Source organism: Lysinibacillus sp. NPDC097868, from assembly GCF_044761135.1.
In the GTDB taxonomy this organism is placed as follows: Bacteria; Bacillota; Bacilli; order Bacillales_A; family Planococcaceae; genus Lysinibacillus.
In genome coordinates this window covers 2430019-2487689 of sequence record NZ_JBIWBS010000001.1, presented here as the reverse complement: position 1 = coordinate 2487689, position 57671 = coordinate 2430019, and the positions used below count along the sequence as shown (strand labels likewise).

Here is a 57671-nt window from a genome sequence, read left to right as displayed (position 1 = left end):
TGGTGATTTAGAAAAATCATTCTCTGAAAACGTACAAAAACGCTTTGAGTCATATGGCTGGAACTATTTAAAGGTTGCTGACGGTACAGAAGTAGAAGCTGTTAACCAAGCAATCGAGGAAGCGAAAAAATCTACTGGCAAGCCAACACTTATTGAAGTGAAAACAGTAATTGGTTTCGGTTCTCCAAACAAATCAGGTAAATCTGATTCTCACGGTGCTCCACTAGGTACTGATGAAGTTGTATTAACAAAAGCAGCGTACGAATGGGCACATGAACCATTCCAAATTCCTGCTGAAGTATATGATACGTTCAATGCAGCTGCTGAAGTGCAAGGTGCACAATCTGAAGCAGCTTGGAATACTAAATTTGAAGCATATAAAGCTGAGTTCCCTGAATTAGCATCTCAATTCGAAAATGCTATGAATGGTAAGCTTCCAGAAGATTTTGCATCAGAATTACCAGTATATGAAGCAGGTAAATCTGTAGCAACACGTTCTTCTTCAGGGGATGCTATCAATGCAATTGCAAAGAAAACGCCATCATTCTTCGGTGGTTCAGCAGACCTTGCTGGCTCGAACAAAACGACGATGAAGGGTGCAGGCGATTTCTCAGCAGATGATTATGCTGGTCGTAATATTTGGTTCGGTGTGCGCGAATTTGCAATGGGCGCAGCAATGAACGGTATGGCTCTTCACGGTGGTCTAAACGTCTTTGGTGGTACATTCTTCGTATTCTCAGATTACGTTCGTCCTGCTGTGCGTCTTTCTGCACTAATGGGTCTTCCTGTGACATATGTATTCACACATGACTCAATTGCTGTAGGGGAAGATGGTCCAACACATGAACCAATCGAACACTTAGCTTCATTACGTGCAATGCCAAATCTTTCTGTTGTTCGTCCGGCAGATGCGAATGAATCTGCGGTTGCATGGGAGCTTGCAGTATCTTCTGAAAAAACACCAACTGTTTTAGTATTGTCTCGTCAAAACTTACCAGTGCTTGACGCGTCAATTGAAACAGTTCGCGAAGGTGTTACAAAAGGAGCTTACACTGTATCACCTGCTTCTAAAGAAGTGGCAGATGCAATTTTAATTGCAACAGGTTCAGAAGTTTCACTTGCAATTGAAGCACAAAAAGCATTAAAAGCTGAAGGCATGGATGTAGTAGTTGTGTCAATGCCATCAATGGATCGCTTCGAAAAACAAGATGCAGCATATAAAGAATCAGTTCTTCCAAAAGCTGTGACAAAACGTCTTGCAATCGAAATGGGTGCATCATTCGGCTGGCATAAATACACTGGCTTTGAAGGAGACGTTCTTGCTATCGACAAGTTCGGCGCTTCTGCACCAGGTGAATTAGTTATGGAAAAATACGGTTTCACTGTAGAAAATGTTGTAGCGAAAGTTAAAGCGCTATAAAATTATTACAGAATAAAATAACATTACTCTTTAAGTAAACAAAAAGTACACCACGTATATAGTGGTGTACTTTTTTGTTTTAGCGTGTAGACAGCCCGTTGATTATGAATTAAGAAGCTTTATGCTCCAGCAAATTTTTGAGGTGGTGTCGCAAAAATGGATTTTCCATTCATACTGTACTGGCAGGTGTTTCGACCTTAGAATATCATAGGTAGTTTTTATAAAAAGATATGTTATTGTGATTCAAATTGTTCATTTATATAACGTACAAAAATTGGTTTTTTCAATTCACTTTTTCGTGTGCAAATAAATAAACTTTGTTTAATTTCTACATTTTTGATAAAGATTTGTGCCAATTTATTGGTTTTGATGCTGTCAGTTACGCTGAGAAGAGGAGCGAGGACAATTCCGTAGCCTGCTTCTACAGCTTTTAAAGATTCAAATAGTCCTTGCATTTGTAAGCCAATCTTAGGCAATGGGCAATTTTGAGCATAAAAAACAGCTTCTAATAAGTCGCGTGTCGAACTACCTTTTTCCCGATAAATTAATTCCTCCTGTGATAACTCACGTAACGAAACGATTTGATTCGCCAATGGATGGGATGGATGAGCAATAAACGCAAATTCGACTTCCATTAACTTTTCAAAATATAAATCTTCGTGTCCAATATTACTTTGAACAACAAATCCGAAGTCTGCTTCGTAATTTCGAATTTTATCTTCCACTGATTTTACATTTCCTAGTGATACGTAAAATTCTACACCAGGATACATTAATTTATAATTTGCGATATATTCAGGTAGGACATAATTAATCGGAATGTAAGAAGTCGCAATATGAATTTTTTCTTCTTTTGCCACAAATACTTTCAGCTTATCCTCAATTTGGGCTTCTAAGTGAAACAAGCGTTGTCCTTGTTCATAAACAAAGCGCCCTTCTTCTGTTAATTGAATTCCTCGTCCTTTACTTTTCGTTAGCTGCAAACCCAACTCTTTTTCTAAATTACGAATTTGGATTGTCACAGCAGGTTGGCTTAACCGTAATTCATTTGCCGCTGCAGTAATACTCCCTAAATTCGCCATTTTTGTAAATATTCTTAGCGCATGTAAATTCATTGTTATCACCATATTATAAATTTTTTTTATGAATAGGAAAAAAAGATATATTTGTTTTATGTAAATTATAGCAGTAATTTAGAGAGAGAGGTGAGTGGAATGGCTATTCTTATAAATGAATGGTTTTCAGTAGATGGATTGCTGTTATGTTCGATCGGTATCATAGCTGCGATGATTGGGGTTATGTTTGGTGCAGCAGGTTTTATATTACTTCCAGCAATGCTAGTAGTAGGTGTACCTATTCATGCTACGGTGGCAGTGAATAAGTTTGCGACAGGAATATCTTCATTTACAAATGTCATCACATTATTGTTTAAAAAAGAAATAGCTCTGAAGGAAATGGTGCCGTTTATGATCATGGCAAGCTTCGGCGGAATATCAGGGGCATTTTTAGCAACACGGATTTCTGAACAAATCATGAATATTATTGCTTGTTTTATTTTAGTTCTATCCTTTTTTATTGTACTCAAAAATAATAAAAATATAGGGAAGAAGGAAGAAGATCATCATGAACAAAAGCCATTGTTTATCACACCTTTTTTTATTGGTATGTATGACGGGGGATTTGGTCCAGGTTCTGCATTAATGAATAGTATGTATTTTTTGAAGAGGCGACATAGCTATTTAAGGGCTGTTGAATTAACACGTTTCATGATGTTTTCTAGTTGCATGAGTGCTTTTGTATTTTACTATCTATTTGGTATCGTCAATTGGGGGATTGCTATTCCAGTTACAGTAGGTTCGATTTTGGGATCGCACTTAGGAATGAAGTTGGTGCCGTACATTCGAATGAAATGGCTTCAAATCGCTATGCCCGCAATCTTCCTTCTATTGATTGCACAAGTTGTACGTGATTTATTGTTCTAAATTACATGTATTATTAAAGATTGTTTAAATGAGTAGAAAAGGATAACTAGCAAAATGTTAGTTATCCTTTTAAAAGCCTTATGAAACTATTATGATTACTTAGCTAATCCATTTTGGAAGGCGTAGACGACGGCTTGTGTACGATCTTGGACGTCTAATTTGGCTAAAATATTGCTGACATGGGTTTTCACGGTTTTTAATGCAATGAATAAGTCATCAGCAATTTCTTGGTTTGCTTTGCCCTTTGCCATTAGTAGGAGAACTTCCATTTCACGGTCAGTTAATTGTTCATAAAGTGGTGTGTTCGAACCGTAGCGCATACGGTGCATCATTTTAGATGTGACTTCGGGCTCCAAAACGGTTTCTCCGCCGATTGTTTTACGAATGGCGTCAGCAATTTGCTTAGCGTTGGATGTTTTTAAAATATAGCTAACCGCGCCAGCCTCCAAAGCCGGATAAACTTTGTCATCATCTAAAAAGCTTGTGACCATCATGATTTTCGCTTCTGGCCAGGCTTCTAATATTTTGGCAGTCGCTTCCGCTCCTGTCATTACAGGCATGACATTGTCCATTAAAATAATATCTGGTCGAAGGGCAAGGGCACGTTCTACAGCCTCTACACCATTTTCCGCTTCACCAACAACGGTAATATCAGGCTGTGCTGACAAGTAGGCAGATACGCCAATTCGGACCATCTCATGGTCATCCACTATTAATACTTGTATCAACTTCAACAACCTCCTTCTGTAGGGGAACTTTGACCTCTACAATCGTACCTTCTCCAGGTACGGAAACAATTTTATACGTACAGCCAATTTCAACCGCTCGCTCGGCGATATTTTGTAGTCCATAAGAAGTCGATTTATCTGCCTCCACATCAAAGCCGAGGCCGTTATCTTGAATACGTAAAATCGCTAAATCATCTCGGGCAACAAGAAGTAGTTCAACCTCTGATGCTTTAGAATGACGCAACGTATTTGATAAAGCTTCCTGCGCAATGCGGAACAAATGATCTTCCTCTGCCTTCGATAAAGACATTTCCTCTAGCTCATATTCAATATGAAAATATACTTTTTGTTGAAGCTCGATAATCAATTCCTCTAACCCTTGGGCGAGCGTTTTATTGTGCAGGGCAACAGGACGTAAATGTAATAATAATGCCCGCATTTCAAGCTGTGCCTGCTGTACAATTTTTTCTACTTGCTTTAAGCTTTTAGCATTTTCATCGCTTTCTGTCAGAGCAGAAAGTAGCATGGAAGCGGCAAATAATTGCTGTGAAACGGAGTCATGCAGTTCACGTGCAAGCCGTTGACGTTCGGCAATAATGCGCTCTTGGATGACTTTATCATTTGCTTCCGCACGTTCATTGGAAAGTCGCTGTAAACTTTTCCGTTGTGTATCAATTAGCTCGCTCGTTTGAACAAGTGCTTTTTTCAGTGGTTTCGGTAGTGCCTGTTTTTTAGGAAGGACGAAATCAGGCTCGATTAATTCCTTCACAAAGCGAGTAGCTTGTGCCTCTCGCGCTCGAGCTGTCATACTAATCCAGCATGAAATAATGAAACTAAGGGCAAAAAGGCTTATTAAAATCACGCCACCTAGTGGCATATTATCATAGTTTTGTTGCCATAAAGGTTGCCAAACTTTTTCATTTGGTTCGCCCCAGACAGCAAAAAGAAGGCCGAAAGCTGCACCAATCAATATGAAAAATAAAGTAAATACTCTTGAAAGAAATGCAATCATTTACGTAGCACCTCCAAATCTCCTAGCCATGTAGCAACGTGTATAACGAGGGTACGCTTTGCATCTTCAGGGTTGCCATCTGAGAACACAATACTTTCATTCAGGAGCCGCTGTGGACCGCCTTGTAGACACGTAAATTCTCCAAATAACGTCGTGTAGTGTAATCGAAATGGAATTTCATAAGGAACATATATTTGCACTTTGCCAATTCCTTGTCGGATTGTAACTAGACTTGGGCCAGCAGGTAAAATCGTTTGGGTTGTATCGATTGTAATGTCACCAGCAAGACGTTGGATTTGAACATCTTGCCATTTATAGGCATCTACAGGTGCAGGTATTGTCCCAAATAGTTCATTTTTATTTGCTGGAAGCTTTTCGAATTCTAATGTAACGATTTTCGGTTCATTTTCTCGTTGTAAGTATTGATAGAGTGTGTATAAGAGCAAAATAACGATAAATAGGCGCAAACTCCACATCGTAAAAAGGGAGATGGCGATAAAGAAAATTCCTGTCCATTTTACAAATCGTATGTTTTTCGAAAAGCTTAAATAGAGCAATACAGCTCCAATTATTAAACAAAAAGCGCCACCATTATTGAAAATTGTGAGCTCTACAAAAACGAGTAAAAAGAAGCATAGTACCCAAAATGTGAGTTTATTTGTTGTAAAGTTTTGCAAGAGGGTCACCCTTCTTTCTACTAAATTTATTTCCGAGGAATGTCAGATTCCTAGTAATGAGCTTCTACCATCATTTTAATGGCGTTTGGTATTATATCAGAATCAAGTGCATTCGGATAATGGGCAGAGTGTTCTAATGTGATAAATTGTTTACCGTTTGGTGCATCTAATAATTCATAATATTGATGCGCTAATTCATAATTAGTCTGTTTATCGTATTTACCTTGAATAAAATATACAGGGACATCGATACGCTTTACAGACTCAAAAAAATCCGTCTCTATAATTTCTTTTTTTAGGTCGGTGCTTTGTATAAGGCTAAATTGTGGACCTGAAATAAATGTTTTATATAAATCCTGTAGTGAGTAATCAGGGGAAGTAAACGCCCCTTTTATTAAATCAATGACATTCACTTTTTTTATCGTATCATCATAATAATTCATACCTTTATATTGATTGATAAGATCGCTAAATCGATCTTCATCGTCTGCAAAATACGGCCCTTTTCCTAATGTCTCTAATACTTGGAGTGTCTTCTTATCATCATTAGCAATAGCTTCACCCTTTAACCAATTATAACCAAGTTCTTGCCCTTTACTACTACTCGTTAATTGAGCTATGCCCATATAGGCATGAATTTTCTCTGGATAGTTGGCTACTAATTGGGTGCCAATCACTGTACCAAATGATTGACCAATAACAAATATTTTTTCTTGATGATAAGTTTCTCTAATATAATCAACGATAACTTTCGCATCATCTGTGAATTGACTAAGGTTCATAGTAGAAATAGATAAATCTTTAGTATAACTTTTACCTGAACCCCTTTGATCATAATACACAGCAACACAATGATCGGTTATTTCCGGAAATAATGTTCGAGCGCTTACGCCATATGGGAACGGTGAACCAGGCCCACCATGTAAAAATAAACAAAATGGATTGGTCTTATCTTTACCTTCAACTAATAGAAATTGTTTGTCTCCATTGACATTTAATTCTTTAAGCTCACTAATGCCACCATTGTCGATTAGGTCACTACTTTTTTGTTGAATGTGTTGTTGTGCGATAAAACGATAACTAAATAATATGATTGTCAGAAACATAAGTATAAGAAAAGCAAAAATACATATAGTAATCAATAGATTAAACCGTTTCCTTTTTTTATTATTTTTCATTTATCATTATCCTTTATCTCTTTTTATTCCCCCTATACTCAAAGAAATGGGATGCTTCAATAATTGAGGCATCCCTTATTTCTTTCCATTATAACATGTTATTTCTTTTCAATGAGTAGTGGTGAAGCAGCTTCGGCTGTATTTTTTTCGAGCGCTGCAAGGCGTGCCTCAAAAGTTGTCACCTCGTGATCTTTGTCGATACGGTAAGCAAGCTTATCGATATAAGATTCTAAATCCTCGAAATTAGCCTTGTTGTTGTTGGCAAGCATGCCGTCCATTTGATGGTGTGCACGCGTGACATTTTCTTTCCCCATTAGCTGTAATTGACGAACTTTCATATCTTTAATTTTGTGCTTCATTGTTTCAAATTTACGCTCTAGCTCAAAGTATTCTTGTGTGCTCGCTTCGATACTTGCCTGCAACGTATGATTGCGAGTTGTATAAGCTGCTACTTCATCAGATGCGAAATCGATTAAGTCTTGTTCGCCACTAGCCAACGCTAATTGAAGTTGCGCTTCACGTTTAGCTAGTAATTCGGCATTTTGTTTTAGCTCATGTTCCATTTTTTCTTTTAGCTTGCCTTGACGTTCTAATAATTTACCTGTTTGCTCTGTTTGCTTCTCTGCCTCGCGAATATATTGATTTAACATAGCGATAGGATTTTTTTGTTCCTTTTTATCAAATACTTGATGTAAATCAGCCTCAATTGTGTATCTAAAACGTTGGAATAAGTTCATTTGTAATTCGCTCCTTTTATTTTGTTAAATTTGACCATTCTTTTTCAAAGTTTGTAAACGGATCTTCTTCTTTCGCTTCCACTGTTGGGATTTTAACATCCTCGCCATTCCATTTTTTGTAGATAACATAAATAATGGCGATTGCTGCAAGACCAATCATCGCTGGAATATTAGAAACAGCTGAAAGCACACCAATTAGACCAACTGTAAACCAAATGATTTTTGCGAATGTCGATTTACTGCCAATGTAGAAGTGCATGCCTAGTGCAACGAGTACACCTGAGAATAATAAGCCTGTAATTGGGCCGATTAATGCAAGTGCGACACATGCTGCAATAATACCTCCAGTTAATAAAAGAAATTTTTTCATATGTTTTAGCTCCTTTCGTTTGTACCTTTATGTTACCTGTTTGAAAGATCATCTAAAACGGACTGGAAATGGATTTTCATCTAGGTCTTGAGGCTGAGCATTATTTTATAAGCTGAAACTAGAAGCTTTTCGACAAAAATAGAAGATGGTTACCTCCTTCGTTTGACAAATTAACATGGTCTAATCAGCTATACTTACATTAAAGAAACTGAGCGAAGGGGGATTTCTGGTGAGAACCTATTCCATATATAAAATAAAAGAAGAGCATTTAACGTTTATTTTCGGCAGAGAGCGTAAGTTATTAGAAATGATGCAGGGCTGTGAAGATGCCAATGAGAAATCCTTAAAAGAACTCGCGTATATATGTGAAACTGTCCGCTTCGATGAAATTGCTGCAATGCTAGAAGCACAGCTAGATTCCAAATATGCTCATTTAGAAAGAGCGCGGAATGCTTTATTTTTAGAACATCCGATAAAAGGAAAGATGGCGATTTATTTAGTAGATCGTAAAATCTGTGTCTATTGTGAAGGCTCGCGAATGCTTGATTTGGATTTATTTCAAATGCTAGCAAAAATGAGTGAGCGTTTTATTGCATTTAATAAACAAGATAATGAGTGTGGTTGGTTAAAGCCGATGAAGTATACAATGCACTAGGAATTTTCACTATAATATATAGTAACACGCTAGTATTTGGTGTATAATGGAGCGTGGAGAGTTTTTTTCTCGGTATATTGTAGTGGAGGAGGTTGGTTGTATGCCTACATGGGGCTGGATTATTATTGTAATTATCGCATTAGCAGCTGGCGCAGCACTTGGTTTCTATTTTGCACGTCAAGCTATGATGAAATATTTAAAAGAAAACCCACCAATTAACGAACAAATGATTCGAATGATGATGGCACAAATGGGTCGTACGCCGTCTGAAAAGCAAGTACGCCAAATGATGACTCAAATGAATAAATTCCAGAAATAATTGGAGTTTTTAAGGAGCAGCTGGTTTTGTAAACCGGTTGCTTTTTTCGTTTGCATACATAAATATTAACGACATTAAATTACGCGTCGATAATGCGAATAGCTAGCAAATCACATTTATTTTAAGGCATGGTTTACAGCGCAAAATATTTTAGTCAGTTACACGATTACGGATACAGCAAACGTGCTTAACTAAAGGAACAATTTTTAGCTAAGCACGTTTTTTCATGGATCCTATATGGAGTGAACATGTAGTAAATCGACTTTTGTGCCGAGAAATGTTTGGAAGGACAATAATGATTGCTTCAATAAGTCAGTAGGGATATCTTTCATAATAAAGACAATATGTGAAACCTGTGTATTTTCTGGCCATTCACTTAAATGGATAGGAGGGTGAATAATATGCTGTACACCATTTAAGATGATGGGTCCTGCATCACCAACGTCTACCATTCCTTTTACGCGAAGTATGTTTTCTCCTCTTGCATAGAGCAATAAGCTTAGCCATACGCCGAAACTATTCCAATTTAATGGTTGCAAAAAAGCAAAAGAAATTGAATGAATATGCGATGTACTGTGAGGAAGCAACTGATAGTTGCTAGGTAGACGATTGTTATAAAATTTTCTTTCAACATTTAAAATAGATGGTTCCACTTTGCCATTTTCAACATGAACAATTGAACAGGCGGGGTTAATCTTTATTATTTCTGCACGAATTAAATCAAGTTCTTCCTTCTTTACTAAATCGATTTTCGTTAGCGCAACGGTATCAGCTGCCGAAATTTGCTTGACTGTTGCCTCATGATTTTTAATTTGCATTGCCCCGTTTTTAGCATCAACGGTCGTTATGAGCCCATCAATAACAAAACGATGCTGTAAAATAGGATTTGTCATTATGGTAAATAAAATTGGAGCGGGATCGGCTAGTCCAGTTGTTTCGATAATAATCCGGTCAAAATTAATTTCTCCCTGTTCATAACTAAATAGCAAGTTTTTCAGTTCTTCCTCTAAATCTTCACGCGCATGACAACAAATACAACCGCCTTGTAGTAAGGTCGTTTTTTCTTCCGCTTGTCTTAGCAAATAATGATCTAAGCCGATTTTGCCAAATTCATTGACGATAACAGCAATATTTTCAGTTAGTTGATGATGCGTTAATAAGCTTTGAAGCAGTGTTGTTTTACCGCTACCTAAGCTACCAGTAATAATTGTAATCGGTTTTTTCCCAGATGACATATGCTTCACTCAATTCGCTATCGTTATTTTTTCCATTAAGTTAGTGCTCAGTGGATCAATGGCATAGCCATTCAATTTTTCTACTTCAGCCCATAAAGTACCTAAATCATGCACGATAGACATATTCCCTTTTAAATCGCTAAGAAGAAATTTACTTCCATTCCAATCAGTCAACTTTAATTGATATAACACTAAAATTTTATTGATGAATTGAACGCGCTCAATTCTAGATTGCTGTCTAAAACGTTGTAAGTCGCCTACGATAATTTCCGATGTGGTATCTGTTTTAATCTCTGTCCAATGTACATTCGCAATGAAATCGCCACAAAAAATACACATAAAATGCCCCCTTAAGCGCGTGGATGACGCTTTGAGAAATCGTTTGCAATGTCATTAAAAGTACCCCAACGAATATGTTCATGGGAATTAATATAGTTGATGAGGCGATGATGCATTTGTATTACTTGAGGACGGCCACTTACATCTGGATGGATTGTCATCGTAAAAACAGCATAATCCATATTTTCGTAAACCCAATCGAATTGATCTTTCCACATTTGTTCGATATCGCGAGGATTAACAAAACCATGACTGTTTGGAGATTTTTTTATAAACATCATCGGAGGCAAATCATCCAAATACCAGTTTGCAGGGATTTCAATTAAATCGGTTTCTTCGCCTCTTTCTAACGGCTGCATCCATTCTTCCGCTTGTTTGCTATAATCAATTTTTGTCCATTTGTCCCCGACACGTACATAATAAGGTGTAAAATCATTATGCATTAAACTGTGATCGTATTTAATGCCATGCTTAATTAATAACTCATTCGTCACATTGGAAAACTCCCACCAAGGCGCGACGTAGCCAGTCGGTTTTTTGCCCGTTAACTCTTCAATAAGTTGAATTGATTTGAGCAACACCTGTTCTTCTTGTTTCGGTGTCATCGCAATAGGATTTTCATGGGAATATCCGTGTGCGCCAATTTCATGTCCTCGTTCAAAAACATTTTTCATTTCAGTAGGGAATGTTTCAATCGAATGACCAGGAATAAACCAAGTTGTTTTAATATTATGTTTGTCGAATAAATCTAACAATCTAGGAGTACCTACTTCACCTGCAAATAAACCACGTGAAATATCATCAGGTGAATCTTCGCCACCATATGACCCTAACCAACCTGCTACAGCATCAACATCAACACCATACGCAACTAAAATCTCTTTTTGCATCTTACATCCATCCCTTTATGAATTTTTATAAATAGTCTAGCGAAAAAATCGAAATATGTAATAAATTTTTTAAAAAATTTAGAAAATATGCACAATTGCATAAAGCTTATGTTATAATGCTGAAAAAATTAAAGAATGGAGAGGTACTATGCTTGGAAATATTAAAATTTCTTCTGAAACGATCGAAAAGCTGCCATTAGCATCAATTATTTACGATGAAAAATTTTCTATTAAACTGCTAAATACTAAAGCTCAAAAAGCCATTCAATTTAACCGAGAAATGATCAATCATAGGAAACTATTCCCGCTATTAAGAAAAACAATGTCGACTGGTATTCCTTTTATGAAAAATATTATTTGCGCTGGCAAAAGCTATCAATATTTCTTTTCAAGGATTGTTGTAGACAAAGATAAATATTACATACTAGTTTTTATCAATTTAACATGGCGGTCATACCAACATGAATATGAACGCTACAAAGAAGAGAGTGAAGATTTAAAGGCGATATTTGAGTCTACTTATGGTGCTCTTTATGTATCTGACCATCAAGGGAAAACATTACGGGTAAGTGCTGCTTGTAAACAGCTATGGGGGGTAAGTGAAGAACAGCTAATAGGGAAAAATGTTTTAGAGTTGGAAAGGGAGGGGGTGTACAAACCTTCGATTACAAGATTAGTGTTAGAAAACAACAAGAAAATTTTGACGGTCCAACAAACGAAAAATAACAAACGGCTTTTAGTTGTCGGAACGCCTATTAAAAATAAGCAAGGCGAAATTATGCGGGTAGTTAATGCTTCTAGAGATATTACAAATATAAAAAATTTACAACAAGAAATCCAACGTTTGACAAGAATAATTCATGACTATCAACATGAACTGAGCCAACAGGATAGCCAATTAACAAGCTCGCTTATCTATCAAAGTAAGCAACTTGAAGCGGTAGTAGCGCTTGCCAAACGAGTGGCAGCAGTAGATTCGACCGTCTTAATTTTAGGAGAGACAGGTGTCGGCAAAGAGGTTTTCGCCAATTATATTCATGATATGAGCGACCGTAAAACGAAGCCTTTTTTGAAAATCAATTGTAGTGCTATTCCAGAAAATTTACTAGAATCCGAGTTATTTGGCTATGAAAAAGGTGCATTTACTGGCGCAAATAGAGAAGGTAAAATCGGCTTATTTGAACTAGCGCATAACGGCACGTTGTTGTTAGATGAAATTGGCGATATGCCACCTGCACTCCAAATAAAATTACTTCGCGTCATTCAAGAAAAAACGCTACAGCGTATCGGTAGCGCTAAAACAATCCCTATCAATGTTCGGTTTATCGCAGCAACCCATCGAAATCTTGCTGAAGAAGTGGCACAAGGGAATTTTAGAGAGGATTTATATTATCGCTTAAATGTTATCCCCATTCATGTACCGCCGTTACGTGACCGCAAAGAAGATATACTGCCTTTAGCAAGTCATTTTTTAACGAATTTAAATAATAAATATTATACAGCCAAAACATTCAATACAAGTTTTGCAGATAAGTTAACAAAGTACGACTGGCCTGGCAATATTAGAGAATTACAAAACGTCATTGAACGATGTTATGTTATGAGTGACTCCGATTATATAACAAGCGAAACGCTAGCAATTGCACGGAACGAAAATAAAAAGGAGAAGTCTGTACTCGTTAAGGACATCATGCCCTTAAAAAAATGTGTAGAATATGCGGAAAAGGAATTATTGCAAATGGCTTTTGCAACATGTCAATCGACTGTTGAGATGGCAAAATTATTAGAAGTGAATCAATCTACCATTAGTAGGAAAATGGCCAAATTTAATATTCGATAAACATGCTATATAATGGAAGGAGAAAGGGGGAGGGACGAATGGTTTTTCGCACAAAGGTAAACATGTATTTGTTAATCAGTATCTTTTTAGTCGTTGTCATCATGGGTTCAATTCCATTGCTTTCATTGTATAAACAATTACCATTTCCTATTTTACTGCTGATTGTTGTTCTCTTTCTTGTTGCTGGAGGTTTTGTTTGGTGGTACGGCACTTCGATACAATGTATTTTCTATAAAGAGTATTTATTAATAAAAGGTGGACCATTCAAAAGACGTGTACCTTATCACACAATAACAAAGGTTGCGCCGACAACAGATAAATTTACGGGCTATCGTATTACACCATCTGATATAGGACTTGAGCTATGTGTGGAATCTACAAGCTTTGGTCGTATCAAGATTTTAACGGAGAATAAATTGGGGTTTATTGAAGAATTAAAAAAACGCTGTCCGCATGCCCTATTTGAAAACGTTGAGTCATGGGCAGGTTATGACGTTTAACATGTGTAAATACTTACACCGATTACAAGTAAGGATACTGCTGACACTAAATAACCTAGACGGCTTCTTTGTTTGCGTTGCTCGATGCCTACAATGGCTAATAAACAACCGAGCAAGAGCGAGGAGATTTGTGCAAATGAAAATTCAATAGTAATAAAATGTCCATAAATACTTGTATCAACAATAAATTAAATATGAAAGAGGCAAAATAATGGAAGCTAATGCAGATGTTTTAATCGTCATCGATTTACAAAATGGCGTATGTTTCAGTGCAGAGCATTTGGTTGATTTACCAAATTTACTTACTAAAGTAAATAATCGAATTGCCTGCTACCGAGCACAGCAAAAACCAATTATTTTCGTCCAACATTGTGATGAAGAACTCGTACCAGAAGAGGAACTTTGGGCGATTCATGCTGACTTAGATGTGCAAGAGCAAGACTATTTAGTTAGAAAAGAACATGCCAATTCATTTTACAAAACAAACTTAAAAACGATGTTAGACGAATTAGCTGTAAAGCGTATTGAATTTTGCGGCGCCCAAACAGAGTATTGTATGGATGCAACGATTAAATTTGCCCATGGCCTAGGATACGCAAACTTTATGGTACGTAAAGCGACTTCTACGCTCAATAACCCATTTATGTCAGCACAAGAGACAATTGATTTTTACGAAAATATATGGAATAACAGATTTTTGAAATTTATAGAATGAATTTTATAGTTAGGGGAAAAGTGTTAGATTGACTTTGATCAATCTAACACTTTTTTGTTGTTCTGATGGTATCTCATATGTCGGTCACTTTCCACTCAGTGCAGGATATACATTAATCTACCGGCGATACCACGGGTTTTATCAGCAATTCAGGAGCTTCTACCAGTACATACATTAAATTGCATTGCTACTATGCAAAAATGCATAACTTCGTTACAAAGTTTCCATTTTCCCCTTTAAAAAATTTGCAGTATAAGTGCGTCTTTAACAATATATCTATCGATGAAAAGTTGGCACGATTTTTGCTTCGAAATTTTATATAGGAAAGGAGGGTTATGGAATGTAGGAGATATCGGCAGTCTTAAAATTACTAAAGGGGAGTGATGACTTTGAAGCATGTAGTAGCAGCTATACAAATGAATTGTGAACTAGGCAATAAAGAAGGCAATTTACAAAAAGCGCAAACATTAATAGCACAAGCACTTGAACAACAGGCAACACTCATTGTATTACCCGAATTATTTAATACAGGATATCGGGTAGAAGAACAAGATTGGCAATATGCTGAGACGATTCCAGGGGAAACGACCGAGTTTTTACAGCGTATTGCCACTCAATACGATGTCACGATTATTGGCTGTATTTTAGAACGAGGTGAAATTGAAGGAACTATTTTTGATACCGCTATTGTCATAGCTAAAAATGGCGTGTTGGGGAAATATCGAAAAACGCATCTTTGGGATCAAGAAAATCTTAGATTTAATAAAGGTGATGAATTGTCGATCATCCAAAAAGGCAATTTGAAAATGGGTCTACAAATTTGCTATGAAATTGGATTTCCAGAGGGAGCAAGAATTTTGACATTACAAGGAGCCAATATTCTCGTATATCCTTCGGCATTTGGCGAACAGCGTTACTACGTCTGGGAGACTGCGAGTAAAGCAAGAGCAATCGAAAATGGCTGTTTTGTTATTGCAGCTAATCGTTCAGGAGTTGAAAAACAGTCAACGCATTTTGGTGGGAAAAGCAGAATTATTGATCCACAAGGCAAAGTTTTAGTCGAAGCTGTACTGGAAGATGAATGCATCGTCGCAACAATTGATTTACAACGAGTCATTCAACAACGTAGAGAAGTACCTTACTTAAGAGATTTAAATAAAGCCGTTTTTCGTCCAAGAGAATAAAGTTCTAATCAGGGGGGAGATTTATGAAACGCAACACATTAATCACAAAGGATATCGTGCCCACTTTAAGAAGGCATCGCATTATTACAGGGCTAGGATTTTTTAATATTTGGGTTGGGATGGCGGTTATTATTGCCACATTCCAAATTGGCGCGAATGGTATTGAATCAATGACACTCTGGCAATTAGCAGGCGCTATTTTTGTTGCCAATGTATTAATCGCCATTGTCGCTAGTTTAACCGGAGATATTGGAATTGAGCATGGCTTATCGTTTGCAGCTTATTTAAGAGCACCTTTTGGCATAGTGGGTGTGCATATCCCATCGTTAATAAGAGGTATAGTCGCTTGTATTTGGTTCGGGATTCAAACCTATCTTGGCGCAACGGCTATTAACTATATTGTTGCGGATTTAACGGGATTTGATTTTTGGTTTGTATGGTATGTCATATTTGCCGCCGTTCAAATAGCAAATACAGCCATTGGTATTAAGGCAATCGATCGATTTGCTGTCATTGCAGCACCTTCCATTATTTTAATTTCTATTTGGATTTTTGTGAAGATTTCAAGTATAGCTACAGAAGAAGGGTTAAATATTTTTACATATGAAGGTAGCTTAGCTGAAACAACATGGTTGCTTATTATGGCTGCTAATATGGGCTTTTGGTCTTTACTTGCCGTAGATATACCGAATATTACTCGTTATGTAAAAGCACCAGTCAATGAGCGCAATTGGTTCCGGCGCAATAAAAATAATTTTATCCCTCACTTATTAGCTTTACCAACAGTCCAAACCTTTATCGGCATTATTGGTGCAATTAGTTTTTTAGCTACTGGCAACTGGAATCCGATTGATGTCGTACAACAAATTGCAACGGGTTGGGTTATGGTGATGATTTTATTGCTCGTTATATTGGCTCAATGGTCAACCAATACTGCGTCTAATTTAATCCCTGCCTCGCTAACATTCGTTAATGCAGGCGCTAGCATTAATTTGACATATACATGGGGTGTTATTTTGGCAGGCGTTGTCGGTACATTGTTTCAACCGTGGATTATATTGGAGCAGTTATTCCGTTTCTTAGGATACTCCGGCGCCATTATGTCGTCAGTAGCAGGGGTAATCATTTGTGATTACTACATAATTCGCAAGCGTCGTTTGCATGTGAAGGATTTGTACGAGAAGAAGGGTCAATTTACATTCAATCGAGGGGTAAACTGGGCAGGAATGCTAGCATGGTTAATTAGTAGTGTACTCGCTATAGTGTTTATTGATTACATGTATTTCGTTGGTTTCCCTTTATCTGCTCTCATTTACTATGTACTAATGAAACGATGGTACTTAAAGAAATTCCCGCAAAAAGAAATAGAATCTAATTACGCAGATGAATATTTAGGAACCTCTGCGAACCGTGATTGGGAAATTTCTAAATAGAATGGTCTGAAAATGAGCGAGTAATATATTACTCTTTTTAAAATTCATTTTTCAATTATTTAAATTCAGATAGGAAAGTTAATGTCTTAATTGTAGGTAACAAATATAAGTTTCCTTAATTAGTGCGACAAACTGTGGAAGACTTTTTATGAATAATTGCCATTAAAGCCTTATTAAATGAGAAGAGTTCATTTAATAAGGCTTTTTTTATAACTTATCTGTTAGCTTGGTGTAACCAGCTAATCGCACTATGCACAACGACCGCTACACCTAATGGAAGTACACCTTCGTCTAATATGATATTAGGGTTGTGTAGTGGGTAGTTGTTGTCTCCTAATCCGTTGGAACCAGCCCACATAAACATTGTTGGAACTTGTTGGCTAATGTAAGAGAAATCCTCTGTGCCGGCTAATGGTTCAGCGTCAATTTGTAAATTGACTTCCCCTAAAATTTCTTTCACAAAAGGTACAACTTGTTCGCACAGTGCTTCATTATTATAAAGTGATGGGGTAGAGATGGTCTTTAATTCATATGTTCCACGCATCATTTTCACTGTGGCATCTATTATTTCTTGAACTCGATTAAATAGATGATCCCTAACTTCTGGTTTGAAAGAGCGTAGTGTAGCCTCTAAAAGTGCTGTATCAGGAATAATATTTGCTACTGTGCCGCCACCCATTTTACCAATAACGAGAACGGCTCTTTCTTTAGGATCAATTTCTTTGCTGACTAATGTATTCATTTGATTGTATATCGCATTGACAATCATTAATGGATCAATGGCATTTTGAGGCTCAGAACTGTGCCCGCCTTTGCCTTGCACTTTTAGGAAGAAGCCATCTAATGATGAAGCGGCGATGCCCGGTTTGTAACCAAATTTCCCTACTTCTAAATCTGGCGTTACATGGAGGGCAATGGCTGCATCGACTTTTGGATTTTCGAGTAAGCCATTTTCTATCATATCCCTTGCGCCAAGACCAATTTCCTCAGCGGGCTGGAACATGATTTTGACAGTTCCATTAATATCATTTTCTTTCTCTTTTAAAAGCTTTGCAGCACCGAGCATAAACGTTGTATGGATGTCGTGACCGCAAGTATGTGCAAATCCATTTGTTGATTTAAACGGTAAATCTGTGTTTTCTTCCATCGGTAATGCGTCCATATCGCCTCTTAGTAATATTGTTTTCCCGTTGCCATTACCAATCGTTACAACAAGCCCTGCTTGTCCTACTTTTTGAGGTGTTAGGCCCATAGAAAGTAAAGTTTTTTCAACGTATGAGATTGTATTTGGTAGTTCAAATCCAATCTCAGGATGTTGGTGTAGATGTCTGCGATGCTCAATTAATTCTTCTTGAAAATTTTCCGCCATTATTAATGTTTCATGTTTAGTCATATGATACACCTCTCTAGTCTAATGAATATTCCATATCTGAAGTTGTATTCAATTTAGGTTTTGTTTTAATGGCAATGACAAACAATCCAAATAATAAGATTGAAAGTACAATTAAGACATTTAACAGTAATCCATATGAATGATTAATATTATAAATCGCTCCAGAAACAATTGGTGTTAGTGCAGCGCCTAGTGATGAAAATAATGAGACAATCCCAAATTTCGCGCTATATTCTTTTTCACCAAATAGTGATGAAGTTAAGTAAGCAGGTGTAACTGTAACAGCCGTTGCACCAAATCCAGTAAATATCGTATACAGGATACCAGGTATTAATAGGTCGCCTCTCATCAAAAATAAAAAGCTTACTAAAGCAGAGCCACAAATAATCACTAACGTTGTGATGGTACCTAATTTATCGTATAAGCGACCGACTAATAACTTTCCGACGATTACCATTGCTGAACCTAAAGAAAGTAATATTGCAGCGTGTTGAGGTGTGCCCCCGATATCCTTTAAATATGGTGCAAGGTTAATGATCATACCATTCACGACAATACCGCCGATAACAATTGCCGCACAAAGTGCCCAAAATGATACGGATCTAAATGCCTCCCTTTGTGAAAGCCCTTCTACTGTTTGTGAAGAAGTCGTTATATTTTTTATTTCACCTAGCGGAACAAGGCCTTTATCTGCAGGTTTAAGTCGAATAACGAATAATGCCATAGGTACGATTAACACAAACATTGAAATGCCCGTAATGAGGTAAGCACTTCTCCAACCATAATCTGTAATAAGCCAGTTTAGGACAGGGCTAAGGATGACACCACCAAGACCACTACCTGCTAGTGCAATCCCTAAACATAATCCACGCTTCTCGTTAAACCAATTTGTAATTAATACTGGTGCAGGAATAAGAGCAGCTCCTGCTAATGAAGCCCCCATTAGCACTGCGAATAAATAAAAGTGCATCGCAGTCGTTGCAAATGAAAATCCTATATATGAAATGGTGCCTAGCGTTGTAAATATCGTCAAGTAAAGACGAATGTCCATTTTCCTCATCACTTTTCCTGCAATTGGACAGAAAATCATTGATACTAAAGCCATAATCGTATAGTACGTCATAAATTCAGTTCTTCCAATTCCCAAATCTTCCGTTACAGGAACAGTATAAAGTGACACTAAATTAATAATTGGTGCATACAAAAACGTCATAATCATGACGCAAGCTACTACAATCCACCATCCATAAAAGATGCCTTTTTTTTCTTGTTGAGTAGTCATATTGGTTTCCTCCGTTTTTACTTAGTAATCAGGGCAATACGATGGAGATAAGTGGTGTTGAATCCGTTTTCAAATATCTCTAACATAATAAATGGTGTTACCCACGATCGTTTCATCACGCTTTCTAATTCATTAAAAAGTAATGATGGGGAGGTTTGGAGGTTGTATTGATCATAAGTATTTTTAAAGCCTTAAGCTCCGTAAATACATCATTTTCAAATAGTACAAGCTCCATCTTCCTTCTCATTTAACGCTTACGAGGTTAGCTGACGGATTCGGGCCTTTGAGTAGCCCTACCTTAACAAGGATTCACCCCTTGGATTGAATGTTCATCCAAAAAATTTGGTTCCCCCGCATCCATTGGTTTCAGCGATCTAGAAAGTTGAAACTGCTATGATACTACTATTTCAAGAAAAGTTAGTAAATACAGAAAATTTTTTTGACAAATGAGAAGAAAAATTTTTTTACTTGATAAAACCTTTATTAATTAGGGTATCAGAATAACGGTAATATAAAGTGCGAAAAATTTTTTTCAAAAGGAGAAAGATTTAGATTGTTATAAATTTGAAAATTTGTGTAAGGATACATTTAAATTATCATTCTATTTTAAAAATTTACACATTTCATAGAAAACCAGTTATAATAGTTAGTATTGTCAGAAAAGGAGCTGTTAGCAATGGAACGTGAAAAAACCAATGTGGAAAGTTTTGATTTAGACCATACGAAAGTAAAAGCACCTTATGTCCGTTTAGCGGGTGTAAAAGTAGGAAAAAGTGGCGATGAAGTCTATAAATACGATATTCGCTTAAAACAGCCTAATAAGGAGCATATGGAAATGCCAGCACTCCATTCTTTAGAGCATTTATCGGCTGATATTATTCGCAATTACTCCGACCATATTGTCGATTTCAGTCCAATGGGTTGTCAAACAGGCTTTTATGTATCGTTGATTAATCATAATGATTATGATGAATTACTAACGATTTTAGAAAAAACATTTACAGATGTCACGAATGCAACAGCTGTACCAGCGTGTAATGAAGTGCAATGTGGCTGGGCCGCTAGTCATAGTCTTGAAGGTGCACAGGCACTTGCAAAAGAATTTTTAGCAAAACGTGATGAATGGCATATCGTTTTTGCAGAATAATAAAAAACCTTGCAAATTGTAAAATGTCCATTATCAGGTGGACATTTTGCTTGCAAGGTTTTTCATTTAACGATGAAAAGGAATGACATTGGAGGAGGAAGAATCGTAATTTATTTTTTGATAAATAAAACTTTCTAAAAAGTCATGTATCAGATCTTCATATTCAGCCATATTTTCATTAAAGGACTGAGCGTGTGCACCTTTGTCAAAAAGCTTTAACTTTTTCGGTCCAGTCTTTTTATTATATAAATCGAGCGACATGGAAGCTGGAATAAATGTATCAGGAATACTGTGGATAAAGAGAACCGGCTTTTCGATGTGTGTGACAGCTTCAGAAGGCGTTACACTTTTAAATGAATAACCATCGCGCAGTCGTATAAAGAAATCAGCGAAACGAATCGGAATGATAGAGCCATATTTAAATTCTGTCTTCGCAATTTGTTTAAGCAGCATTGAAAAATCTGAAAAGGCACAATCTGCAATATAAAAATCAGCACCATCTTCAACCGTTCCCGCATACAACAGCATTGTTGCTGCACCCATTGATTCACCATGGATCCCAAGGATGGCATTTTCACCAATCATCGCTTTCACGGTGTTTACAACAGCATCTAAGTCATTTTTTTCATAATAACCATAACTTGTTGTTTTGCCGCCTGACTCCCCATGTCTTCGATGGTCAAAAATAACGGAATTGTACCCTAGTCGTTCAAAAAGGCGTGCATATTTGACCGAGTTGATTTTATTTTCTGTCACCCCATGGCAAATAATCATTGTATTATTTGTTTGCAGTGGTTGGAACATAATGCCGCGAATGGAGTAGCCATTAGGAGAGTCAATATTTAATTCGCATTTAAAATTTTTATTGTACCAAGCTTCGTCAAAACGTTTGGCAGTTGTTTCACGTTCACGAATAAAATCGGGGTCTTTTTGCTGAATGTACATTAATTTATTGGAAAGCGCAAAGCCGAACAGCCCCGTTGCAGCAGCGGCGAGCGTCGTTGTAATACCTGAAAATAAAAGCATTTTCTTTTTCATCTTCAATACCTCCACGACTTGTTTCTTTGTATGTCTAGGCATTCGTCCCTAAGTTATCATAAGGTAAATGCATGTTTCTTAATTGTAATGTTCCCAACTATATTTGTTTAAAACACGACAACATTTTACAACAACCTTTGAAATACTACGATTATTTCCGTTATCGAAAATCGTCATAATATTTGTTAAAATATAGTTATCTGCTAGTAGCATATGCATGCAGTGTTGATTTTTGAACGGGGAAAAGGGGAGAATGATTATGACAAACGAGGTAGTGATTGTTAGTGCCGTGCGTACTGCAATCGGTTCATTCCAAGGAACATTAAAGGATGTACCGGCAACAACTCTTGGAAGTATCGTTATTAAAGAAGCATTAGCGCGCGCTGGCGTAGCAGGTGAGCAAGTCGATGAAGTCATTATGGGGAATGTTTTATCGGCTGGACTTGGACAAAATCCGGCTCGTCAAGCATCGATTGCAGCAGGATTACCAAATACAGTGCCTGCTTTAACAATTAATAAAGTATGTGGCTCAGGCTTAAAAGCAGTGCATTTAGCAGCACAGGCAATTGTAGCAGGCGATGCTGACATCATTGTAGCAGGTGGCTTTGAAAATATGAGCCAAGCACCGTATGTATTAAAAAATGCACGTGAAGGCTTCCGCATGGGAGATCAAAAAGTCGTGGATACGATGATTCATGATGGATTATGGTGTGCATTTAATGATTATCATATGGGCATTACTGCGGAAAATTTATGTGATGCGTATGAAATTACACGTGAGGAGCAAGATACATTTGCAGCACGTTCACAACAACGTGCAGAAGCGGCTATTGCTGCTGGTAAATTTAATGATGAAATCGTTGCTGTAGAAATTCCTCAACGAAAAGGCGATGCTGTTATTTTTGATCAAGATGAGTTTCCACGTGCGGGCGTTACAGCGGAATCCCTATCAAAGCTGCGCCCTGCATTTAAAAAGGACGGCTCAGTAACTGCCGCGAACGCTTCTGGTATTAACGATGGTGCAGCAGCAGTTGTAGTGATGTCAAAAGCGAAGGCGTTAGAGTTAGGGATTAAGCCAATGGCACAAATTTCAGCAAATGCGAGCTCTGGCGTAGATCCGTCAATTATGGGGACTGGTCCAGTAACTGCGGTGAAAAAAGCGTTAGCAAAGGCAAATGTATCTTTAGAAGATGTAGATTTAATTGAAGCGAATGAAGCGTTTGCGGCACAATCAATTGCTGTAGATCGCGAATTAAGCTTCAATCATGATAAACTAAATGTAAATGGGGGAGCAATTGCTCTTGGCCACCCAATTGGTGCAAGTGGGGCGCGAATTTTAGTCACACTTCTACATGAGATGGAGAAGCGTGGTGCAAAAACGGGCCTTGCCACATTGTGTATCGGTGGTGGACAAGGTGTAGCAACAGTTGTTCAACGCCCTTAATGTTAGTAAGAAGGTGAAAGTGATGGGAAAAAAACGAAAACAACAGCAGCGTGTAGATGATCGTTTCACAGCTAGTTTACCAAAGCAAGAAGCTGTTACATTAGCCGACCAGCTTGGTGGCGATGTGTTAGCGAAGTTAAAAGCTGCAAAACAAGATTTATCCGCGAAAGAGCAGGCGGCAGAGGAAGAGCGTCAAGCACAGCTAGCCTTTGAGCGCAAGCAACGTGAGAAAAACAAATCGTTTGAAGAATTATTAAACGAGTACGGTGATAAAGGCTCGAAATTTTAGTCTTAGTTTTGTAGAAACAGTGAATCTCTTAATAGAGATTCACTGTTTTTTAGTTTATCTTGATAGGATACTTGGAATCGCGGGTAGCGCAATAGAAATCGCCACAAAAATGCTCTAAATCGCCAATATCCCCAGCAAAAATTATTTTCTAAGCATCCGTATTTTCTTCACGGCTAAGGCGATGCTAATAAAAACAATAGCTCCCGCTGTATCTACTAGGACATCTTGCCCGTTCATTGTTCGTCCAGGCGTAAAGCTTTGGCGGAATTCATCTAGCATCGCAATCAAAGCGGTAAGGACAATGGCGACGCCCGCAGCAAAACGCCGTTTTCCCAAAGCAAAGTAGACCCCGAGCGCAATACATCCAAAACCTATAAAATGCGTAAACTTTCGAATTAGAAATTCTACAAATTCAAAGTAGCCTCGCTCCTCAACAGACACTACTGTATCCCAATATGGAATTTTTAATACGGACAGTTGTGCTTCAAAAGGTTTATTGACCAAAAGTTCCTCAAGCTCAGGAATAATAGACTGTTGTTCGTAGCTCATGCTAGAGGAAATGGCGAGAATACCTAAAAGGAGCAGTAAAATTAGCCATTTTTTCATCGGTGGTCTGCGTATTGTTCCGCTTTTGTCAGTGTGTTGGCTAAGTCAAAGTTAGTAATGGAATTGACTTTTTCGTAGGCTGTAAGTGTTTGGGCAAGTTGTTCCTGTGAACTAGCACCAATCACAGTTGAAGCAATAGTAGGTTCCTTCAAATTAAAGGCAAGCCCTAATGCGTGCAAATCTTCATAGTGTTTTGCTAAGTCTGTTAATGTCATTGTCAATTCATCTGCTGTATAGGTTTGATAACCGTTAACACGTTGCAAGCGCTCTTTCCAAGTATTTGTTAGTAAGCCCTTTGCAACTGTGCCTCGTGTTACTAGCGAAGCCCCTTCACTGGCAATAAAATCTAGCCATTCCTCTGGGCGACGATCTAACGCACTATATTGCATCATGACACTTTTTGCCGAGCTAGCTGGTAAAAAACGTTTTAGTACATTAGGTCGAATCGAGGAAATGCCATATTCTCGAATCACACCGTCTTTTTTCAAGTTCTCAAATGTGTCAATAATGCCATCCCAATCGTCCTCTATCGTGCCACCATGTAGTTGATAGACATCAATATAATCTGTACCGAGTCTTTTTAGGCTTTGATGCACGGCGTCTTTAATATATGTAGGGGAGGCATCCCAATGCCAGCCGTCCACACCTTCTGACCAACGATTGCCTACTTTAGTTGCGACGATCATATCTTGTCGACGTTTTCCTAAAACGGCACCAATAATTTGTTCGTTGGCACCAAAATCATATAAATCTGCTGTGTCAATGTAATTAATGCCAGCATCTAGTGCCATATCGATAATGGCTGCTGCATTATTTTTGCTTGTCGAAAGAGACATACCTCCTAAGCTAATTTCTGAAATAAATAAACTACTTGAGCCGAGCTGTCTTTTTTTCATACGAATGCCCTCCTTCGATTTCTCTACTTGTAATGGTACAATGAACATATCTGAAGAACAAGCGAGGTTATGGGCAATGAAAAAGTTTGAAGAAAAAACGACAAAAACGACATCAATTTATGATGGGAAAATCGTTAAGTTACAGGTCGATGATGTCACATTACCAAATGGTAAGTCGGCTAAGCGTGAAATTATTAAGCACCCAGGAGCAGTAGCAATCATTGCCATTACCAACGAAGGCAAGCTCGTTATGGTTGAGCAATATCGTAAAGCGCTTGAGCGTTCTATTGTAGAAATTCCTGCTGGTAAACTTGAAATAGGTGAGGAACCAATCCATACTGCTCGTCGAGAACTAGAAGAAGAGACAGGCTATGGTGCACATCGATTCGAGTATTTACAAGCATTTGCCACTTCACCAGGCTTTGCGGATGAAGTGATTCATCTATTTGTAGGGACAGATTTATATCAGATTGAAAATAGAGCAGAACTAGATGAAGATGAATTTGTCGAATTACTAGAAGTTTCGTTGGAAGAGGCACAAGCGATGGTAGCTGATGGGCGTATATATGACGCGAAGACAGCGTTTGCCGTACTTTGGTTTGCGTTGCAACAAGATAAATAAAGTTTAGCATAATAGAAGCGGACGAGCATAAGCTGTAAAAACCTTGATAGAAAAGGAGCATGCTAATGTCTCGTACGGTTTCTCTATTTTATCACGCATCAATTGTTGCAGTGAGCTTCGTTTGTGGCGTCATCTGCTTTCATATTATTGGAGGGGCGAATGCAGAGCCTTTTATTTTATTTATAGAACCTCGTTTAGCAGATGTGGACAGGCAATCTATTTTTCGTTTAGTGCTTCCTGTCGCCGCTTCAGTCGGAATTATATTGTTACTTGCTACACATAGTGTCTTGAAAGTTTTAGTACGTGTTACAGTCGCAATGCGCGCAACTTTTTTTGGATTTAGCTCCGTATTTTTACTGCAAAAACTTGAGGCGTTTTGGCTATATACGATTTGGTGGTTTCCATTTCAGCTTATCTATTGTATATTGTTGCTAGTATTATGTAATTTACTTGTACCCGCCTGGTCGAAGCGAAAAATCGGGAAAAAGATGAATGGACGGACAATTTTGTTGAATTTTATCGCTTTTTTCATCATAATAGTTGCTGAGTTTATCGTAATATCGTATGTACTCAAGTGAAGAAACAGCTAAAAGCATAAATGCATTTGAAATCTAATCACTATCTTGTAATAGGATTTACTCCTTTGGTATAATGAAATGAGTTTAGGGGGGCGTCACATGGAAAGCCGTATTGATCGTATCAAAAAACAGTTGCATAGTGCTAGTTATAAGCTGACGCCGCAGCGAGAAGCAACAGTTGCTGTTTTGCTAGAGCACGAAGAGGACCACTTAAGTGCAGAGGATGTCTATCTTTTAGTAAAAGATAAGGCACCTGAAATTGGTCTGGCTACTGTTTATAGAACATTAGAATTACTAACAGAGCTTAAAATCGTCGATAAAATCAACTTTGGCGATGGCGTATCACGCTATGATTTGCGCCAAGAAGGAGCTGCACATTTCCACCATCATCTAGTTTGTATCGAGTGCGGTGCTGTAGATGAAATTCAAGAAGATTTACTTGAGGATGTGGAAGCCGTTGTTGAGAAACGTTGGAACTTTATTATAAAAGATCACCGACTAACTTTCCACGGTATTTGCTGGCGTTGTCATGATAAAACCGACGAAACGAATGAAGAACAATAACAAAGAACTGTCTGATGAAATCTTACGTATAGATTGCATTAGGCAGTTTTTTGTTTTTTCATTCGTTTGCTTGGACTTTCTATTAAACTAGTCAATTCGATTGAAGTGAGCCCTTTCGCACTTTTTTTATAGGCGTGCTAAAATAGAGAATAATTGACAGTGAGGGGGCGTTGTGATGAATGAATTTCAATATGCAATAGAGGATTATATCCATTTTATCCAGGTAGAGCGGCAATTGTCCGTTAATACATTAGCATCCTATCGCCGAGACTTAGAAAACTATGTACATTTTTTGCAAGAAGCTGAAGGGATGACTGATTTTCGCCATGTTGAACGGACAACTATATTACGTCATTTAGAGCAACTACGTATGCAAGGAAAGACAAGCCGTACTGTTGCGCGCCATATTTCATCCATTCGTAGTTTCCACCAATTTTTACTTCGAGAAAAGCGAACAGAATCAGATCCAACAGTCCATTTAGAAATGCCAACGATTGAACAAAAACTTCCGAATATCCTTTCAATTGAAGAAATTGAAGCTTTACTGACAGCGCCGAACCGCAGTAAGCCACAAGGTATTCGTGATGTGGCGATGCTAGAGCTGCTATATGGCTCTGGTATGCGTATTAGTGAGCTGATTGCACTTGATTTGGCTGATATTCATTTGACAATGGGCTTTGTACGTGTTTTTGGAAAGGGAGGCAAGGAACGCATCATTCCACTAGGAAAAAGCGCCCTTTCTGCTTTAAGTGTTTATTTAGATGGCGCAAGAGGAACATTACAAGGGAAATATCCAAAAACAGATGCATTTTTTATAAATCAACGTGGAAAACGTTTAACTAGACAAGGTTGTTGGAAATTAATGAAGGAGCACGCATTAAAGGCAGGCATCCAGCATGAGCTTACACCGCATACTTTACGTCATTCTTTTGCTACCCATTTAGTGGAAAATGGAGCTGATTTACGTGCAGTGCAGGAGATGCTAGGTCATGCAGATATTTCTACAACCCAAATTTATACGCATATTAGTAAAACGAGACTTTCTGAGGTATATAAGCAGTACCATCCACGTGCTTAACATAAAAAATAAGTGATGGATAGAGTCTCTTCCCGTATAAAAGAATAAATATTTATCTTAGTCGGATGTCTGACCTTTATCCTTTAGCTTGTTTTTGGTAAAATGGAGTCGTGAGATTAGGAGGCAACAATTATGAATAAACCATTTAAAAAAATCCATGTCGTTGTAATGGATTCAGTTGGGATTGGTGAGGCACCAGACGCAGCTAAATTCGGAGATGTAGGCGCACATACATTAGGCCATATCGCTGAAAAAATGAATGGGCTTACAATGCCCGTTATGGAATCGTTTGGCTTAGCAAATATTGAGCCACTTCAAGGAATGCAAGCAGTAGATGCGCCAAAAGCATACTACGGTAAAATGCAGGAAGCATCTGTTGGGAAAGACACAATGACAGGTCACTGGGAGATTATGGGTCTTAACATTGATAAACCGTTTAAAGTGTATCCAGAAGGATTCCCAGCTGAACTTATTGAGGAACTTGAACAACGTACAGGTCGAAAAGTACTATGCAATAAACCAGCAAGTGGCACACAAGTTATTGATGATTTTGGGCAGGAACATATGGACACAGGAGCAATCATTGTCTACACATCTGCAGATCCTGTATTACAAATTGCTGCACATGAAGAAATCATTCCACTTGATGAGCTATATAAAATTTGTGAAATTGCACGTGAGTTAACATTGCAGCCAGAGTACTTAGTAGGGCGCGTTATTGCACGACCATTTATTGGTACACCAGGTAACTTTACGCGTACGCCAAATCGTCATGATTATGCGTTAAAGCCATTTGGTCGCACAACGATGAATTCATTAAAGGATGCAGGGTTAGACGTAATCGCTATCGGTAAAATTTCTGATATTTTCAATGGTGAAGGTGTCACTGATGCAGTTCGAACAAAAAATAATATGGACGGTATGGATCAATTTGCAGCGGTTGCACGACGTGATTTCCACGGGATAAGCTTCTTAAATTTAGTAGATTTTGATGCGAATTTTGGACATCGACGTGATCCACTTGGCTATGGCAATGCACTACAAGAATTTGATGCACGCCTTCCTGAAATTTTAGAGGCAATGACAGAAGATGACTTACTTATGATTACAGCTGACCACGGAAATGATCCGACATTCCCTGGCACAGATCATACACGTGAATACGTACCACTAATTATCTATTCACCACGTTTTAAAGGTGGTAGCGAGCTAGCTCTACGTGAGACTTTTGCAGATATTGCCGCAACTGTTGCTGAAAACTTCAATGTAGAAGCACCACCATTCGGTAAAAGTTTCTTAAAAGATTTAAAATAAGGAGGAATTTTTCATGAATATGGTGCAACTATTTGAAAAGAAAAAACAAGGTAAGGAGCTTTCACAGGCAGAAATTCAATACTTTGTTGAAGGCTATACCACAGGATCTATTCCTGATTATCAGGCAAGCTCTTTGCTAATGGCCATTCGCTTAATTGGCATGACAGATGAAGAAACTTTTTATTTAACGAAGGCAATGATTGAATCAGGAGATGTCATTGATTTAACTTCGATTGAAGGCTTTAAAATTGATAAGCATTCAACAGGTGGTGTCGGTGACAAAGTAACGTTAATCGTAACACCGATCATTGCTTCACTAGGCATTCCAGTGGCGAAGTTTAGTGGTAAAGGCCTGGGTATTACAGGTGGTACAATTGACAAACTAGAATCGATTCGAGGCTTAAAAACAGAGCTGTCTTCACAAGAATTCATTGATAATGTCAATAAACATAAAATTGCTGTTGCTGGTCAAACAGGTAATCTCGTGCCAGCAGACAAAAAACTTTATGCATTGCGTGATGTAACGGGTACTGTCGATTCTATTCCGTTAATTGCTGCGTCTATTATGAGTAAAAAAATTGCAAGTGGCGCAGATGGCATTGTATTAGATGTTAAATGTGGCTCTGGCGCATTTATGAAAACTGAAGAAGAGGCTAAAAAATTAGCTGAGGCGATGACAGCGATTGGTGAAAAACTAGGGCGTAAAGTAGTCGCACATATTAGTGATATGGATAATCCACTAGGAAAAATGATTGGTAATAAGCTTGAAGTAGTGGAGGCATATGCCTTACTAAGTGGTCGCTTAGAAGAGACACACGCTGATTTACTTGAGGAGTGCATCATTATTTCTTCACTTATGTATCAGATTGCAGCAGGAGTGGATGAAACAACAGCGGTAGCGGCAGTTAAGAAAGTGTTAGAGGACGGCTCAGCAGTCGCTAAGTTTGAGGAATTTATAGTGGCACAAGGCGGAGATTTAGCGGATATTGTGCAAAATGATACGGCTCATAAGATTGCTGTAACAGCAGCGTCAGAAGGCGTTGTAGAGTCTATTAATGCATTGATGATTGGTGAAGCAAGCGTTAGTCTTGGTGCAGGCCGCTTAACGAAGGAATCCGCACTAGATTATGATGCGGGCATTCAACTAGTAGCAAAAAAAGGTGACCGTGTAACAGCTGGGGAAACGATTGCTTATCTGTATTCAAACAGTGAAATCAATGAGGAAACAGTCGATAAAGTACAGCAAGCTTATACAATTGCTTAAGTAAAAATAGAAGAATACATTAGTTGATGGTAGCGAAGGCGATGACTCCTGTGGGAAGCACGCATCATAAGACGCAACTGGCGACGCGATAGCGACGGTTGCGGCTTACAGTTTGCCCGTGGAAAACGCACGTCGTAGCGGACATCAACGACAGCGTAAAAGTGATAGATTGACTTTAGTCAATCTATCACTTTTTTTTGTTGTTCGGTAACTATTTTACTAAATAACTACATAAAAAAATCCTCCGACGCAGTTACACTTACAAAATATGTAGACCACGTTTAAAACTTTCTTATTTATCCCATACTGCACTTAACCTAAAAGCAATAAGAATGTCGATTTTACACTATTTCGAGGGACTTGGCACTAGTTATGTCAACAGCAAGGATTTGTCAGATGGAATGTGGAATTGCACGAGGAGGAGGCGATGTTCATGCATTTTCAATTAGAAATGGTAACGAGAGAGACAGTGGTTATACGTTTATTTGGTGAGCTCGATCATCATGCAGTTGAGCAAATTCGGGCTAAAATTTCTACAGCAATTTTTCAAGGCGCTGTAACGACCATCATTTGGAATTTTGAGCGACTATCGTTTATGGATAGTTCGGGTGTAGGCCTTGTGCTTGGTCGAATGCGTGAATTAGAGGCAGTGGCTGGAAGAACGATTTTATTGAATCCATCGCCGACAATGCGAAAAGTATTTCAATTTTCAGGTTTAGGTCCGTGGATGATGGATGCAACAGAGGAAGAAGCGATTGATCGAGTTAGGGGGATTGTAAATGGATAACGAAATGACATTAACTTTTTTAGCAATTAGCGAAAATGAAGCTTTGGCACGTGTGGCTATTACGGGCTTTATCGCACAATTAGACCCAACAATTGATGAGCTATCAGAATTTAAAACAGTTGTCTCGGAAGCTGTTTCCAATGCGATTATCCACGGTTACGAAGAGGATGGCAAAGGTGTTGTTACAGTTCATGCAAAGCGTGAGGATGATATTGTAACCGTGTCTGTAATGGATAAAGGGGTTGGTATTGCTGATGTGAGTCAAGCAATGGAACCTTTGTTTACAACGAAAAGTGCAATGGAGCGTTCCGGAATGGGCTTTACAATTATGGATAGCTTTTCAGATCAGCTGACAGTAATGTCTCAATGGCAACAAGGTACAACTGTAACGTTTACGAAAAAATTTTACTCGGTTCGCACGGCGGTAATGTGAGGTTGCTATCGTGAAGCCGATAGAACAGTCGTCCGATAAGCTTTTGTCACAGGAGGAAATGCGTGATTTAATTGCGCGTTCACAACAGGGCGACCATGAAGCTCGTAAACGAATGATTGAGGGGAATACGAGACTTGTATGGTCCATCGTCCAACGCTTTACTACAAGGGGCGTGGAGCTCGAAGATTTATTTCAAATTGGCTGTATAGGGCTTATGAAATCTGTAGATAAGTTTGATTTAGCATATGATGTGAAGTTTTCCACATATGCGGTGCCGATGATTATCGGCGAAATACAGCGCTTCTTAAGAGATGATGGCATGGTGAAGGTTAGTCGATCTATTCGTGAGCTCAACTTTAAAATACGCCATGCAACTGATGAATTTATTAAGAACAATGAGCATCCACCGACCATTCAAGATTTAGCACAAGTACTTGGAGTTACGACGGAGGAAATCGTAACTGCATCGGATGCTTTACGGGATCCTGCTTCCTTACATGAGCAATTGTATGAAAGTGAAGGGGATTCCATTACGTTAATGGACCAAATGAAGGATGAAAAATCTGAGCAACCATTTGAATATATTCCGCTCAAAGAAGTGCTTACAAGATTAGATCCTAGAGAGCAATCCATTATTTATTTACGATATTTTTCAGACTGTACACAAACTGAAATTGCCAACAGGCTTGGTATTTCACAAGTACAAGTATCTCGTTTAGAGAAAAAGATTTTAGCGCAGTTAAAAAGCTGGATGGCCACGAGTGCCACAGTTGAACATGGAGTAGAAAAAGATATCTAAGAAAATGGTGACACCATGACAAATAAATTATTTAACAGCTTAGAAGAAGCCGAAGATTTTCTTAAAGAGCAATTTGGGGACGGCGAATCATTTGACGTTGGAATTAAGCATTTATTTGTCAAAGATTTGCCGGTTCTTTGTGCATATATTAGTGGACTTGTAGACGGGGAAGCTCTAACACAGTTACTATCTAGTATGTTACCTGAAGAAGACATCGAAATTGACGATGAGAAAGAATATTTTGAAACAATTTTCAATTTTCATGGTCGTTCTGAAGAAACAGAGCGTAAAGCCTATTTGCTCGCCATTTTAAGTGGACAAGTCACATTTATCACTCAAAGTGGTTACTGTTATGTTGCTGAGCTGCGAAATTATCCAGGGCGCTCACCAGAGGAGCCTGATAATGAAAAGGTAATACGTGGTTCAAGGGATGGCTTTACGGAAGGGATTTCACAAAATACAGCTTTAGTGCGTCGACGCATTCGCAACAGTAATTTACGTTTCGAGCTACATAAAATATCCAAAATCGGTCAAACCGATGTCGCAATTGCGTTTATGAAGGATATTGCAAATGAGGAAATGCTCGATAAATTGCGACAGCGTCTTGGTCAAATTAACCATGATGGTTTGACGATGGCGGATAAATCTCTTGAGGAATGGCTATTTAAGCAAAAGTTTCACCCAATACCATTTGTACGCTATACAGAACGACCCGACATTGTCGCTGCTCATTTATTAGAGGGGCATGTGGCCATCATGGTGGATACTTCACCTTCTGTTATTTTAGTACCTATAACAATTTTTCATTTATTGCAGCACGCTGAAGAATACAGACAAGCGCCAATTGTTGGGACATTTGTTCGTTTTATGCGTTATTTCGGGACGATTATGGGTTTACTATTATTACCATTATGGTATTTGTTTGTAACGAACGAATCGTTATTACCGGATGCCTTATCCTATTTAGGTAGTCAGGAAAAATCACATATCCCAATATTACTGCAAATTCTAATAGCTGATATAGGGATTGAATTTTTAAGGATGGCCGCCATTCATACCCCTACGCCATTGTCCACTGCAATGGGATTAGTAGCAGGGGTAATCATTGGACAAATCGCGATTGATGTTGGCGTTTTCTCATCGGAAGTTGTGTTATATACAGCGGTGGGAGCCATATTTACATTCATTATTCCATCTTATGAGCTAAGTATTTCCATTAAGCTCTTTAGAATTTTCTTGCTCCTTATGACAGGTATTTGGGGGGCGGATGGATTATTCATTGGGGTATTTATATTATTTACGTATTTATGTTCATTACGTCCGTTACAAGCGCCGTATTTATGGCCACTCGTGCCATTTTTCCCGACGGCGATGCTTCGGGTAATTATTCGTTTCCCAATGACGTCGGATGCATTAAGACCTTTTGTCGTCGATTCCAAACAGCGAAAAAGATCATAGGAGCCGTTGCACTCACTTTTTTCATGTGATAAAGTTCACCTATAGTATTTTGCGATTTTTGCAAAAATTATTTTTGGTAGCATGCCTAAATGGTATGAACAATGAGCCATTTACATGCTAGTAAAAGATAATACCTCGATAGGATGATTTCAAAAACTAAGTTTTTGGATACACCACGAGGTGCAATGGTCACAAAATGGAGACGTGAAAAGGGAGAGATGCAAATGCATTTATATGGAACACAAGCGATTTCTGAAGATGGACATTTAACAATAGGACAAGTAGACACATTAGAGCTTGCAAAAGTATACGGTACACCACTTTTTGTGTACGATACAGCGCTTATTCGTAAGCGTGCACGCAGCTTTATCGATACATTTAAAAAACTAGGTGTAAAGGCAGAAGTAGCTTATGCTTCAAAAGCATTTGCATGTGTAGCGGTGTATCAATTAGCAGCAGAGGAAAATCTATCATTGGATGTTGTCTCTGGAGGGGAGCTATTTACAGCATTAAAAGCTGGATTCCCTGCAGAGCGCATTCACTTCCATGGCAATAATAAGAGTATTGCCGAATTAGAGCTAGCCTTTGACTCAAAAATTGGTTGTATTGTAGTAGATAACTTCTATGAAATTAAGCTTTTAAAAGAAATTTCAGAGCGCCGTCAGCAAAACATGCGTATTTTGTTACGTGTCACACCAGGTGTTGAGGCACATACACATGATTTCATTACGACAGGGCAAGCTGATTCTAAATTTGGCTTTGACTTAAACAATGGCCAAGCAGATGAAGCATTCGAGCAAACATTTAAACATGAATACTTACAGCTTTTGGGCTTACATTGCCATATAGGCTCTCAAATTTTTGATACAGCTGGCTTTGGTTTAGCGGGAGAAAAATTAATCGACAAGATTTCTAACTGGAACAAGACTCACGGTTTTACGTGCACTGTGTTAAACTTAGGTGGGGGCTTTGGTATTCGCTATACAGAAGAAGACGCACCGCTTGAGCCGCAAGTATATGTTGAGGATATGATTACAGTTGTGAAAAATAAAGCAACGGTACTTGGGCTAACGATGCCAGAAATCTGGATTGAACCAGGTCGTTCACTGGTTGGCGATGCAGGAACATCACTTTATACAATAGGTTCTCAAAAAACAGTACCAGATGTACGGAACTACATTGCAGTTGATGGTGGAATGAGTGATAATATTCGTCCTGCACTTTACGATGCGAAATACGAGGCGGTCATTGCGAGTAAAGCCAATGCACCAAAAGAAGAAACGTACACTGTAGCTGGAAAACTTTGTGAATCGGGCGATAAATTGATTATCGATGCAAAATTACAAGAAGCAGCTTCAGGTGATGTACTAGCAATCTTCTGTACAGGGGCATATGGCTATTCGATGGCGAGCAACTACAATCGTGTACCACGTCCAGCAGTGGTATTTGTAGAAAATGGACAGCACCAATTAGCCATTAAACGTGAAAGTTATGAAGATATTGTACAAAATGATCTCCCGTTAACGTTAAAAAAGGGTGAATGAATTTGAGAAAAAATAAATGGGTATTATTAGCGTCCATGACGACTTTTATTTTATTGTGGGGCGTTGTCTATTGGGTGTTAGCATCAAAAGGTATTCTCGGCCCTGGTTCGTAAGACAGAAATTGGCTTGCGGTAATAGTACAAATCGTGTAGGATAGTCAAAGATTATGTACAGCTAGAAAAAGAGGGAATAGACAAATATGTTAATTCGATATAAAAAAGCTTTCGAGAAAATAGCAATGGGGCTACTCTCGTTTATGCCTAACGAAAAAGACATTAAAAAGCTCACAGAGACAATCCAATCCTATGAAAATGATGAGAATTGGGTATTATATTTATGGAAAAAGAACGATGAGTATGTTGGTATCGTCGGGCTTGTAGTAGACAATAACACAGCAACTATTCAGCACGTTTCTGTAGTTCCATCTTATAGAGGTGAAGGTGTGGCAAAGGAAATGCTACAAGAAGTAGCAGATCTTGGCCAATACGAACATGTGCGTGCAACGGATGAAACGCGTGAATTTGTTCAAAAATGTATACAATGTAATGAAGAAAAAGCAGACGAAAATTAACGTCTGCTTTTTCTTTGTTTGCTTTCTTGTCGTTCAGCAAGAATATGTGAGCGATCACGAAGCATATGTTTATGAAGAAGATAATCAGAGCTACTTTCCGGTAAAAGTAGTATGCGCGCCATCACTAAATCATGTAAAGCGGGCATTAGTGGTAATTGAAACGCTTGAAAGGAATTGCCCATTTGAATATTGTTTAGTGTTTCGGTTAATTGTGTGATAAGCATTGTGTAGTCTATTTCATGAAAAAACACATTTCCTTTATTGAGTTGAAAATTATTGAGTGCTTTATGTAGGATTTTGAAAGCACCTGTTGCGTTGCCGCGACGCCAATGATATAAACCTGTCGCTAATTGAACGTAACCTACAAGAGGATGGTTTTTATTGCCAGGCGCGATGTCCTTCCAATATTCCTCGAGTACTTCATGGCATTCAAAAAAATCCCCATTGCCATTGAAATAGGCACAGTAATCAATAAATAAAGTATGGTGCTGTGGATGCATTTTGGACTCCTTTCAACTATACTAAAAGAACATTGAATATCAGGGTGGTAAAATAATGTCTTATGAAGTAAAATTAGAAGCCTTTTCAGGACCTCTTGATTTATTATTGCACTTAATTCACAGATTGGAAATTGATATCTATGATATTCCAATGGCTGAAATTACGCAACAATATATAGATCATATCCATGCAATGCAGGTACTGGAATTAAATGAGGCGAGTGAGTATTTAGTGATGGCTGCTACACTCTTAGCCATTAAAAGTCGTATGCTCTTACCTATACATGAAGGAGAGCTAGATGATGCGGAAATTGAAGTCGATGGACCTGACCCTCGTGAGGAACTGGTACAACGTTTAATAGAGTATAAAAAATATAAAGAAGCGGCAGGCAACCTACAGGAGCTTGAATCAGATAGAGCGCAGGTGTTTACAAGACCACCTACAGATCTTTCGGGATTGGCATCAGATGAGCAAATGGCGTTGTTCGATATGAATGTCAATATATATGATATGCTTGGTGCCTTCCAAAAGCTGATGCGCAGAAAAAAATTAAAAAAGCCATTGAAAACAACTATCACGAGGCAGGAACGCTCAGTTAAAGATCAAATGCGTTCTGTTGTGAATTCCTTACGTTCCACAGGTGGACGTGCATCATTTTTCGAGCTTTTTCCCTATGAAGATAAACCAACACTAATTTTAACGTTTCTATCACTGCTTGAACTGATGAAACGTCAGATTGTTATTGTAGAGCAAGACGGTAATTTTGAAGAACTAACGGTCACATTACAGAAGGAGGAATGGGATGATGACGAAAACAATGATCCTACAAAGTAGAATTGAAGCTTTATTATTTGTTGTGGGAGATGATGGCTTAACGATTAAGCAATTAGCACACTTACTTGGTGATGCAGAAGAAGTTGTTGCACAAGCTATGGATGCATTACGTACAGCATTTGACGATGATGAAAATAGAGGAATTACAATTAAAGAAATGGCTGGTGTTTACCAGTTAATTACAAAGCCAGAGCTTGCAGATACGATTCAAAAATTAGTAGAGAATCCGACTGCACAATCATTGTCTCAGGCGTCCTTAGAAGTATTGGCAATAGTGGCCTATAAACAACCTATTACAAGGGTGGCAATTGAAGATTTACGAGGCGTAAAATGTGAACGTCCACTGCAAACACTCGCTTCCAGAGGGCTAGTGAAAGAGGTTGGACGTTCAGAGGGAACTGGACGTGCTATTTTATATGGCACAACGAAAGAGTTCTTAAACTACTTTGGTTTAAATAGTATTGAAGAAATGCCTCCATTACCTGAGGAGGAAAATGGAGATCCAGAGCAAGAAACGGATTTATTTATGACCAAATTCCAAGAAACTTTTAACGGCGTTAAGTAATGGAGGAAATGTGCTGGTCGCTTTCCTTTTTAGTTTAATAGTTATACTTATCTATCACTTATAATAAGGAGTGGCTTGTTGCTACGGTTACTACGAGTAATGTTGTTCATGATAGTAGTTGGAATTTTAGTTTTTCCACAAAATGGTTTCGCAAGAGGCGGAAGCGGATATGTTGTGTTAGACGGCGACACAGGCCGCGTGTTATCAGGTACTAATAGTGATGCAAGGCTCCCAATCGCGAGCTTAACAAAAATTTGGACAGCTCTCGTCGCTATTGAAAACAGTGATCTTCAAGATGAAGTAGTAATTTCTCCAAGGGCTGCAATGGCTGAAGGTTCGTCTATCTATTTGCAAGCTGGTGAGACAGTAACAGTTGAAACCTTGCTCTATGGCTTAATGCTCCGATCTGGCAATGATGCTGCAACAGCATTAGCTGAGCATGCAGGCGGTTCAGTTGAAGGCTTTGTCAAATTAATGAATGAACGAGCCGTTATTGCTGGACTGACAAATACAGTTTTTATGAACCCGTCTGGCTTGCATCATGACGAGCATTTATCTTCCGCAAGAGATACAGCTGAGATGCTGAGATTAGCGCTCCAAAATAAAACCTTTGAAAAAATTGCATCTACTGTTCTTTATCGTGCCAATACAGAAAACGGCATGCTTTGGGAAAATAAACACCGCTTATTACGAGAAGGCTCAGGAGTCGCAGCTGAAGTAGATGATGAAACGGAGCAACCTGTAAGTTCGTTAAAATCAGCAACAGGTACTGCTTTTGCTGGAAAGACAGGTTTTACAAAGGTTGCTGGAAGAACATTGGCAACTGCTTTTCATAAAGATGGGCAAACATGTATTGTTGTCACTTTAAATGAATCTGATGACTGGAATATGCATCGAGGTTTAGCAAATGAGGTTTGGAAAAATTATAATATGGAGACGGTTGTGAAAAAAGGGAAATACAATGTCAACGATAAATTAGCTATCCGTTTAGAGCAACCAATTCAATTGCAATTAAATAAAGAAGAAAAAAAGACAGTTAGGCAAGTACTTCAAGTGTCCAGAAAAAGAAAGGAAGCCGTACTTTCGATATTTATTGGGGAAGAGCGTATTTATGCAACGCCTGTTAAAGTAGAATCAGCGGATCGTTAAAAGCGATGCGCTGATTTTTTATAATGAATAATATGGAGTATTGTTTACTAGAAACTATTTTATATTTATTGTAAATGGTGTAAAATAATGAGAGTTATAATATGGAAGCGTTAGGAGGTATACTATTATGGCTACTAGTGAAAATAACCGTAAGCAAACTCAAATCGCTATTATCATTATTTTATTTCTTTCAAGCTTTACAGCACCATTTATTTTGCTATTTCCCATTCAAGAGCTTCTTTACCGACCGCACGAATATTACCTTTTTGAGACCATTTTTAAAGCCTATATTATATTGATGTTTGTTTTAATTGCGATGGCAATAATTTTATTAATAAATTTATTGATTACTCCCACTACAAAAAAGGGGAGAAATGTCCAACGAACAATTGTTGGTACATCATGGCTGCTTGTTCTTGCGATTTTATTTTTATGTATTAATCATTATCAAATTATTGATGAAAAAGGATTACATACGAATAATTTTTTTAGTTTGCAAGAAGACTCGACAAGCTGGGAAGAGATTGTTAAGGTTGAACAAACAAATGTGCAGAAAGATGGCGTTACTAAACCAGATAAGCTTATTTTCACATTGAACGATGGTTCAACAATCGAACAATCTTTAACGGCGAAGTTAGCAATAGCGAAGGCCTTTATCAATTATGAATTAAGTAAAAATGGTGTTTCAATCGAAAATGTATATAGTGAAAATGAATAATTAAAAAAGCTGCCTAAATAGGGCAGCTTTTTTAATTAGGTTATAAAATACGGAGAAATTGTTTGAGTGCCTGACACTTCGAATAACTTCCTAGATCGTAAAAATCCACTACGCTTTCCGTAGGGACATCGTAAGCCAAAACCTCCGTTTGCGTTCTTTCAAAAAGTCTACGTGGATTTTTACTTGGGTAGCCCTTATTGATAGAGCTGTGAACATTCAGAATTGTTTGGGTGACTGGCACTTTATAAAATATCTTTACTAAATGCGATTTGCATTTTGTTGATTGGTCTATATTAGAAATAAATAGCAAACATCGATAAATCTTTAGGTTACGCAAAGACAAATAATCGATAAACTAGCAAATAATACACTATTTAGAATTATCGTATTACTAGTACAAAATTAGTTTCTCTTTTATATTACACAAAAGTATGACATAATTTTCACAGATTGACGGGAAAAATAACCTTAAAAAGGTTACATTTTTAACTAGAGGTGAAAGAATGGAAAGATTACAAAAAGTTATTGCCTATGCAGGTGTCGCTTCAAGGCGTAAAGCAGAGCAATTGATTGTAGAAGGTAAAGTAAAGGTAAACGGTGTTGTTGTACGTGAGCTAGGAACAAAAGTTTCCAACTCGGATACAATTGAAGTAGAAGGTGTCAAACTTGAGAAAGAAGATAAAGTCTACTACTTACTTTATAAACCACGTGGAACAATTTCTGCTGTAACAGATGATAAAGGACGCAAAACTGTCACAGATTTATTTAAGCATATTCCGCAACGTATTTTCCCTGTGGGTCGTCTAGATTATGATACATCTGGATTATTATTACTGACAAATGATGGAGAGTTTTCTTATATGTTGACGCATCCGAAATTTAAAATTGATAAAACGTACATTGCGCGAGTAAAAGGTATACCTACAATTGAGGGTCTAAAAAAGCTACAACGTGGTATTAAACTAGAAGATGGCAAAACAGCACCAGCAAAAGTGAGTATGACTTCTTTTGATGAGCAAGCGGGCAAGGCGATTTGTGAAATTACTATTCACGAAGGGCGAAATCGCCAAGTGCGTCGTATGTTTGAGGCAATCGGTACACCAGTAGTTAAACTGAAACGTGAACGTTTTGCGTTTTTAGATTTATATGGCCTAACACCAGGAGAATATCGTGAATTGTCGAAACATGAAGTCAAGCAATTGCGTGTGTTAGCTGAAACGGGACAACTCGGCTAGACAGACATTAGCGATGGAAGGTGAACATACCGTTATACGTATAATGAGTTTTTCACTTTCCTCGTGTGAAAACGTTCATAAATCATTCATAATTAATAACTAAGTTAATTTGTATCATTTTGCTATAATAGGTGAGAATAGTACACCAGTTTTAAATTTATCCAGCAGACGCTGAACAAAGTAAGTCTCGGGGAGATATAACAGATGTTTCTTGTACGAATAAGAAATATCGACATAATTATTACCTCGAGGCGTATTTGAGTAGGGGGTTTATTAACTTGGAGAAAAAGAAAAAACGTCTTGTGACCCGTACCATTATTTTAGTTATTTTGGCGCTTGCCATAGGGTACACTGTTTACGGGACAGCTACAAAGGATAAGGTAGAGTTAGTAGCAGTTGGCTCTGAAGCACCGAACTTCACGTTAGTAGATTTAAATGGAGAGAAACACAAACTGTCTGATTATAGAGGGCAGGGGGTATTTTTGAATTTCTGGGGAACTTGGTGTAAGCCATGTGAGAAGGAAATGCCAGCAATGAACAGCCAGTATCAAGTCTTTAAAGACCTAGGTGTTCAAACATTGGCTGTCAACATTGCACAAACAGATTTTGAAGTACAAAATTTTGTCGATAAGTACGGTCTTACATTTCCTGTAGTAATTGACAAAACAAAAAGTGTTATGACTGCCTATAATGTTGGGAATTTACCTGCAACTGTTTTAATTGATCCAGATGGTAAGGTAGTTAAGATTACAACTGGAGAAATGACAGAGGCGAATATCGCTTCTTACATGGAATTAATAAAGCCAAAATGAGGGGTAATTGACGATGGAGAATATCATTTGTGCTTGTGGACATAGTAATCCGTTTGGCACGAGGCTCTGTGAGAAATGTGGTCGTCCTTTAACCGAAGAAGAAAAACAAAATAAAGTTGTCGATATGCGCTATGATGGTACGGCTATTCGTTCAAAAACGTACAACAAAACAATTGTCGATAAAATTTGGAATTTTTTCTCTAGTGTTAAAGTTGGAATCGCTTTAATTATTATCACATTAATAGCAGCTTCAATCGGAACCTTATTACCGCAAGAGTTTTACGTAAAAGCTTCTGACATTGAAAAAGGAGCATATTACGAGGATGTTTATGGTTTCGTAGGGAAAATCTATTATACATTAGGTCTTTCAGATTTATATAGCTCTTGGTGGTTCCAAATATTAGTTGGGATGCTTGCGGTATCGATTATTGTTGCAAGTCTTGACCGTGGTATACCACTTTATAAATCATTGAAAAATCAACGAGTAAAGCGCCATGAAAGCTTTATGAAGCGCCAACGTATTGTTGCGGAAGGACAAGTAACTGGAAGTCCTGAAGAGACGCTGAATAAAGTTGAAAAGAAAATGACTGAGATGAAATATATTGTTCGTCGAGATGGAAGTGCTTTGTTAGCAGAAAAAGGGCGTTTCGCTCGTTACGGTCCGTACATAAATCATGTAGGCCTCATTATCTTTTTAGCAGGGGTTATGTTGCGTTTAGTTCCTGGTTTCTATGTCGATGAATCGATATGGGTACGTGAAGGTGAAACGCGTGCAATAACTGGCATGGAAGGTTATTTTATTGAAAATCATGAATTTATTTTAGAAACACATGATAATACACCACAAGGCGAACAGCTGAAACAAGGCGTGAACGTCGTTGCGAAAAACTTCCAAACTAATGTTACGTTATACAAACAGCCTGAAGATGCAATTGCTGGTGATACGGATAATCTAGAAAAGGTTAGAGATTATTCAATTCGAGTTAACCATCCGTTAAAAGAAGAAGGCTACGCATTATATCAAATGGATTATCGTCTAAATGAATTAAAGCAAATGAATTTTGAACTAGTAAATAAAACAAATGAGCAATCACTTGGTAAAGTAGAAATCGATTTAACAAACCCTAAAAAGGACTATGATTTAGGAAATGGTACATCTGTTAAACTACTTGTCTACACGCCAGACTTCTCTGGTTTTGAAAATGGTGTACCGCAAACTGCGACGTCCGTTCCTAATAATCCAGCATTTCTATTTAAAATGACGACACCAGAAACACCAGAGGGTGAAACAAGCTTTGTTGCTATTAAACAAACACTAGAGCCATTAGGCGAGAATCAATACAAAATGAAATTTGCAAGTGTGGAAACACGAGATATGTCAGGCTTTACGATACGTAAAGACCGCACAATCCCTATTTTATTTGTTGGTGGTATTATTTTCATGATTGGCGTTGCGATTGGTTCATATTGGAATCACCGTCGTCTTTGGTTACAAGTAGAGCCAGATGGTAAATTACTGATGGCTGCCCACGTAAACAAAAATATGTTTAGCATGAAAAAAGATTTAGATGCCGTGACTGCATTTGCTGGTCTACCACAATATAATGACCAGTTAGATATGGCAGAAGAGGACGAAAAGTCCACAAGCCTTGGCAATAATAAAAAGGAAGGTGACAACACCTTATGAGTTTGATTAACTTAAGTGGGAATCTATTATTTGTTGCATTTGTAGCCTATCTAGTAGCAACCTTATTATTTGGCGGTGCAATTAAACAATCCAATGCTTCGGGTAAAAATACAGATAAATGGGGTAAACTTGCAATTACAGTGACGATTGTTGGTTTCCTTGCACAACTTGGTTATTTTATTACCCGTTGGATTCATACAGGGCACGCTCCTGTAAGTAATATGTTTGAATTTACAACTGCTTTTGGAATGTTTATCGTTGCAGCATTCATTTTAATCTACTTTATTTATCGTCTGACAGCATTAGGATTTGTAGCGTTACCTGTAGCGCTTTTAATTATTGCATATGCGTCGATGTTCCCGAGCGAAGTAAGTCCGTTAGTACCTTCATTACAAAGTTATTGGTTAACAATTCACGTTATTACAGCTGCAATGGGTCAATCCATTTTAGCGATTAGTGCAGTTGCAGGTTTAATTTACTTATTAAAAGTTGTTGATTTAAAGAAGCCTTCAAAGCAACGTTTCTGGCTTGAAGCCGTTATGTACTGTTTAGTTGTTGTAATTGGCTTTGTTGTTGTTTCGACTACATTTAGTGCTATGGATTACGAATCAAAATACACGTATCTTGATAAAGAAGGTGTATCTCGTCAAATTACTTATAATTTGCCACCGATTTTTGGCATGCACGATTATGAGGCAGTTGAGGAACATGGCATGTCTCCATTAGTAGAAATGCCTGCCCTTATTAATGCGAAAAAATTAACAACAGTTGTTTGGTCATTACTAGTAGGTTCATTACTATACTTATTAATTCGTCTTATTGCACGTCGTCGAATTAGCGCATTGTTCCAGCCGCTTGTTAAACGTGTAAATCTGCAATTATTAGATGAAATTGGTTATCGATCTGTTATTATTGGTTTCCCTGTTTTCACGTTAGGTGCACTCATCTTTGCGATGATTTGGGCACAACTTGCGTGGAGTCGTTTCTGGGGATGGGACCCGAAAGAAGTATGGGCCCTTATTACATGGTTATTCTATGCAGCATTCCTACATCTACGTCTATCTAAGGGCTGGGAAGGTGAAAAATCTGCTTGGTTAGCACTAATTGGTTTTGGTATTATTTTATTTAACCTAATAGCTGTTAACTTAATTCTTGCAGGTTTACACTCCTACGCGTAACAATGGGAAACGAAAAGCCTTTTCGCTGCGGCGAAAGGGCTTTCTTTTCTTTTCAAGACGTTGTGTACCATGTACAATAGAGGGTAGAGAAAGTTTGGAAGAGAGGGATCGTGAAAGTGTCAGAGAATATTTCAGTATTAGTAGTAGACGATGAGGATCGTATTCGCCGCTTATTAAAAATGTATTTGGAGCGCGAAGGGTACCAAGTCGACGAAGCAGAGAATGGTGAAGAAGCGATCGAGAAATCTTTAGAAAAAGAGTATCACTGTATTTTACTAGATATTATGATGCCTGAAAAAGATGGGCTAGAAGTTTGTGCAGAAATTAGAGAACGTGCTGCAACTCCAATTATTTTATTAACTGCAAAAGGTGAGGAAGCAAACCGTGTACAAGGCTTCGAGCTTGGGGCAGATGATTATATTGTTAAGCCTTTTAGTCCGCGCGAGGTGGTGCTACGTGTAAAAGCTATTTTACGTCGCTCACAAGCATTTTCACCTACAACAAATGCATCTTCATCAAAAGATTTAGTGGTATTCCAACACTTGATGATTGACCATGATGCACACCGTGTAACTGCAGAGGGAATCGAAGTAAATTTAACACCAAAAGAGTATGAATTATTGTATTTCCTTGCAAAATCTCCAGACAAAGTATTTGACCGTGAACAATTACTAAAAGAGGTTTGGCATTACGATTTCTTTGGGGATCTACGTACAGTAGATACACATGTTAAGCGATTACGTGAGAAGCTTAATCGTGTATCAGAAAATGCAGCAAAAATGATTGTCACTGTTTGGGGCGTTGGCTACAAATTTGAGGTTGTCAATGAATAGAATATGGAACAGTGTTGTCGGGAAGCTATGGGTAACCATATTGCTTCTCGTTTCATTTGTATTATTTGTTTTCACGGTTTTAATGCTCGAATTTCTTCAAAACTATCATATGCAGCAAGCTGAGATTTCATTGCGTCAAACGGCTGCAACAATAGCGAGTATAGTGGATGACAATGAAACAGCAGAATCGACTTCGCAATTATTAACAGATATTTTACCTGATGGTACAAATGCGCTTATCGCCATCAATCATCTAGAAGTAACATTTGCGATGCAGGAAGGCGTTAACAAAAAAGAAATTCAAGGCGCAATCTTAGCGAATAAAGCATTCCATGAAGTTTTCAAATCAGATGATCCTATTATTAAGGAAATGATGATGCCGTCCTCTACCGATAAAGAAAAAATGGAATCATATGTCGTGTTAGGTTTCCCACTAAACGTGGAAAATGAAGTGCATGGTGCGGTCTTTATTTACCAAAGTCCAGATGCGTTACATAAAACGTCCAAAGAGACAACGAAAATTGTCTTTTTAGCGGCATTCATTGCCTTTGTGTTAACGACATTCTTTGCATTTTTCCTTTCATCACGTATTACTTCGCCGCTACGAAAAATGCGCGAGTTAGCATTTGAAATTGCAAAAGGAAATTTCGAGGCAAAAATGCCGACAACGCAGAACGATGAAATTGGACAGCTTGCGGTTGCATTCAATCAAATGGGGCGCCAGTTAAAGCACAATTTAGAGGTAATCAATCAAGAAAATGAGCAATTATCCAATATTTTAACTTCTATGACTGACGCTGTTATTACGTTTAATCGGGATCGTACTATTTTACTTAGCAATCCACCTGCGGAACGCTTAATGCAAAAATGGTTTGTCAACAAAGGCTCGCAAAGTGCCAAGCCTATTCCACCTGAGCTATATCATATGCTTGATCATGTATTAATGTTTGAAGATAAGCTGGAAGAAGAAATTGAGATGGATGGAAATTATTATACATTTACGATTAGTCCGCTCTATAGTGGGGAATTGATACGAGGAGCTGTTGCTGTTATCCGTGATATGACAGAACAGCATCGTCTAGAAAAGCTTCGCTCAGACTTTATTGCCAATGTATCACATGAGCTACGGACACCTATTTCAATGCTTCAGGGCTACTCAGAAGCGCTAATGGATGATGATTTTATACAAGATCAAGAAGAACGCAATGAGATTACTAAAATTATTTATGATGAATCAAAGCGTATGGGACGTTTAGTTACAGATTTATTAGATTTAGCACGCATGGAATCTGGACATATGACATTATACAAAGATGAAGTACCGATTAATGCGACATTTGAGCGCATTACCCAAAAATTTGCGCAAGTAGCAAAAGAGAAGCATGTTCTGCTCCTATTTAATAGTGAGTTTGATGAAGATGCGGTAATAAGCATGGATGAGGATCGTATTGAACAAGTGTTAACGAATTTAGTTGATAATGCACTGCGTCATACAGATGAAGGTTCTGTCATTGTAAACATAGAGAAGGAGCCGACATTTGCTAAAATCTCTGTTCAGGATACGGGACATGGTATACCGCAGGAAGATTTACCATATGTTTTTGAGCGTTTTTACAAGGCAGATAAAGCGCGTACACGTTCTAAAGGGGGAACAGGTTTAGGGCTTGCTATTGCTCGAAACATTGTAAAGGCGCATTCTGGAAACATTATGGTCGATAGTGTATTAAAAGAAGGAACAACCTTTACTTTCTATTTACCCTTCGACTAACTTTGTCCGTTAGAAGCCCATTGATTCGAAAAGTTATAAATAAAGGTAACTGGTGGCTAGCATTTGAGCTGACTTAATGCAAATGCCTGTAAGCTGATTGCATATAGTTTTAGTGTAAGTATTGGCACTTAGCGAAATTTTGAGCAAATCATTAATTAAGATGTAACTTGTGCGAGCGTTAGACGACAAATACTATGAGAACGGGGGTGGAGTGCTTTGAATGACTCCGTGTTCCATCGATTATACGATTCATACCATCAAGACGTGTTCCAGTTTCTTATTTATCTAGTAAAAAATCGTACACTTGCTGAGGATCTATCACATGAGGTGTACGTTCGTGTTCTGCGATCGTATGAACAATTCGCAGGAAATAGCAGTGAAAAAACATGGCTTTTTGCTATTGCTAAAAATGTCGCAATAGATCATTTTAGAAAGCAGGCAGTGCGTAAAAAACATTCGCTCGATTTTTTTGACTGGGAAACGGAACAACTACATTCAACCACACCATCACCGGAAGATATGCTACAGGCTAGTGATGAATTAATGCAAATAGAGTCTGCACTTGAAAATTGTACAGGGGATCAAAAAATGGTTATTATTATGCGCTTTTTCCAAGATTTATCGATTGCTGAAACAGCGCAAATACTTGATTGGACAGAAGCGAAGGTTAAGACCACGCAACATCGAGCCATTAAGTTTTTAAGGCAACAGCTACAACAGGTTAGGGAACAGGAGGCGAAAAGGCAATGACTCATAAACAGTTTGACGACGATGAACAACTAGAACAAATGTTGAAGAATGCCCCGAAGCTGACTGATGACCGTTCGAAAGAAGAAGTGTTGAAACGATTGCTTGCAGATGCACGTCTGCAAGATAATATACATCTTCAAGAAGCAATGCAACAATCAACAGATTCAAAAGTGCTTGAAGAGCAAGAGCAGTCTATTGTTGCTCATGAGAATGAAAGCATCAAGCCAATGAAACAGCGTAGAAAGAGTAAGTTACCTATTCTTAGTAGTATTGCAGCTGTTTTTGTACTATCAATAGTAGGGTACGTGTTTTTATCAAATAATAATCCAGTTAAGGATGAAGCAAACGCCCCTCCCGAAAATTTTTCTACGATGCAAGAGGATCGAGCTATACAAGAAAATGAAAATGCAGATGGTGTAATGAAAGCGAATATCGGTGCCGAACATGCACGAATGTTATCGCTTCGGACATCAGTATACGAAGACGATTTAGCAAATGCAGTAGTATTTAGAATCGGATTACCAGGTGGCAATGCTGATAGCATACCAATGACCTATATAATCCCGAACGAAAAATTAACGGCTGATTTTGGAAAGAAAAAGCCGACAACTCTACAAATGTATGAAAAATACGCACCACAAATTGATGAGGAAGCGCTTGGTTTTGCTAATTATCATCCATACAAAGGTGAGTTAAAAGAAGAAGGTGAGACGCTAGTTCACGTCTTACCTAAAAAAAATGATTACGATGTAGCTTCAGCTTCCGTAACAAAATATTTAAGCTCACTAAAAGATACTTTTTCCGACTCTGAATATAAAGCGATATCGGTAAAAAATAAAGATGGTACTCCTTATGAATTTTCGCAGGTTGGTGAGCCAAGTGAGCCTATGCAGTTAACGAAAGATAATCATTACAATTATTATTTATATACAGAAGAAAATGGGACTGAATATTTATCGCCCGACTTCCACCAAACATATCCTACTGTTACAGAGGCACTTATCGCCATGCAAGATAAAAAAGATGATATTTATGTACCCGTAATCCCTGAAAATGTAACGTACACAGTGAAAGAAGAAGAGGGTGGTGTTGTCATCACATTTGACGCACCTCTGGATTTGATGACAATGGATGCAGTGCGGGCAACGCAATTAATAGAGGCCATGATGCTGACAGCTTCAAGTTTTGATAAAAAGCTACGCTTAGATAACGTCGTACAGGATAGTTGGGAAGGTTTTGATTTAACAAATTTTTTACCGATACCTGTAGGTGCAAATAAACAAACTATGCAGTAACAAAGAAAAACAGCTATCTTTTATGAGGTAGCTGTTTTTTTATGAGTTGTTTCCGCATCATCAGAATACTGGTGGCTGGTGGGTGCGGAATTCTAATGCTAAAACGCGGAATCCATTGCTCGTGGCTGAATTTATAGAAGCATTCATTAAAACATACAAATTTAATCGGAATTTTTTAAGCAGAAGTATTTACTTTTGTGTCATAAAATATTATAGTTAATTTATAAAATAATATTGATTCATCTTCGGGGCAGGGTGAAAATCCCGACCGGCGGTAATAGAGTTGTAAATCGCTAGTGTTGTACAAAACTACATTAGCTCGCATGATTTACTAATGGCTCTTCAGCCCGCGACCTGTGCAAAGATTTTTTGCATGGCTGACTTGGTGCGATTCCAAGGCCGACAGTATAGTCTGGATGGGAGAAGATGAAGGTACGATCGTCATTCGTTGTTACGAATTAAGCTATGTGCGAGCGTTTTTTTCAGTGTGTCTATTGATTACACTGTTTGCACAAAAAATAGCTAGTGATGGCGTTATTTAATCATGCCTTTTCTCCCTTATGCTGATGTGCATAAGGGTTTTTTCGTGAAAAAACAATCGATTACGTCGTAACCTTTCTTCTTGCAAGATTGAATCAGCAAAGAGGAGAGAGTTTTCAATGAAGAAAAATATCAAACTTCAATCGTTTATTACGATTGGTATGCTAAGTAGTATTTCGTTTTTATTAATGCTTTTTAATTTCCCAATTCCGCCGTTCCCAGCATTTTTAGAGGTGGATTTCAGTGATATGCCTGCTTTACTTGCAGCCATCACAATGGGACCAGTTGCGGGTATTTTAGTAGAACTATTTAAAAATATATTGGATTGGATTTTCTCGGGTACACCTACAGGGGTTCCAGTTGGGCATATTGCAAACTTTGTGACAGGTATATTATTTATTTTACCAGTATCATTTGTTTTTAACCGATTTAAAACAATTGCGGGTCTTGTCGGAGGTTTGGCAACAGGAACAATTGTTATGGCAGTAGGAATGAGCTTTTTAAATTACGCAGTATTTTTACCGATGTACACTTATTTCTTAGGTATGGAGCCAGTAGTTGGCGATTCATTATATAAAATGATTATTGCAGGTATTTTGCCATTTAATATCGTAAAAGGTGTTCTATTAACAGCGATCATGGCGTTACTGTTCACAACGATGCGTAGATGGATTGAACAACAACGTACAATGTATTTATCAAAATAATAAATTAAGCCTCGAGTTTATTCATACTCGGGGTTTTTTGTTTGTAGATCTAATAGCATGCTGGAATCTTCAGGAATTGACTAGTCTAAATTACTATTTTAATGTACAATTAATGTGAGATTAGTTAGATTTGAGGAGATTGAAGAGATGAGTGAAAACAATGGACAATGGTCCAGTAAGTTAGGTTTTATTTTAGCATCGGCGGGTGCTGCGATTGGACTAGGAGCGATATGGAAGCTACCATATGTCACAGGGCAAAGTGGTGGCGGCGCATTTTTCCTTATATTTGTGGTGTTCACTTTGTTGATTGGCCTACCAATGTTATTATCCGAGTATATTTTAGGGCGTGGTACGCAATCTGAGGCGATCACAGCCTATAAAAAGGTTGTTCCAACAAAACCTGCTTGGGCTTGGGTTGGGCGCATGGGTGTACTTGGCTGTTTTCTATTATTAACCTTTTACAGTGTTGTAGGGGGCTGGATATTTATTTATAGTGGCTTAGGTGTATCTGGGGCTGTTATTGATTCAACGGTTAATCCAAGTGAGTTATTTGGAAAAATTATTAGTACTCCGTGGATTACGTTACTAGGTTTAGCGTTATTTACACTGGCAAATGTACTTGTCATTTCGCTAGGTGTACAAAACGGCATTGAAAAAGCAAATAAGTGGATGATGCCATTATTATTTGTTATGTTTATCGTTCTTGTTATTCGTGCATTAACATTAGACGGGGCAATGGAGGGTGTGAAATTCTTCTTATGGCCAGACTTTACAAATATAACAGGTAAAGCGTTATTAGAGGCGTTAGGGCAGTCATTCTTTGGTTTGGCAGTAGGGTTCTCTTGTTTGGTTACATATAGTTCGTATTTGAAAAAGGATGTTAGTTTACCGAACTCAGCAGGCTCAGTAGTTATACTGACTGTGCTCGTATCATTTTTAGCAGGACTAGCTATTTTCCCTGTAGTGTTTGCCTTTGATTTAGAGCCACAGGCTGGGCCTGGCTTATTATTTATGGTGCTACCGACAGCATTTAGTCAAATGCCTTTTGGTGAAGTATTTTTAGCGCTGTTTTTATTACTGTTTTTATTTGCGACGTTAACATCATCATTTAGTTTATATGAAATTATTGTTGCGGCATTTATGGAGAAGTGGCATATGTCACGTTCAGTCTTAACGTTCCTGCTGGGGGTTATTGTCTTTATTGCTGCCATTCCATCGGCATTATCATCTAGTTTGTTAGCGGATGTATCCATTTTTGGAAAGTCGATTTTTGATGCTACTGATTATTTAGTGTCCAATTTAATGCTACCGTTGGGCAACTTATTGATTGCGTTCTTTATTGCCTATGTAGTAGATAAAAGCTTTGTGAAAAAGGAATTGCTTATGGGAAGTCAAATGGGGCAGGGGTTTTATAAGACTTATCGCGTGTTAATGTTAGTAGTCGTACCAATCGTTATTATCGTTGTTTTATTAAATATGCTTTTACAAAAATAATTGAAGAATGCAATTGTGTGAGTGCCTGTCACTCGCAGACACAATAGAAGCCGCAACACTCGCTATCGCGCGATATGTTGCGGCTTCTTATATGCGTTCTCATAGGAAGAATTCAGAATTGTTTGAGTGCCTGGCACTTAATATTCACTTAGGGCGAGCTCACCTATCCAGCTTTTTTCTTTAATCATTTGCTGCGCTTGCATTTCACTTTTTGCAATAGGGAATACTTTGTCACATTGTGAGATGGCGAACAGTTTACGAATAAATTCATCTGTCACAATAATGGCGATTTTCTTTTCGGCAATCGTCACTTTCTTTGCGAAATTAATAATCATACCAAAACCAGTACTATCAATATTGGTTACTTTTTGCATATCAAATACATAGCCATGCTTTGTATCTAAACTAATAGCGTGTAGCTCCTCTTTTAACTCATCGATTACTTCGTATTCTATATTACCTGTAAAGGCGATTGGGATATAATCAGTCTTTGAACCAATATTTATCATGTTATTCTTACTCATTTCAGTGTTCCTCCATGTCATTTAGTTATTAGATTAAAATTTAAATTTATTTACTTCGTTTTGTAGTTTTGTAGAAATTTCTGCCAATTCCTCTGATTTATGAGAAATTTCAGCTACAGTTGCATGTTGTTCTTCAGAAGTAGCTGCCATTTCTTCTGAAGCTGCCGCGGAATCTTCTAGAATGCGTGAGATATCATGTATTGCCTGTTGAACACCTAATGAGTTGTCATTGACATGCGTGAATGCTGATTTCATTTGTTTTACACCTTGCTCAGTTTCCACAACGTGTTCGACGATTTCTTGTAGGGCTTCTCCGCCTTTACTAATGATGTTCACCTGTTCTTTGACAGCGAGTAAATTACTTTCCATTGTCCGGACGGTCACAGCGGTTTCGGCTTGTATATTCTTAATTAAATTTGTAATTTGACCAGAAGCCGAACTGGATTGCTCAGCAAGTTGGCGAACTTCTGATGCGACTACAGCAAAGCCCTTTCCTTGATCACCTGCTCGTGCAGCTTCGATAGCAGCGTTTAATGCTAATAAGTTTGTTTGCTCTGCAATTCCAGTTATAACAGTGATAATACCACCGATTTCTTCGGAGCGTTTGCCTAGTTTTTGAATCGAGTCGGTTGCATAAGAAACTGTATGCGTGACTGTATTTAAATGCTTAATTGCTTCATGAATAGCATCTTCACCTTTTCGAGCGATATGGGTCGATTGGATTGCTCTATTTAAAGTTGTTTCTGCTTTTTCTAAACTATGGGTTACTTCTTCAATCGTTTTTTTCATCATCATGACAATACGTTCTGCCTGATCTGATTGCGTGGCTGTACCATTTGAAATGTCATTCATTGTTAAAGCAATTTGGTTGGAGGCTTCACTTGTTTGATGTGATGATTCAGCTAATGTCTGCGAGGAGCTAGCTATTTGATTGGCGCTATTCGCTACAATCGTCATTGTTTCTGTTAAACGCTGCTTCATATTATTGAAGGCTTGTGCTAAATTGGCAATTTCATCTTTTCCTTTAGGATTTATAATTTTTACGTCTAAATTTAAATTAGCTAGTTCTTTTGCATTTAAGCTTAATTGATTAATTGGCGCAATAATTTGGCGCTGTAAAAACCAACTAATACTCACAAACATTAAAATCGCAATACCTATTAAAATTGCGACATTTTCCATTACATATTTTTTAGCAATATTAATATAGGGGGCTGATGGTGTGCCCGTTGACCACATGCCAATGATTTCGCCGTTCCTATTCATAATCGGTTCGATCGCTACTTGATACATACTTCCCAAAACATTTGCTGAGCCGATATAACGTTCTTTCTGCTCTATCACAGCAGTAGTAACTTCTTGAGGGGCCTTTGTATTTACTTGTCGTAAGCCGTTTTCGACTATCGTTGTATTAACTCGTGTATCATGCTGAAAGATTGTCACAATGTTACCGTCTGCTAGTTCTTCAATCTCATCCACAATAGCGAAATTATCATTAATTTTAATATCACCTTTATACAATTCGTTATTTTTGATAGCCCAGTCGCCAGGGGCAATTACATCAAAATATTGCAAACTTAACTGCAAGTCAGATAAAAGTTTTGTATCCGCACTTTCTAAAAAATTCTTTTTCGCTTCAATAAAATTAATAATTGCTAGAATAGATACCATTAGTAACATACAGGTAAGGATGAGTAAATTTATTTTTTTACGTATTGTCCATTTCATAGAAGACCCTCCAAATTTCAGATGTACTTATCCATGAATTTTCTTTGAACACCGACTAAAAATTTTGTATGAGAAATAGGTTTAAACCAAATAATCGACCATATTTTGACAAAAAATAATCCTCGATCTTGATCTGTATAATTAAATTGGTTTAAATCGAATTGCAAAGCATTCGTTAAATCATGTTCAGTAATACCGTAAGCTTTATTGATGTGTAACTTTACCTCCTCATAGCTCTGTGTACCATTACTTCAATTGTGTTAAAAGGAGGGGGTGTATCGATATCGATTATTTCCATTGCTTCAATCGCATGAATGACTAATTTTTGTAATACATAATTTTTCATTATCTTTTCTGTAAAATGAACTGCTTGTATTTTAGCTTGAACACGCAGTGTAACTTCCGTTACCACTCACCTATATTGTAATTGAAATTGCAGTGTTAAATGTTAGCAAAGTAAAAAGGTCATCGCCATTTTATTGAGAAAGAATAGGGAAACGCCTGTATCCATCCAGAGAAATGGTATTATTTTTTACAAAATTTAGCGGTGTTAAAAAAATTCATGTATTTTACGGTTGATAATAGTTAGACATAAGTGAATCAATTTCATTTCTTTAAAAACATGATTAAAAAGACATTGTTATGTGCGAGATAGCAATGGATAGCTTTGAGTTTTACTGTTTTCACCCTATGGTATATGTCACCCCCAAGTGTATAAAAACTAGTAAGTCTATGTATCTGAGTATGTTGGATACTTAAAGTTGGTGACAATGTGTTATATAGGAATTTTAAGGCGATGCTAAATCATTTGCCTGGAGTTTGCGAAGTTTGCTTCAATCTGGTAGCTTAGACCATTCGAAAGGGAGTTTTGTACTGGATGGAAACAAAAGGCCTTTATCCACCGACGTCATTATTATAAAAGCTACTTTCTAAATGTTCAATTACTTTAATAGGGATTGGTATATAGGATAGTAAAAATATCCTATTAAATACTATTAAAATTATATTTCGTTTATAATGTACCAGTAAAATATAAATAATGCAAGACTAATGTTCTATAAAAGAATTTTTTAAGTAATCATTAAGTTTTATTTTAGTGAATGTCAAAATATAGGTCCAACCTAATAAATCTATACATCTAAAATAAAGATAAATTTATTCGAAAAAACATATGTAAGAAAACATTACATGCCCATTGCGCTTTTTTGTTGTTATAGTGTAATTTAAAAGCAGTTATAAAAAATACGTTAAGAAAAATGACAAATTGGAGTGGTGAAGAATGAAACATCATACAAGAGATGATATTATCCGCATGGTGAAAGAAGAAAATGTGAAATTTATTCGCCTACAATTTACTGATATATTGGGCTCGATTAAAAACGTGGAAATACCAGTTAGTCAATTAGCGAAGGCATTAGACAATAAGGTCATGTTTGATGGTTCATCGATTGAGGGGTTTGTTCGTATTGAGGAGTCTGATATGTATTTACGTCCTGACTTAGATACATTCGTTATCTTTCCATGGACAGCGGAAAGAGGTAAGGTAGCACGCTTTATCTGTGATATTGCACGACCAGATGGTACAGCATTTGAAGGTGACCCACGTTCCAACCTAAAGCGGGTATTAAAGGAAATGGAAGAGTTAGGCTTTAGCTCCTTTAACCTTGGACCAGAGCCAGAATTTTTCTTATTTAAACTAGATGATAAAGGGCATCCAACACTTGAATTAAATGATAGTGGTGGGTATTTCGATTTAGCGCCGACTGATTTAGGCGAGAACTGTCGACGTGATATTGTGCTCGAGCTGGAGGGTATGGGTTTTGAAATTGAAGCGTCTCATCACGAAGTGGCGCCGGGACAGCATGAAATTGATTTTAAATATGCAAGTGCCATTGAAGCGTGCGATAACATACAAACGTTCAAACTTGTCGTTAAGACAGTGGCAGCACAGCATGGTTTACATGCAACCTTTATGCCAAAGCCGTTATTTGGCGTTAATGGCTCAGGGATGCATTTCAATCTTTCATTGTTTGAGGGTGATAAAAATGCCTTCTATGATGAACATGCAGAATTACAATTGAGCGAAACGGCTCGCAGCTTTATGGCAGGGATCATGAAGCATGTCCACGGCTTTACAGCAGTGACAAACCCTTTAGTAAATTCTTATAAACGTTTAGTTCCAGGCTATGAGGCACCGTGCTATGTAGCTTGGTCAGCTCAAAACCGTTCACCACTTATTCGCATCCCTGCGGCACGAGGTCTTTCAACTCGTATTGAATTACGTTCTGTTGACCCTGCGGCTAACCCATACTTAGCGATGGCTGTTATTTTAGCATCAGGACTTGATGGGATACGTAAAGACTTAACACCACCAGATGCTGTAGATCGAAATATTTATAAAATGAACCGTGTAGATCGTGAATTAAATGGCATTGATAGTTTACCATCTTCTTTAGAATACGCATTAATCGAGCTAGAGATGGATCATATTGTACGTGACGCACTTGGCAATCATATTTTTGAGAAGTTCACAGAAGCGAAGGAAATTGAATGGAACAAATACCGCACACGCGTCCACAATTGGGAACGTGATGAATATTTGACGATGTACTAGAAAAGAAGTGTTGGGGCTGTAGGATTTTAGCGATTGTTTCGGATTAACCGACAATTCCTTGTACGGTCGATTAGTGCCAGAAGGATAATATTAATTCTAAAGATTAAAATTCACCATTCTAAAAATATTTTCTAATTTAAAGATAAAACCAGCTCTATTTATTTGAGCTGGTTTTTTTATGTCTAATGAACTTAAGGAAGACTTACTTCTTTGATTTGTCATCAGTTTTGTTTTGATCATCCATGTGTTCTTTGTGTGTTGAAGGTGCTTCAGTATCATTGGGCTCTGTTTTGTCTTTCGAAGTACCACACCCAAATAATAATCCTGTTGTTAGGATTGCTGTAAAAGTACCGATGATTAATTTTTTCATACTTCACCTCATAATAAATTTTTATAAGTTATTCTTGCCCTAATTTTT

Annotated in this window: 60 protein-coding genes and 2 riboswitches (1 of these 62 running past the window's edge); of the genes, 39 read left to right on the top strand and 21 right to left on the bottom strand. The window is 37.8% G+C overall.

The features are described 5' to 3' along the window. Window positions 1-1420, top strand: the 3' portion of a protein-coding gene (gene tkt, locus ACIQXJ_RS12370; protein WP_403053911.1) for a transketolase. It extends 575 nt beyond the left edge of the window; only the last 1420 of its 1995 coding nucleotides appear in the window; the start codon falls outside the window, past its left edge; it ends in the stop codon at window positions 1418-1420. Between the two features lie 233 nt (window positions 1421-1653). On the opposite strand, the gene ACIQXJ_RS12365 is transcribed toward tkt, so the two are convergent. Then, the gene (locus tag ACIQXJ_RS12365) at window positions 1654-2535 is read right to left on the bottom strand and encodes a LysR family transcriptional regulator (protein ID WP_403053908.1); all 882 of its coding nucleotides are present in this window, start codon (window positions 2533-2535) and stop codon (window positions 1654-1656) included. Window positions 2536-2634: 99 nt separating this feature from the next. Between ACIQXJ_RS12365 and ACIQXJ_RS12360 the strand changes: the two genes are divergently transcribed. Continuing rightward, complete coding sequence (locus tag ACIQXJ_RS12360; protein WP_403053905.1) at window positions 2635-3402, top strand: sulfite exporter TauE/SafE family protein; 768 nt, start codon at window positions 2635-2637, stop codon at window positions 3400-3402. 95 nt (window positions 3403-3497) lie between these two features. On the opposite strand, the gene ACIQXJ_RS12355 is transcribed toward ACIQXJ_RS12360, so the two are convergent. The 6 genes from ACIQXJ_RS12355 to ACIQXJ_RS12330 form a co-directional block, all read right to left on the bottom strand. Further along, complete coding sequence (locus tag ACIQXJ_RS12355; RefSeq protein WP_403053902.1) at window positions 3498-4130, bottom strand: response regulator transcription factor; 633 nt, start codon at window positions 4128-4130, stop codon at window positions 3498-3500. Next, window positions 4105-5142 carry a sensor histidine kinase gene (locus ACIQXJ_RS12350; RefSeq protein WP_403053899.1) on the bottom strand — a complete coding sequence of 346 codons (1038 nt, stop codon included), beginning with the start codon at window positions 5140-5142 and terminating at the stop codon, window positions 4105-4107. The genes ACIQXJ_RS12355 and ACIQXJ_RS12350 overlap by 26 nt, the downstream gene beginning before the upstream one ends. Further along, window positions 5139-5828, bottom strand: coding sequence for a cell wall-active antibiotics response protein LiaF (gene liaF / locus ACIQXJ_RS12345; protein WP_403053896.1), 690 nt, complete (start codon window positions 5826-5828; stop codon window positions 5139-5141). The genes ACIQXJ_RS12350 and liaF overlap by 4 nt, the downstream gene beginning before the upstream one ends. Window positions 5829-5869: 41 nt before the next feature. Continuing rightward, the gene (locus tag ACIQXJ_RS12340; protein ID WP_403053893.1) at window positions 5870-6961 is read right to left on the bottom strand and encodes an alpha/beta fold hydrolase; all 1092 of its coding nucleotides are present in this window, start codon (window positions 6959-6961) and stop codon (window positions 5870-5872) included. A gap of 134 nt (window positions 6962-7095) precedes the next feature. After that, window positions 7096-7734, bottom strand: a complete 639-nt coding sequence (locus ACIQXJ_RS12335) for a PspA/IM30 family protein (protein WP_403053891.1) — start codon at window positions 7732-7734, stop codon at window positions 7096-7098. A gap of 16 nt (window positions 7735-7750) precedes the next feature. Further along, window positions 7751-8104: a lmo0954 family membrane protein gene (locus ACIQXJ_RS12330; protein ID WP_173478237.1), complete on the bottom strand. Its 354-nt coding sequence runs from the start codon at window positions 8102-8104 to the stop codon at window positions 7751-7753. Between the two features lie 229 nt (window positions 8105-8333). Between ACIQXJ_RS12330 and sirA the strand changes: the two genes are divergently transcribed. Together sirA and ACIQXJ_RS12320 are read left to right on the top strand one after the other, a co-directional pair. Beyond that, window positions 8334-8759, top strand: a complete 426-nt coding sequence (sirA, locus tag ACIQXJ_RS12325; protein WP_173478238.1) for a sporulation inhibitor of replication protein SirA — start codon at window positions 8334-8336, stop codon at window positions 8757-8759. Between the two features lie 100 nt (window positions 8760-8859). Then, window positions 8860-9078 carry a YneF family protein gene (locus tag ACIQXJ_RS12320; protein ID WP_024361518.1) on the top strand — a complete coding sequence of 73 codons (219 nt, stop codon included), beginning with the start codon at window positions 8860-8862 and terminating at the stop codon, window positions 9076-9078. A 233-nt stretch (window positions 9079-9311) separates the two neighbouring features. Here ACIQXJ_RS12320 and ACIQXJ_RS12315 read toward each other — a convergent pair whose 3' ends face one another. From ACIQXJ_RS12315 to ACIQXJ_RS12305, 3 genes are read right to left on the bottom strand one after another with little or no spacing between them, the layout of a single operon-like run. Beyond that, window positions 9312-10313: a CobW family GTP-binding protein gene (locus tag ACIQXJ_RS12315; RefSeq protein ID WP_403053888.1), complete on the bottom strand. Its 1002-nt coding sequence runs from the start codon at window positions 10311-10313 to the stop codon at window positions 9312-9314. Between the two features lie 9 nt (window positions 10314-10322). Continuing rightward, window positions 10323-10652: a hypothetical protein gene (locus tag ACIQXJ_RS12310; protein ID WP_403053886.1), complete on the bottom strand. Its 330-nt coding sequence runs from the start codon at window positions 10650-10652 to the stop codon at window positions 10323-10325. A gap of 11 nt (window positions 10653-10663) precedes the next feature. Then, the gene (locus tag ACIQXJ_RS12305) at window positions 10664-11542 is read right to left on the bottom strand and encodes a polysaccharide deacetylase family protein (protein WP_403053883.1); all 879 of its coding nucleotides are present in this window, start codon (window positions 11540-11542) and stop codon (window positions 10664-10666) included. Window positions 11543-11690: 148 nt separating this feature from the next. On the opposite strand from ACIQXJ_RS12305, the gene ACIQXJ_RS12300 reads away from it, so the two are divergent. Next, window positions 11691-13382, top strand: a complete 1692-nt coding sequence (locus ACIQXJ_RS12300; RefSeq protein ID WP_403053881.1) for a sigma-54 interaction domain-containing protein — start codon at window positions 11691-11693, stop codon at window positions 13380-13382. Window positions 13383-13420: 38 nt separating this feature from the next. Next, window positions 13421-13882 (top strand): PH domain-containing protein, encoded by a 462-nt coding sequence (locus ACIQXJ_RS12295; protein ID WP_403053879.1) that lies wholly within the window; start codon window positions 13421-13423, stop codon window positions 13880-13882. On the opposite strand, the gene ACIQXJ_RS12290 is transcribed toward ACIQXJ_RS12295, so the two are convergent. Then, window positions 13879-13998, bottom strand: a complete 120-nt coding sequence (locus ACIQXJ_RS12290; protein ID WP_403053876.1) for a hypothetical protein — start codon at window positions 13996-13998, stop codon at window positions 13879-13881. The genes ACIQXJ_RS12295 and ACIQXJ_RS12290 overlap by 4 nt on opposite strands. A 95-nt stretch (window positions 13999-14093) precedes the next feature. On the opposite strand from ACIQXJ_RS12290, the gene ACIQXJ_RS12285 reads away from it, so the two are divergent. The 3 genes from ACIQXJ_RS12285 (at window position 14094) to ACIQXJ_RS12275 (ending at window position 17214) form a co-directional block, all read left to right on the top strand. Further along, window positions 14094-14597, top strand: coding sequence for a cysteine hydrolase family protein (locus ACIQXJ_RS12285; protein WP_403053873.1), 504 nt, complete (start codon window positions 14094-14096; stop codon window positions 14595-14597). Between the two features lie 383 nt (window positions 14598-14980). Further along, on the top strand, window positions 14981-15781 hold the full coding sequence (locus ACIQXJ_RS12280; protein WP_403053870.1) for a carbon-nitrogen hydrolase family protein: 801 nt from the start codon (window positions 14981-14983) through the stop codon (window positions 15779-15781). 23 nt (window positions 15782-15804) lie between these two features. Continuing rightward, window positions 15805-17214 (top strand): NCS1 family transporter, encoded by a 1410-nt coding sequence (locus ACIQXJ_RS12275; protein ID WP_403053867.1) that lies wholly within the window; start codon window positions 15805-15807, stop codon window positions 17212-17214. 214 nt (window positions 17215-17428) lie between these two features. On the opposite strand, the gene ACIQXJ_RS12270 is transcribed toward ACIQXJ_RS12275, so the two are convergent. After that, the gene (locus ACIQXJ_RS12270; protein WP_403053864.1) at window positions 17429-18607 is read right to left on the bottom strand and encodes a M20 metallopeptidase family protein; all 1179 of its coding nucleotides are present in this window, start codon (window positions 18605-18607) and stop codon (window positions 17429-17431) included. Window positions 18608-18620: 13 nt separating this feature from the next. Then, window positions 18621-19889 carry an MFS transporter gene (locus ACIQXJ_RS12265; protein WP_403053861.1) on the bottom strand — a complete coding sequence of 423 codons (1269 nt, stop codon included), beginning with the start codon at window positions 19887-19889 and terminating at the stop codon, window positions 18621-18623. A gap of 235 nt (window positions 19890-20124) precedes the next feature. Then, window positions 20125-20271, bottom strand: a riboswitch (cyclic di-AMP (ydaO/yuaA leader). 294 nt (window positions 20272-20565) lie between these two features. On the opposite strand from ACIQXJ_RS12265, the gene ACIQXJ_RS12260 reads away from it, so the two are divergent. Then, the gene (locus ACIQXJ_RS12260; RefSeq protein WP_340825553.1) at window positions 20566-21036 is read left to right on the top strand and encodes an S-ribosylhomocysteine lyase; all 471 of its coding nucleotides are present in this window, start codon (window positions 20566-20568) and stop codon (window positions 21034-21036) included. Window positions 21037-21102: 66 nt separating this feature from the next. Here the strand turns inward: ACIQXJ_RS12260 and ACIQXJ_RS12255 are convergent, their stop codons facing one another. After that, window positions 21103-22074: an alpha/beta hydrolase gene (locus ACIQXJ_RS12255; protein ID WP_403053858.1), complete on the bottom strand. Its 972-nt coding sequence runs from the start codon at window positions 22072-22074 to the stop codon at window positions 21103-21105. 259 nt (window positions 22075-22333) lie between these two features. On the opposite strand from ACIQXJ_RS12255, the gene ACIQXJ_RS12250 reads away from it, so the two are divergent. After that, window positions 22334-23518, top strand: a complete 1185-nt coding sequence (locus ACIQXJ_RS12250; protein WP_403053855.1) for an acetyl-CoA C-acetyltransferase — start codon at window positions 22334-22336, stop codon at window positions 23516-23518. A 22-nt stretch (window positions 23519-23540) separates the two neighbouring features. Beyond that, window positions 23541-23807, top strand: coding sequence for a YqkE family protein (locus ACIQXJ_RS12245; RefSeq protein WP_401008758.1), 267 nt, complete (start codon window positions 23541-23543; stop codon window positions 23805-23807). A 141-nt stretch (window positions 23808-23948) separates the two neighbouring features. On the opposite strand, the gene ACIQXJ_RS12240 is transcribed toward ACIQXJ_RS12245, so the two are convergent. Together ACIQXJ_RS12240 and ACIQXJ_RS12235 are read right to left on the bottom strand one after the other, a co-directional pair. Next, window positions 23949-24413: a VanZ family protein gene (locus tag ACIQXJ_RS12240; protein WP_403053852.1), complete on the bottom strand. Its 465-nt coding sequence runs from the start codon at window positions 24411-24413 to the stop codon at window positions 23949-23951. Continuing rightward, entirely contained in the window at window positions 24410-25309 is a 900-nt protein-coding gene (locus ACIQXJ_RS12235; protein WP_403053849.1) for an aldo/keto reductase, read from the bottom strand. Before ACIQXJ_RS12235 ends, ACIQXJ_RS12240 begins: the two co-directional genes overlap by 4 nt. A gap of 76 nt (window positions 25310-25385) precedes the next feature. Here ACIQXJ_RS12235 and ACIQXJ_RS12230 point away from each other — a divergent pair, with 76 nt between their 5' ends. The 12 genes from ACIQXJ_RS12230 (at window position 25386) to ACIQXJ_RS12175 (ending at window position 36321) form a co-directional block, all read left to right on the top strand. Beyond that, complete coding sequence (locus ACIQXJ_RS12230; protein WP_403053847.1) at window positions 25386-25931, top strand: NUDIX domain-containing protein; 546 nt, start codon at window positions 25386-25388, stop codon at window positions 25929-25931. Between the two features lie 65 nt (window positions 25932-25996). Beyond that, the gene (locus tag ACIQXJ_RS12225) at window positions 25997-26509 is read left to right on the top strand and encodes a hypothetical protein (RefSeq protein ID WP_401008750.1); all 513 of its coding nucleotides are present in this window, start codon (window positions 25997-25999) and stop codon (window positions 26507-26509) included. Between the two features lie 99 nt (window positions 26510-26608). Beyond that, entirely contained in the window at window positions 26609-27073 is a 465-nt protein-coding gene (gene fur / locus ACIQXJ_RS12220) for a ferric iron uptake transcriptional regulator (RefSeq protein ID WP_340825543.1), read from the top strand. 175 nt (window positions 27074-27248) lie between these two features. Then, on the top strand, window positions 27249-28151 hold the full coding sequence (gene xerD, locus ACIQXJ_RS12215; RefSeq protein ID WP_340825542.1) for a site-specific tyrosine recombinase XerD: 903 nt from the start codon (window positions 27249-27251) through the stop codon (window positions 28149-28151). A gap of 132 nt (window positions 28152-28283) precedes the next feature. Beyond that, window positions 28284-29465, top strand: coding sequence for a phosphopentomutase (gene deoB, locus ACIQXJ_RS12210; RefSeq protein ID WP_403053844.1), 1182 nt, complete (start codon window positions 28284-28286; stop codon window positions 29463-29465). Between the two features lie 13 nt (window positions 29466-29478). Further along, window positions 29479-30729, top strand: a complete 1251-nt coding sequence (locus ACIQXJ_RS12205; protein ID WP_403053841.1) for a thymidine phosphorylase — start codon at window positions 29479-29481, stop codon at window positions 30727-30729. A 433-nt stretch (window positions 30730-31162) separates the two neighbouring features. Then, complete coding sequence (spoIIAA, locus tag ACIQXJ_RS12200) at window positions 31163-31516, top strand: anti-sigma F factor antagonist (protein ID WP_024361503.1); 354 nt, start codon at window positions 31163-31165, stop codon at window positions 31514-31516. After that, window positions 31509-31949, top strand: coding sequence for an anti-sigma F factor (gene spoIIAB / locus ACIQXJ_RS12195; protein ID WP_173478263.1), 441 nt, complete (start codon window positions 31509-31511; stop codon window positions 31947-31949). The genes spoIIAA and spoIIAB overlap by 8 nt, the downstream gene beginning before the upstream one ends. A gap of 10 nt (window positions 31950-31959) precedes the next feature. Then, a complete protein-coding gene (locus tag ACIQXJ_RS12190) occupies window positions 31960-32748 on the top strand; it encodes a SigF/SigG family RNA polymerase sporulation sigma factor (protein WP_337981793.1) in 789 nt (262 codons plus the stop codon). A gap of 15 nt (window positions 32749-32763) precedes the next feature. After that, window positions 32764-34206: a spore germination protein gene (locus ACIQXJ_RS12185; protein WP_403053838.1), complete on the top strand. Its 1443-nt coding sequence runs from the start codon at window positions 32764-32766 to the stop codon at window positions 34204-34206. Window positions 34207-34430: 224 nt separating this feature from the next. Continuing rightward, window positions 34431-35750: a diaminopimelate decarboxylase gene (lysA, locus tag ACIQXJ_RS12180; protein ID WP_340825537.1), complete on the top strand. Its 1320-nt coding sequence runs from the start codon at window positions 34431-34433 to the stop codon at window positions 35748-35750. A gap of 199 nt (window positions 35751-35949) precedes the next feature. Then, entirely contained in the window at window positions 35950-36321 is a 372-nt protein-coding gene (locus ACIQXJ_RS12175; protein WP_403053835.1) for a GNAT family N-acetyltransferase, read from the top strand. On the opposite strand, the gene ACIQXJ_RS12170 is transcribed toward ACIQXJ_RS12175, so the two are convergent. After that, window positions 36318-36821: a DUF309 domain-containing protein gene (locus ACIQXJ_RS12170; RefSeq protein ID WP_403053833.1), complete on the bottom strand. Its 504-nt coding sequence runs from the start codon at window positions 36819-36821 to the stop codon at window positions 36318-36320. The two genes, ACIQXJ_RS12175 and ACIQXJ_RS12170, sit on opposite strands and share 4 nt — an antisense overlap. A 55-nt stretch (window positions 36822-36876) precedes the next feature. Between ACIQXJ_RS12170 and ACIQXJ_RS12165 the strand changes: the two genes are divergently transcribed. The 14 genes from ACIQXJ_RS12165 (at window position 36877) to ACIQXJ_RS12100 (ending at window position 52387) form a co-directional block, all read left to right on the top strand. Next, a complete protein-coding gene (locus ACIQXJ_RS12165) occupies window positions 36877-37656 on the top strand; it encodes a segregation/condensation protein A (protein ID WP_403053830.1) in 780 nt (259 codons plus the stop codon). After that, a complete protein-coding gene (gene scpB / locus ACIQXJ_RS12160; RefSeq protein WP_403054904.1) occupies window positions 37628-38221 on the top strand; it encodes an SMC-Scp complex subunit ScpB in 594 nt (197 codons plus the stop codon). Before ACIQXJ_RS12165 ends, scpB begins: the two co-directional genes overlap by 29 nt. 78 nt (window positions 38222-38299) lie before the next feature. After that, the gene (locus ACIQXJ_RS12155) at window positions 38300-39370 is read left to right on the top strand and encodes a D-alanyl-D-alanine carboxypeptidase family protein (RefSeq protein ID WP_403053827.1); all 1071 of its coding nucleotides are present in this window, start codon (window positions 38300-38302) and stop codon (window positions 39368-39370) included. Between the two features lie 127 nt (window positions 39371-39497). Further along, entirely contained in the window at window positions 39498-40088 is a 591-nt protein-coding gene (locus ACIQXJ_RS12150; RefSeq protein ID WP_403053824.1) for a hypothetical protein, read from the top strand. Between the two features lie 503 nt (window positions 40089-40591). Next, window positions 40592-41323 (top strand): pseudouridine synthase, encoded by a 732-nt coding sequence (locus ACIQXJ_RS12145; protein ID WP_401008733.1) that lies wholly within the window; start codon window positions 40592-40594, stop codon window positions 41321-41323. 278 nt (window positions 41324-41601) lie between these two features. After that, entirely contained in the window at window positions 41602-42135 is a 534-nt protein-coding gene (gene resA, locus ACIQXJ_RS12140) for a thiol-disulfide oxidoreductase ResA (RefSeq protein ID WP_403053821.1), read from the top strand. A 13-nt stretch (window positions 42136-42148) separates the two neighbouring features. Next, window positions 42149-43822 carry a cytochrome c biogenesis protein ResB gene (gene resB, locus ACIQXJ_RS12135; protein WP_403053818.1) on the top strand — a complete coding sequence of 558 codons (1674 nt, stop codon included), beginning with the start codon at window positions 42149-42151 and terminating at the stop codon, window positions 43820-43822. After that, window positions 43819-45000 carry a c-type cytochrome biogenesis protein CcsB gene (ccsB, locus tag ACIQXJ_RS12130; protein ID WP_403053816.1) on the top strand — a complete coding sequence of 394 codons (1182 nt, stop codon included), beginning with the start codon at window positions 43819-43821 and terminating at the stop codon, window positions 44998-45000. Before resB ends, ccsB begins: the two co-directional genes overlap by 4 nt. Window positions 45001-45116: 116 nt before the next feature. After that, on the top strand, window positions 45117-45833 hold the full coding sequence (locus ACIQXJ_RS12125; protein WP_024361488.1) for a response regulator transcription factor: 717 nt from the start codon (window positions 45117-45119) through the stop codon (window positions 45831-45833). Then, the gene (locus ACIQXJ_RS12120; RefSeq protein ID WP_403053813.1) at window positions 45826-47601 is read left to right on the top strand and encodes an ATP-binding protein; all 1776 of its coding nucleotides are present in this window, start codon (window positions 45826-45828) and stop codon (window positions 47599-47601) included. The genes ACIQXJ_RS12125 and ACIQXJ_RS12120 overlap by 8 nt, the downstream gene beginning before the upstream one ends. Before the next feature lie 216 nt (window positions 47602-47817). After that, the gene (sigX, locus tag ACIQXJ_RS12115; RefSeq protein WP_340825524.1) at window positions 47818-48351 is read left to right on the top strand and encodes an RNA polymerase sigma factor SigX; all 534 of its coding nucleotides are present in this window, start codon (window positions 47818-47820) and stop codon (window positions 48349-48351) included. After that, window positions 48348-49646: an RNA polymerase subunit sigma gene (locus tag ACIQXJ_RS12110; RefSeq protein ID WP_403053810.1), complete on the top strand. Its 1299-nt coding sequence runs from the start codon at window positions 48348-48350 to the stop codon at window positions 49644-49646. Before sigX ends, ACIQXJ_RS12110 begins: the two co-directional genes overlap by 4 nt. Before the next feature lie 237 nt (window positions 49647-49883). Next, window positions 49884-50078: riboswitch (FMN riboswitch) on the top strand. A 227-nt stretch (window positions 50079-50305) separates the two neighbouring features. Further along, window positions 50306-50893 carry an ECF transporter S component gene (locus tag ACIQXJ_RS12105; protein ID WP_401008718.1) on the top strand — a complete coding sequence of 196 codons (588 nt, stop codon included), beginning with the start codon at window positions 50306-50308 and terminating at the stop codon, window positions 50891-50893. A gap of 147 nt (window positions 50894-51040) precedes the next feature. Further along, window positions 51041-52387: a sodium-dependent transporter gene (locus ACIQXJ_RS12100; RefSeq protein ID WP_403053807.1), complete on the top strand. Its 1347-nt coding sequence runs from the start codon at window positions 51041-51043 to the stop codon at window positions 52385-52387. Window positions 52388-52524: 137 nt separating this feature from the next. On the opposite strand, the gene ACIQXJ_RS12095 is transcribed toward ACIQXJ_RS12100, so the two are convergent. From ACIQXJ_RS12095 to ACIQXJ_RS12085, 3 genes are all read right to left on the bottom strand, one after another. Further along, window positions 52525-52911, bottom strand: coding sequence for an STAS domain-containing protein (locus ACIQXJ_RS12095; protein WP_403053804.1), 387 nt, complete (start codon window positions 52909-52911; stop codon window positions 52525-52527). 33 nt (window positions 52912-52944) lie between these two features. Next, entirely contained in the window at window positions 52945-54639 is a 1695-nt protein-coding gene (locus ACIQXJ_RS12090) for a methyl-accepting chemotaxis protein (protein WP_403053801.1), read from the bottom strand. Between the two features lie 220 nt (window positions 54640-54859). Then, complete coding sequence (locus tag ACIQXJ_RS12085) at window positions 54860-55051, bottom strand: hypothetical protein (RefSeq protein ID WP_403053798.1); 192 nt, start codon at window positions 55049-55051, stop codon at window positions 54860-54862. Window positions 55052-55918: 867 nt separating this feature from the next. On the opposite strand from ACIQXJ_RS12085, the gene glnA reads away from it, so the two are divergent. Continuing rightward, the gene (glnA, locus tag ACIQXJ_RS12080) at window positions 55919-57253 is read left to right on the top strand and encodes a type I glutamate--ammonia ligase (RefSeq protein WP_403053795.1); all 1335 of its coding nucleotides are present in this window, start codon (window positions 55919-55921) and stop codon (window positions 57251-57253) included. Window positions 57254-57455: 202 nt separating this feature from the next. Here the strand turns inward: glnA and ACIQXJ_RS12075 are convergent, their stop codons facing one another. After that, window positions 57456-57623, bottom strand: a complete 168-nt coding sequence (locus tag ACIQXJ_RS12075; protein WP_403053792.1) for a hypothetical protein — start codon at window positions 57621-57623, stop codon at window positions 57456-57458. Window positions 57624-57671 lie beyond the last annotated feature (48 nt).

Bases quoted from the DNA above. Each gene is read 5' to 3' on its own strand.
- ACIQXJ_RS12145 (WP_401008733.1), top strand. From the start codon at position 40,592: ATGGAAAGATTACAAAAAGTTATTGCCTATGCAGGTGTCGCTTCAAGG.
- ACIQXJ_RS12235 (WP_403053849.1), bottom strand. From the start codon at position 25,309: ATGAAAAAAAGACAGCTCGGCTCAAGTAGTTTATTTATTTCAGAAATT.
- ACIQXJ_RS12090 (WP_403053801.1), bottom strand. From the start codon at position 54,639: ATGAAATGGACAATACGTAAAAAAATAAATTTACTCATCCTTACCTGT.
- scpB (WP_403054904.1), top strand. From the start codon at position 37,628: ATGACGAAAACAATGATCCTACAAAGTAGAATTGAAGCTTTATTATTT.
- ACIQXJ_RS12120 (WP_403053813.1), top strand. From the start codon at position 45,826: ATGAATAGAATATGGAACAGTGTTGTCGGGAAGCTATGGGTAACCATA.
- ACIQXJ_RS12330 (WP_173478237.1), bottom strand. From the start codon at position 8,104: ATGAAAAAATTTCTTTTATTAACTGGAGGTATTATTGCAGCATGTGTC.
- ACIQXJ_RS12265 (WP_403053861.1), bottom strand. From the start codon at position 19,889: ATGACTACTCAACAAGAAAAAAAAGGCATCTTTTATGGATGGTGGATT.
- ACIQXJ_RS12100 (WP_403053807.1), top strand. From the start codon at position 51,041: ATGAGTGAAAACAATGGACAATGGTCCAGTAAGTTAGGTTTTATTTTA.
- ACIQXJ_RS12305 (WP_403053883.1), bottom strand. From the start codon at position 11,542: ATGCAAAAAGAGATTTTAGTTGCGTATGGTGTTGATGTTGATGCTGTA.
- ACIQXJ_RS12280 (WP_403053870.1), top strand. From the start codon at position 14,981: ATGACTTTGAAGCATGTAGTAGCAGCTATACAAATGAATTGTGAACTA.
- ACIQXJ_RS12230 (WP_403053847.1), top strand. From the start codon at position 25,386: ATGAAAAAGTTTGAAGAAAAAACGACAAAAACGACATCAATTTATGAT.
- ACIQXJ_RS12205 (WP_403053841.1), top strand. From the start codon at position 29,479: ATGAATATGGTGCAACTATTTGAAAAGAAAAAACAAGGTAAGGAGCTT.
- ACIQXJ_RS12270 (WP_403053864.1), bottom strand. From the start codon at position 18,607: ATGACTAAACATGAAACATTAATAATGGCGGAAAATTTTCAAGAAGAA.
- ccsB (WP_403053816.1), top strand. From the start codon at position 43,819: ATGAGTTTGATTAACTTAAGTGGGAATCTATTATTTGTTGCATTTGTA.
- ACIQXJ_RS12245 (WP_401008758.1), top strand. From the start codon at position 23,541: ATGGGAAAAAAACGAAAACAACAGCAGCGTGTAGATGATCGTTTCACA.
- ACIQXJ_RS12350 (WP_403053899.1), bottom strand. From the start codon at position 5,142: ATGATTGCATTTCTTTCAAGAGTATTTACTTTATTTTTCATATTGATT.
- ACIQXJ_RS12225 (WP_401008750.1), top strand. From the start codon at position 25,997: ATGTCTCGTACGGTTTCTCTATTTTATCACGCATCAATTGTTGCAGTG.
- lysA (WP_340825537.1), top strand. From the start codon at position 34,431: ATGCATTTATATGGAACACAAGCGATTTCTGAAGATGGACATTTAACA.
- ACIQXJ_RS12185 (WP_403053838.1), top strand. From the start codon at position 32,764: ATGACAAATAAATTATTTAACAGCTTAGAAGAAGCCGAAGATTTTCTT.
- ACIQXJ_RS12105 (WP_401008718.1), top strand. From the start codon at position 50,306: ATGAAGAAAAATATCAAACTTCAATCGTTTATTACGATTGGTATGCTA.
- ACIQXJ_RS12075 (WP_403053792.1), bottom strand. From the start codon at position 57,623: ATGAAAAAATTAATCATCGGTACTTTTACAGCAATCCTAACAACAGGA.
- ACIQXJ_RS12170 (WP_403053833.1), bottom strand. From the start codon at position 36,821: ATGCATCCACAGCACCATACTTTATTTATTGATTACTGTGCCTATTTC.
- fur (WP_340825543.1), top strand. From the start codon at position 26,609: ATGGAAAGCCGTATTGATCGTATCAAAAAACAGTTGCATAGTGCTAGT.
- ACIQXJ_RS12315 (WP_403053888.1), bottom strand. From the start codon at position 10,313: ATGTCATCTGGGAAAAAACCGATTACAATTATTACTGGTAGCTTAGGT.
- ACIQXJ_RS12320 (WP_024361518.1), top strand. From the start codon at position 8,860: ATGCCTACATGGGGCTGGATTATTATTGTAATTATCGCATTAGCAGCT.
- ACIQXJ_RS12150 (WP_403053824.1), top strand. From the start codon at position 39,498: ATGGCTACTAGTGAAAATAACCGTAAGCAAACTCAAATCGCTATTATC.
- ACIQXJ_RS12310 (WP_403053886.1), bottom strand. From the start codon at position 10,652: ATGTGTATTTTTTGTGGCGATTTCATTGCGAATGTACATTGGACAGAG.
- ACIQXJ_RS12250 (WP_403053855.1), top strand. From the start codon at position 22,334: ATGACAAACGAGGTAGTGATTGTTAGTGCCGTGCGTACTGCAATCGGT.
- spoIIAB (WP_173478263.1), top strand. From the start codon at position 31,509: ATGGATAACGAAATGACATTAACTTTTTTAGCAATTAGCGAAAATGAA.
- resB (WP_403053818.1), top strand. From the start codon at position 42,149: ATGGAGAATATCATTTGTGCTTGTGGACATAGTAATCCGTTTGGCACG.
- ACIQXJ_RS12300 (WP_403053881.1), top strand. From the start codon at position 11,691: ATGCTTGGAAATATTAAAATTTCTTCTGAAACGATCGAAAAGCTGCCA.
- ACIQXJ_RS12175 (WP_403053835.1), top strand. From the start codon at position 35,950: ATGTTAATTCGATATAAAAAAGCTTTCGAGAAAATAGCAATGGGGCTA.
- ACIQXJ_RS12365 (WP_403053908.1), bottom strand. From the start codon at position 2,535: ATGAATTTACATGCGCTAAGAATATTTACAAAAATGGCGAATTTAGGG.
- ACIQXJ_RS12285 (WP_403053873.1), top strand. From the start codon at position 14,094: ATGGAAGCTAATGCAGATGTTTTAATCGTCATCGATTTACAAAATGGC.
- glnA (WP_403053795.1), top strand. From the start codon at position 55,919: ATGAAACATCATACAAGAGATGATATTATCCGCATGGTGAAAGAAGAA.
- deoB (WP_403053844.1), top strand. From the start codon at position 28,284: ATGAATAAACCATTTAAAAAAATCCATGTCGTTGTAATGGATTCAGTT.
- spoIIAA (WP_024361503.1), top strand. From the start codon at position 31,163: ATGCATTTTCAATTAGAAATGGTAACGAGAGAGACAGTGGTTATACGT.
- ACIQXJ_RS12165 (WP_403053830.1), top strand. From the start codon at position 36,877: ATGTCTTATGAAGTAAAATTAGAAGCCTTTTCAGGACCTCTTGATTTA.
- xerD (WP_340825542.1), top strand. From the start codon at position 27,249: ATGAATGAATTTCAATATGCAATAGAGGATTATATCCATTTTATCCAG.
- ACIQXJ_RS12360 (WP_403053905.1), top strand. From the start codon at position 2,635: ATGGCTATTCTTATAAATGAATGGTTTTCAGTAGATGGATTGCTGTTA.
- ACIQXJ_RS12260 (WP_340825553.1), top strand. From the start codon at position 20,566: ATGGAACGTGAAAAAACCAATGTGGAAAGTTTTGATTTAGACCATACG.
- ACIQXJ_RS12110 (WP_403053810.1), top strand. From the start codon at position 48,348: ATGACTCATAAACAGTTTGACGACGATGAACAACTAGAACAAATGTTG.
- ACIQXJ_RS12335 (WP_403053891.1), bottom strand. From the start codon at position 7,734: ATGAACTTATTCCAACGTTTTAGATACACAATTGAGGCTGATTTACAT.
- ACIQXJ_RS12240 (WP_403053852.1), bottom strand. From the start codon at position 24,413: ATGAAAAAATGGCTAATTTTACTGCTCCTTTTAGGTATTCTCGCCATT.
- ACIQXJ_RS12255 (WP_403053858.1), bottom strand. From the start codon at position 22,074: ATGAAAAAGAAAATGCTTTTATTTTCAGGTATTACAACGACGCTCGCC.
- ACIQXJ_RS12275 (WP_403053867.1), top strand. From the start codon at position 15,805: ATGAAACGCAACACATTAATCACAAAGGATATCGTGCCCACTTTAAGA.
- ACIQXJ_RS12095 (WP_403053804.1), bottom strand. From the start codon at position 52,911: ATGAGTAAGAATAACATGATAAATATTGGTTCAAAGACTGATTATATC.
- ACIQXJ_RS12295 (WP_403053879.1), top strand. From the start codon at position 13,421: ATGGTTTTTCGCACAAAGGTAAACATGTATTTGTTAATCAGTATCTTT.